Below are 55987 nucleotides of genomic sequence, written 5' to 3' on the forward strand. Positions count from 1 at the left end.
GAAGTAGGCACCCCAGCAGCCGAGAAAGTGGCCGCCCGTGACAAACCGGGGGAACGCGGCGCCCTGGGGGTGTTGCCACCCGCGGGGGCCGGGGGGGGCGGGGCCCCCGGGCCCCCCCGGGGGCCCCCCCCGCCACTTTTGATGCGCTGGGGACCGGCAGTGTGGCTATTCGAGACCGAGGGAGAACGCAGCATCCAGGTCATGGCTTGAATATGCCCGGAACGCAATATGTGTTTGGGTCCCGGTGATGCCTGGAACCTTGGATAGTTTGTTGGCGATGACTTCGGCCAGCTCCTCGTGGTGGCGGACCCGGGCGATGGCGATGAGATCCCAGTCGCCGGCGACCGAGTAGACCTCGGAGATGCCTTCGATGTCCGAAATCTTTTCGGCGCACTCGGGAATGCTGTCAGAAGCGGTTTGGATCATGACGAATGCAGTGACCACGTGGGTACCTCCAGATGGTTATGGGCGGTGGTTTTCTGAACTTGATTTGAGCCTAGTTCAGGATGTTGGCGTGCGCACGCGGCGGCGCGCTATAAGGTTTGTGGCCACCCTGCGTCCCACCAGGAACACTCCGAGCACAATCGTTGCGACAATGATGAACGGCACCGCGGCGGTGGCGCCAAACAGCACGCGCAGGGATAGCCCCAAGGCGACGGTGCCGAGCCATACGAGGATGCCGGTGGGCCAGATCCGCGAGTGGTTGGTCCAGGGGCGTGAGAGCAGCGTCAGTGCGGCCAGCGCCAGCAGGAAAGGCGCGGCGGTTTGGATCACGCCCAGAATGGTCAATGAATGTTGGTGGGAGCCCCGCCCGCTCAACGCGAAGATCAGGACAAGGACCACATCGATCGCGAAATACGCGATCCAGGTCTTACGAGAGGTCATGCTTTTATTCTACGTGGCGTAGTACATAGTTGTGCCCCCAAGGGGAGTGTGACCGATCGGAAGCGTCCTACGGTGAGGGTGAGGGTGTGGGCGTTGGACTTGGTTGCCGTGCCCTGGTCGGTGTCGAGGTTGACGAGGGCTTCGGTGCTTTCGACGGCGTCGGCCTTGGTGCCGGTTTCGGTGGTCGTGCCTTCGAGGGCCTCGGTGGCGCGGGCTTGGTCGTGGGCGTTGCGGGGCGGGGGAGCAGGTCGAGTTCGACCAGCACGGTCTTCTCGGTGGAGCCAAAGACCCTGCCCGAGGGAGTGGCTGCCAGTCGGGGGCCGAAGCGCTGCTTGCCCTTCGGGGTCCCGATGACCGCCTTGGTGCCGGCGCGGAAATCCACGACAGTGGTGGTGCCCGTGGCGCTGTGCACGAGCTTGGAGCCGTCGCCCACCTGGGCGATGTCGGCGTTGGCCCATCCGGGGCGGTGGGCGGCGTTGCGTGTGGGGGTGAGGCGGTGGCGCCGGACGAGTTTGCCGTTGGCGGGATCGATGATGTTGATGCCCTCGACGTCGGCCACCACCAGCCAGCCGGCGATGAGCTTGGGCGCATAGAGGGCACCGGAAGAAGCGACTGGTGAAGTTTCCCAGACCTTCTTTTTCGTGGCGATCTCCAACTTGAAGACCTTGGCCGGTCCCTTGGTGTCCGGGATGCCGTAGCCGTTGCGCACCGACGAGGTCCCGTAGACATGGCGCTCATCGGCTGCAAGGCCGATGATGGAGTGGGCACGGACGAATCCGGCCCCGCCGCCGTTGAGCACCCAACTGATCTTGTTGGTGCGGGGTTCGATCATTCCCAGCACGCCGCCGGCCCGCCCGTAGTCCGGCACGGTGCCGAAGAACACGTTGCGGGAGTTCACGGCCCAGCCGAACGGACGGGACTGGTGGTATTTGCGGCTCAACCGTTCCAGCCGCACGTAGCCCCCGGGCTTGTCCTTCATCCGGCTGTCCATGCTGATGATGTCCGCCGAGCCGTAGGAGCCGATGTAGCTGCGCGTGGCATCGAATTCGATCATGGCCTCAATCTGGTTGACGAGGTCTTCGTCGTCGGGGGAGTGCCAGCGTGCGCCGGTGTCGGGATTGACCGCGGCCAGCCCGTCACCCATGTAGCCGCCCACATACACCTTTCCATCGGAGTGCCCCATGAGCGACTGGATCGTGAATTCCCCGTCGGTGAGCGAAACCGTGCGCACCTTGTCGATCTTGCCGGTGGCGAGGTTAAAGGTTTCGAGGCGCAGGCCCGTGGGGATCTGGCTCGCCACGAGCACCGCCTTGGAGGTGGCGTGCAGTGCCAGGGGTGCACTGGTGCCTACCGGGCCGAGCTTGGTGTCCCGCCACGTCGCGGTGTCCGTCGCGTAGAGAATTCCCTTGGAGATGTTGAAGATGCGCCCGCCGCCCTGGGCCGATTTCTGCCCGCTGCCCTTGACTTCCGCCGAGGCGCGGCGGGCGCCCCAGACCCGATCGACCTTGCCCGTCCACTTCTTGCTGGCGGGGTCCAGCAGCAACTGGGCAGTGATGTCGCTGGCCGTGACCACGACGCGGTTTCCGATCACGTCGATGGAGGAGATGAAGCCGTTGTGCATCGGGTCGGGCAGTTGGACCTCGGTGCGGCGCCCGGGGTGGCTTGCGGGGAAGGTGAAGAGCCGCGGGTTGCGGGAACCTGTCCCGACCCAGACCTGGTCGTCGGGGCCAATGGCCACGCGCCTGACGTAATCGGTGTCGGCCGCGACGCGGGAGTGGGCCCGGATCCTCTTTGTCGCCGCGGTGTAGGTAAAGGTTGCACCGTTTGGATAGGTGCCTCCCCACACGTTTCCGACCGAATCCAGGCGCAACTCGTAGAGCACCGTCGCCCCGGGAACCACCGCGACCCGGCGAACCTGCTTGGGGCTGGTTGGGCTCCAGGACAGTAGGCTGCCGCTGGTGCTCAGATAAAGGGTCTTGCTTGTCCGGTCCCAGACCAGGGATTCGATCCCGCCGTTGTGGCTGCCGGGGATGGACACCACGTGCACCGGTGCCCCCGCATCGGGGTTGACGATCTGCAGTTGGTTGACCGGTCCGACGATTGACACGGCAAGCCAGGGGACCGGTGCCGAGGTCAGCCCGGGCAGGGGCACCACGGCCTTGACGTTCATTGCCGGGAAGGCCCCCTTGAAGCTCGAAATGGCGCCGCGGGTGTTGGCCGCCCGTTTCAGCGGAGTCGTCAACATGGGATCGCGGTGGCGCCACGGCGGTGGGCCGGGCTTTGCCGTGGGTGTCGGCTTGGGCGTCGGCTTTGCGGTCGGAGCGGGAGTTTGCGGCTTCGGGACGGCCACAGGGTCCTCGGCGGGGGAGCGCAGGGGAGAGAGTGCGACCCCTCCGGCTGCCAATACCGCCAGGGACAGCAGTCCGCGTCGGGTCAGGCGGTGCGGATCACTCTGGGGGTCGTGGTGCACTGTCGGTCTTCCGGTGGTCGTAAATGGCTCGGACGGCCTTGAGACTAACAGCCGGACATGGGGGATTTCCTGTTGAGCGCGCCGGATCATGTCGCATCTCACATCGACGATCCGGTGATCCGGCACATTGGTGATGGGCGGGCGTGGGAGTTCTGCGTGAATCCCGGCGGTTGGCACCGATGCTATGGACCGTTCTCCACGGCGTAGGAATGGATGACGGTGCCGTTGGCCATGGTCCTTGAACCGCTCAGCCGCAACCGGGCCGCGTCCGTATGGTGGATCAAAAGACCTGCCTCGGGGGCGTTGCCCAGGAAGAACGGGTGGATCCACAGCCGGATCTCATCCAACAGCCCATGCTCCATGAGCGTTCCGGCGAGGCGTCCGAAACCATAGGTCAAGATGTCCTTGCCCGGTTGGACCTTGATGCGCGCAATGCCGGCGGCGACGTCTTTTGCGATGATGGCGGTGTTGTCCCACGTGGCTTCCCGAAGCGTGGTGGAGACGACGTACTTCTGCATGGTGTTGATGCGATCGGTGAACGCGTCCCCCGAGTGCCCCTGCCACACCCCGGCAAAACCCAGGTAGGTGTCCTTCCCCAGCAGCACCGCGTCGCACTGTTCGATGAGCTCCTGCTGGATTGTCGCCTTTTCATCGCCCGGATCCGGCAGGGACGGCCAATGCTGCGGGTTGGTGATGACCCCGTCGAGCGAGACATAGGTTGAATTGATGATTCGACGCATGCGGAGCGCCCCTCCTCTTGAAATGTGCGCTGTGCAAGCGCGATGAAACAAGGCTCGCAGTCCGGCACGGGCAACGGAACCCCCTGGGCGCGGACAGTCGTCAGGCGCGGGGGGTTGATCGCACGGCAGCGGCCCGCTGCAGTGCGCGCACTGGCCCGGCACCCGAAAAATGGGGCAGCAGATCCTGCAGCACCGCATCAATCCTGGAAGTACAGCTCCGTGTGCAGCTTGCATCCCGGGTTGAACGCCGCTGCGCAACGCGTGCAGGAATCGACATGGAGATACTCGGTGATCGCCAACAGGTGGCCGCAGACGCCGCAGAGCACGGCCGGCTCGTCGCGGGAATCCACCGGCCACTGCGCCGCATGATGGTCGGCCGCCGCCGCGTGGCACAGGTGGCATGGGTAGAACTCTCGGCAGCACGCGAACTGGATCGCGATCACGTCGAGCTCGGTTCGATAGTGGACGCAGCGCGTCTGGCCATCGACGACGGGACCGAGCACGTTCGGCCTCTCCAGGCTCATCGCACACCCCGCGCGGTGAGCGCATCGCCGAGCTCGTCCGCGTGCTTGAGCGCCACGATGAGAAAGGGGACGACGAAGGTGCGCGGGTTGTTCCGGGCACCGCGCGCCCGCTGTGCATCGCGCACCTCGCCCGCCCGGCGGCCCAGCACCGGGATGGTGCTGATGGTCACCGTGAGCAGCAGCGCGATCCGCTGCGCGTCCAGGCCCAGTCGTTCCAAAGGGTGCAACCCGCGCTCGATGGCATCCAGCAGCGCTGTCACCCGGGTGGTGAGTGCCAGCAGGGCGGCGAGCGCGATCGCGGCGGTGAGGCGGGCGACGTTGGCGACGGCGGGCTCCGGTCCCAGGAACACCAGCTGGCTGAGCGCGGTGATCGCGATGACCCAGCGGATCGCATGGACCTGGCGGCCGAGTTCCAGGATCCCGGACCATCCGGGCCCCAGGCCAGCCACCATGTAGCCCCCGAGGGCCACCGCCGCGGCGATCGCCGCCGAAGACCAGTGTGAGGGCAGCAGCGAGACTCCGAGCACGACCGCCAGCACCAGCAGCAGCTTTGGGCCGGCGGGCATGCGGTGCAGCCAGCCGGTGCCCGGCTTGTAGAGCGTCAGCACCGCAGCACGGCCTCGTACCTGGCGATGATCGCGTCGGGTTCGCCGACGCCGACCATGCGTCCGCCGGCGAACATCACCGCCTGGTCGCAACGCGCGGCCAGCGCGAGGTCGTGGGTGACGAGCACCAGGCGGTGTCCCACGTCCTCGAACAGGTGGTCGGCGACCCGTCGGGCGTTGCGTGCGTCCAGGTAGGCGGTCGGCTCGTCGGCGATCACCAGCTCCGGGTTGCGCACGAAAGCGCCGCACAGCGCGAGCAGCTGCTTCTGCCCGCCCGAGAGATCGTGGGAGGGCCGTTCGGCCAAATGCGTGAGGCCGAACCGTTCCATGGCCGTGGCCACCCTTTGCCCAAGCTCTGCAGGGCGGAGCTTGTCGGCGCGCAGCGAGAAGGCGACGTCCTCGCCGACGGTGGGCATGATGATCTGCGCGTCGGGGTTGCTGAACACGACGGCGATGCGCCGGCGCAGCTCGGCGGCCCGGCGACTCGGGTCGATCCCCAGGATGCTCAGCTCGCCCGAGGTCCTGGTGGCCAGGCCGCCGATCAGCCTGGCGAACGAGGACTTGCCCGAGCCGTTCTCCCCGATGACCGCCACGGTGCGTGCGTTCAGATCGAGGGAAACGTCCTGCAGCACGTCAACGTCGCCCAGGCGCATCCCGACGTCCCTGAGGTGGATTCCCGCGGTGCTCATCGAACCACCTCCAGCACTGCGGCGATGCCCATGCCGCCGCCAATCGATGCCGCGGCGACCCCGCGGGTTCCCGCCGGCGCCCCGGCGCGCACCAGGCGGCTGAAGAGGCGCACCACGGCGATCGCGCCGCTGGCACCCCAGGGGTGGCCGAGTGCCAGCGCGCCGCCATCGGCGCAGAGGCGCGGGTCATCGTCCGCGACCCCGATCCGGTCCAGCACGGCCAGGGACTGTGCGGCGAACGCCTCGACGATTTCCAGCGCATGGATATCGGCCAGTGCCCATCCCGCCGAGTGCAGGGCGTCCTCGATGGCGCCGGCGGCCCCGATGCCGGGAAGCGCCGGATCGCAACCGAAAACGGCGGAGGCGCGGATCGCGAGCCCGGGTGCGCAACCCGCCGGTCCCAGCACCAGTGCGGCGGCGCCGTCCCCGATGCGCGTGGCGGTGCCCGCGGTGAGCGTGCCGCCGGGGAAGAGTGCGGGCAACCGGGGGAGCAGTCGCTCCGCCCCGCCGATCGCGTCGTCGTAGTGGAGCCCGGACAGCGGCACCAGCTCGGCATCGAAGCGGCCGGCGGAAACCGCCGCGCGGGCTCGGGCGTGGCTGCGCGCGGCGTGGGCGTCCTGCCGGGCGCGGGGGATGCCGTCGTGCTCGGCGAGGTCCTCGGCGGCCCGGGTCATCTCCGGGTCTTCGAAGCCGGCGGGCGTAAATGGCGCACGGCCGTAGGCGATGCCGTCCACCGAGCGCACGGGTGCGGTGGAAGCGCTCTCCACGCCGCCGGCGATGCGTATCCGGCGGTCACCTGCGCGGATAGCGGCAGCGGCATCGAGGACGGCCGCGAGGCCGCTGCCGCACTGCCGGTCCACGGTTGCGCCGGGGACCCCGTGGCCGAGTCCTGCCGCCAGTGCGGAGATGCGGCCGGGGTTCCCGCCCGGGCCCATGCAGTTCCCGAGGATCACATCGGCCACGGTGATCGGCGAGCCGTGCGCCGCTTCGGCGTCTTCCAGGGCCGCCCGGATGACGGGCGCCGCGAGCTCCTCGACGCGCAAGTGCGCCAGGGCACGGCCGCGGGTGCCGATCGGGGTGCGCCGGGCGGCGAAGATGACTGGATCGCTAGCGGATGACAAGGGACTGCACCTCCCCGGCCAGTACCTGGCGAACGGCTTCGGCACGCGCGGGCTTTCCCGACGCGGTGCGAGGGATCTGGCCGGCGAACCAGCGGCGTGGCCGGTGCGCCGGGGCCAGCTGGGCCGCGGCATGCGGACGGACATCAACGGGTGCATCGCCCTCGAGCTCCAGCAACGCGGAAACCAGGGCTCCGACGGGCTCGCGCGGCAGGCCGAACACGATCGCGTCGCGGACGCCGGGAATCGAGCGCAGCACGGCCTCGACCTCTTCGGGCACGATTGTCGCGGAGGCACTGAGGATTGCTTCGTCGGCGCGGCCCAGCAGGCGCAGGCGGCCATCGTCCAATGCTGCACGGTCGCCGACTGTCGCCCACGCGCCGTCGCGGCGCAGCGGGCCGGGGGCACCGGCATATCCGGAGGCGACGTAGGGGGAGCGCACCCACAGTTCCCCGTCGCGGATCTCCAGCTCGACGCCGGGGAACGGGCGCAGGCCCTCGCCTTCGTCGCAGGCCACGAAGGACAGCTCGGCCGCACCGTAGTATGCGCTCACGCGGATGCCTGCCGCTTCCGCCCGCCGGCGGAGCGCCGGGTCCAGATGGGAACCGCCGATCAATGCCGCGCGCAGCCGCGGGTGCGAGCCCGCGTCGAGGACCGCCCGGAGCGCCTGCGGGGTGCCGTGCAGGGCGTCGGCCTCGGGTGTCGGACGCAGCACCGGGCGAGGTCCGCCGGAAAGCGAGTGCGCGAGCGAGAAAAGGGTGAGCGAGGAAGCGGGCGGGGCGGGCAGCGCCACGGTGTCGCCACTGCCTGCGTCCAGGAACCCGCTGACGGCGGCGAAGGAGTCCGACCACGACTCGGCACTGCGCAGCACGATCCGCGGGGCGCCGCTGCTGCCGGAGGTGAGCGTCGCCCAAGCGGTCCCGTCGGGGAGCTCCGCCGCGGCAGCTGCCGCGACGGTGGCGTCCCACTGCGCCTTCGGCCATCTGGCATCGCCGACGAGCGGGACATCCCCTGCCTCACGGATCCCGTGGAGGCGCTCGAGTAGCCCCGGCCCGGCACCGCTCACCGGGACAATCACTGGACTTTTTCCGGAACCGGTGCCGCCTGGGAGGCCCATACGCGGTGGAAGGCGCGCGGGTAGGCCCGGACCAGGGTCATGACGATGGCCGTCGCGGCCACGGCTTTCACGAGGTCACCCGGGATGAATGCGAGGCTCAGCATGGCGGTCTCGCCCAGGGGCAGGCGCGTCACCATGCTCTGCACGGGGATCCCCACGGCATAGATCACCAGGATCCCGCCTGCGAGCATGCCGAGGATCGTTCGCCACAGCACCGGCTTGCGCCCGCCCGCATGCACGATCAGGCCGATGACGAACGAGCCGACGATCCAGCCGATGAGGTAGCCAGCCGATGGGCCGAAGAACACGCCGATGCCGCCACGGCCGCCGGCAAGCAAGGGCATGCCGATCGCGACCAGTGCCAGCAGCACTGCCATCGAGAGGGCGCCAAGCTGCGGCCCGAGAATGGCGCCGGCGAGCATCACCCCGAGGGTTTGGACGGTGATCGGGACTCCGCCGGCGATGGAGAAGCCACCCGGCAGGCCCAGTACGGCGACAAGCGCCGCGAAGACGGCGACCCGCGCAAGGCCGGTGGCGTCAAGCTGCCGGGCGCCGCCTCGTATCGAGAGGGGAGAAGGATTGGTCATGGGAGTTTCCTTACGCGCTTCATGCTTGAACGTCGTTCAATTGAACAGTGTTCACTATAGTGATGCCGTCGCCAAAGCCAAAGCACTCGAAGTCACATTTCGTGAAACCGCCATCCGCGGTGTCGTGCCCGCCGTTGGTGGCCTAGGGCCATCCGACACCCCTCGCGCCGGGATGCCAGGCACGGATCTCGATAGTGCCGCATGGATCCGCAATAAATGCAGTTTGTCTGGCTTCGCCACAAGAGAGGGGACCCTTGCCCTCGTGAAGACAGTGCTCGTTGGCGGCTGGGGCGGGGGAGTAACCCTCCTGCCCGTCGGAGGTCATTGCGAAGGAGCGGGGGGCAATTGCTATCGATCACGTGGTACTGGAGTCGCAACGATAGTGACGTGATGCCGCTCAGGCAGACCCCGACATCCGGATCCGGTTGTCGCCCAACACCGGCGGTAACCGCCCGGGTCGCTTTCATCATTCCCGACCTTCCACGTGTTCACGACTTCGCACCGGGATGCCCAAGGCATCCAGCACTGGCCAAAGCGTCGCCATTGCTGTCGGGCTGCTGGCGTTGATTGATAGGATCCTGAGCATGTCCAGCCCGCGAGCCGTCAGGCTTCGTTCCCGTTCCGAAGACGACTTTGACGTCTTGTTCCGAATTGCCGACGATCTAGCCACCTGGGAGGAGCGGAGCGCGGCATCGCCTGCGCCGCTGACTGGGGAAGCCTTCAGAAGCCGGCTTGCGCAGAGCGATGCCGATGATTCAGGCAAGGACGTGAGTTTCGTGATCGATGTGGACGGTGCCGCCGTCGGCAGTGTTTCGCTCTTTGATTTCGACATGCTCGCCCGCCACGCGGAAGTCGGTATCGCGTTGGTCCCCGAAGCTCGCGGCAACGGCATCGGAACCGCAGCGATCTCACAGATCGTTGAGTTTGCCTTCGTGCGCTGCAACTTGCGCCGTGTCCACCTGCAGGTGATCGAGTCCAACCTCGGCGCGATCCGAGCGTATGAGAAGGCCGGATTCGTGGTCGAGGGTCGTCAGCGCCAGCACGCCTGGGTTCGCGGAAAGTATGAGGACATCGTCGTCATGGGGATACTCCGCTCGGCTTGGGATTTCACGGCCCGGGATAAAGGTGGCCTTCCCCGGGACTGAGCGGCGCCGCGCGGAACTTTACCTGAGCGCAACCGAGCCGCGACGGGCAGGACCCTGTCAAGGAAACCCGGCACCACTGGATCGGGACGCAAGTAGGGCACCAGCGGCAACGATTCGCCGTCCCGGCACGGCCCTATCGGGTCAGTTTCTTCAGTCCCTTCTTCGGTGGCACCCGCACAGGATGGGGCCAACGGGGGCTCAGGGTATCGCCCAGCGTAGTGCCCCGTAGCTTTCGCCCGAACATGGGTAGTACCCACTCGGTGACCCACGTCCGGTGTTCCCGTGCCCGCTGCCGCACGCCGCGCGGTGCCTTCCGCTTTTCCCGGTGCGTGATGCCGTGCGGCACCTCAAGGACATCCAGTACCCTCGCTGCCATGTATTTGTGCCCGGCCTTGGACATGTGTAACCGATCGGGCCCCCACATGCGGGAATCCGCATAGGCGTTGAAGGCGGCGTAATCCACCAATACGGCGCCGTACTTTGCGGCGATGAGCCGGACGCCGTCGTTGTAGGCGTGATTCTTGCGGCGCAAGGGCCCCAGAATGGGCGAGACCTCCACGTCGTAACCGGTAAAGAGCACCAGCGTTGCGCCCGTCTGCGCCAGCTGACTGACCAGGAATTCGTACTCGGCCAAGATGTCGGCGATCTTCGTCCCCAGGTCCATGACGTCGTTGCCACCGGCATACAGCGTGATGAGCGTTGGTTCCATGGCGATGGCGGGCTCCAGCTGTTCCGCGATGATGTGCCGAAGCCTCTTGCTGCGGATGGCGAGATTCGCATATTCCCAGCCTGGACTGTCGCTGGCGAGAGCCTCGGCTAGCCTGTCGGCCCATCCCCGGACGCCATTGGGTCGCCGCTTGCTGCCATCCCCGACTCCCTCCGTGAAGGAATCTCCCACGGCCACATAGCGGCCCGGTCCACGATCAATCATGAGAAATTAAACGGCTGCCCGTCTCGATTTCGAGGCAAGGGGCAGCAGGAGGGCCGCGTCCGCGCTCACCGGCAACGAGAAATTCGGATCGCGAGTCGCTTCCGACTGTGGCGTCCCAACGCGTGGGACCTGCGACTTGGCTTCGGCCAGCTCCGCAAGATCGGTCGCAAAACGGGGCCGCCCGCCGTCGTGCCCACCTTGGAGCGGCTTGGAAACACCGGGCCGGGGGGAGGGGGAGTGCGAGTGGCCCGAGCAATTGGCCAACCAGGCCATCGGAGCTGCAGCCGTGTGGAAACCAATAGTCTCCTGGCGCATTTGTGCCAGCGGGAGCGCAAGCGTTGGGCCAGGGTTGACCACGCCGGTAACCGAATGGGTCATCGGCTTCCTCTCGAGGCTGCCGGAATCCGAGGGTGCTCTTCAATGGCCTGAGTGTAGAGATCCATCAGTTGCTCACACACAACCTGCCAGCTGCGGCCTTGGACTTGCTGGAAAGCAGAGGCCGCAAAGGCCGCACGTTTGGCGTCGTCGCCGATGAGATCCATCGCGTATTCACGCAACTGGGCCAGATTTCCCGGTGCGTAGAGCCATCCCGTACGTGAGGAATCCACGAGATCCACGGGGCCGCCGCGCCCGGTGGCCACGACTGGGACTCCCGATGCCATGGCCTCTTGGATAGTCTGGCAAAACGTTTCGAGTTCGCCCGGATGCACGAACAGGTCAAAGGAGGCCATGGCGGCCGCCAGCTCCTCACCGCCAAGGAAACCCGTGAAATATGCGTCCGGAAGAAGAGATTCGAGCGTTTCCCGCTGCGGTCCATCGCCGACGATGACCAGCCTGGTGTCGGGGATACCGGCCAGGACAGCCAGATCCTCCACCTGCTTTTCGAGGGCCAGGCGCCCCACGTAGCCAATGATTTTCTGCCCCGCGGGAGCTACCGTGTCACGGAACCCCGGGCTGCGCTTATCAGGATGGAAGCGTACGGTGTCCACACCACGGCGCCACAACTCCAACCTCGGGATGCCGTGGCCCTGCAGTTTTTTCAGTGAGTCGGTCGAGGGAACGAGTGTTTTCGTCGCTGCCACGTGGATCCGCTTCACCCTCTGCCAAGCCCAATTCTCCAGAAATGGCATGCCGTATCGGGCCGCGTATCCGGGAACGTCGGTTTGGTAGATGGCTACCGAGGGAATGCCCAGAGCCGCTGCGGCCCGGACGGCACGCCAGCCCAGGACAAAGGGTGATGCCAGGTGGACAACGTCGGGATTGAACTCAGCCAACAGCGTCTTCACCCGAACCACCCCACCGATGGCAACCCGGATGTTTCGGTAACCGGCCAGGGGGACGGCGGGCAGCCGCCTGACGGTTGCACCTTCCATCGTAGGAGGAGCATTCTCCAACGTCGACGGGGCGATGACCAAGACCTGGTCCCCGCGCGCATCCAGATGCTGCAAGACTTTCAGCAGCGAATGGGTGACCCCGTTCATCTCGGGAAAGAACGATTCAGCAACTATGGCAACCTTCACGCCTCAACCATGGCCGCAGAAGGTTGCCCCAGGGCGCAGCTTCAGGAACACGACGATGAAGAGTGGGTTAACGGCTGCGTGCAAAGCTTCACTGGCTCACTTCTGGGGCTTGCCACGCGGTCTGTTGGCGCAGGACGCCAGCGCCCTATTGCCTGTTGGAGTCAATTTCGCGCACGTGTACGCGAACAAGATCTGCGACCAGGCGGCTGGGCAGGGTCTTTTCCAGCGTGAACTGGATCGAGTGTTCGGTGGTCTTGTAGTCCTTGAGCTGGTCCTTCAGCTCCTCGATCGCCCATGAAGAGGGGTAGAAGCTCATATGTTTTTTGGATGCGGTGAAGTACACGAGTGCCCGGTTCCTGTATTTGAGGGTCGGCATTCCGTAACTTATGGTCTCCTCGGTGTCCGGCACGAGCTGTGTAACGAGCGCGCGGAGCCGCTCGAGTTCTGCCCGGTATGCGGGGTCGAGTGCATTGAGATACTCGTCGACGGTCTTCGCTTTTTCACCCATAAGCACGAGTGTATCGCCGGCCACCGTTCCGCTTCGCTCGGACACCTGTTCTTCAGAACTGTGGCGCAGGGTAGGCAGGAAAATGGCCGACAAACCGGCTCGCCGATCGGAGGGGGCACGGCAGCGACGTTCTTGGTCAGAGTTTCGATGTTCTCCGGCTCGTCCAGCCACTGAAATCCAAAGCCTCCTACCCCGACAGTGGCTACCGGAGGGAATCCCCACCAGACAACTCTGACTGCGTCAACTATTATCTCGGTGGCGCTGCCCCGGTGGGCTCGAGGCCCGCTTTCACCGCCTCCGGGCGCCCGAGGGGCCGTGAACGGCGGTGTGGGCCACGAGTGGCGCTTGATCGGCCGGTGCGATGCGGTTCCCGCGTCGCGCAAACCGCATGCTTACCGGGCAAACGCGGAGATTGCCGCGTGGGGCCGGTTACCTAGATCCTGGCGTGTTTCTGTATCGATCACTTCGAACCCGGCGTCATGCAGCAGGCTACTCATCTGATCGACCGACCAGTGGTACGCCGGGGCAACAGCATGGTCGAGCGGTTCTGCGGGCTCGCCATCGAAAAAGCCCACGAGCAGGTGCCCTTGAGGCGAAAGAACGCGCGCGAACTCGCAGAGAACGGGCGGCAAGTCCGCTGGGGGCAGGTGAATCAGTGAATACCAGGCGAGCAATCCATTCAGGCTTCCATCGGCTTCGTCGAAGGCGCGCAGCGAGGAGACTTGGAATGGCACATCGGGGAAGCGAAGACGGGCGCTTTCTATGAATGCGGGCACGAGGTCAATGCCTGAGATGTCTGCACCCCGTTTATGCAGAAAATCAGTCCAATGTCCTGGACCGCATCCGGCGTCGATGATACGGCCGCCAATCTGCTGAGCCCAATGCTCTATGCGGTTCCGATCCGGCTCATGCATGTCATCGATTGCCCCAAGGATGGTCGTGTACTCGGATGCGCGTGCGGCGTAGGCCTGCTGAACTTGGGAGTCAGTCATGTACGTAAGCCTAGAGACTCGCTAGCACGACCGTTGGCGCGACATCCTCAAGCGGCGTCCCGACAGGAGCGTCCCGAATAGTTAGCAGAGGAACAGAAAAAGGAAATAGAACCAAGCCCGACAGGGGACCCCGTAAGCGGAACGCTTAGCGGGACGCTAAGCGTTCCGCTAAGCGGGACGGAATTCTAGATCTTGAGGTCTTCCCATTCGAAATAGGTCACGGTGCCGTTTTTCCAGTCTTGGCGCAGGATCGAGTAGGCAATGGAGGCGACGTGTCCGCCGTCTTTGGTTGGCCATCCCAATCGGTAGTGCGCTTCCTTGAGGAAGCCTGCGCGGAGGAAGGTCTTGCGCATGGCGATGTTGTCTTCTCGCGTTTGTCCCTCGAAGCGAAGCATGTTCGGCCTCGACTCGAAAACCAAGTCGCAGAGGGCACGCAGCACTTCGACTCCCACGCCTTTGCCGCGTTGGGCTTCCTCTAGGCGCAGGTCGAAGAGCGGAGAATCGTCTTCTTGCAAATCCTCCAGAACAGCCATACCGATACGATGTTCGTCCCTCATGACCCAATAACCTTGGGTGTCTTCGTTCCAGAAATGGCCATTCTCAATCTTCGTCCGTATGTCCGTGGCCTGGGGTGCGGCCTGAACATGGAACGGGAAACGATTTGAGGTCAGGAAGCCGATGAGATCTTCGGTGTCGGCTGGTGTCATTGGAACAAAGACGATGGACATGCTCCGACTCTAACTGCATGGACGGAACCTGTCCCGAATCAAGGTTCCCCAAACGGGAAGAGGTATGTGCACTTCCGGACGGCATGGGGCATTGCTCGGCAAATGGACGTTGGGTCACGCTAGACTCAGGACGTGGATTTTACCGACGTAGCTCTGCTTGAAAGCCCGTTCGTTCGACTCGAATCGCTTTCCGAGACACACCATGACGATCTCGTCGCAGCCGTTGATACCGATGAGCTTTGGCGGACGTGGTACACGCATATCCCCTCACCTGCGACTATGAAAAAGGGAATCAAACGCCGGATTGCCTTGCACACCGAGGGTCGGATCGTTCCCTGGGCCATCATCGATCCACGGACTTCCCGTGCGGTGGGAATGACCACGTATTTGAACCTCGAACCGGCCAATCGTCGTCTTGAAATCGGGTCAACCTGGATCGGATCGTAAGCACAGGGTACGGGCATCAACGCCGCAGCCAAGATGCTGTTGCTCCAGCGAGCGTTCGAGGATTTGGGGTGCATTGCAGTGGAGTTCCGGGCGCATTGGCACAATCACCAGTCCCGGCGCGCAATCGAACGACTCGGTGCCAAACAAGACGGCATTCTTCGCAATCACACGATCTTCGAGAACGGCACCGTCCGTGACACCGTGGTTTTCTCCATCGTCGAAGCCGAATGGCCAACCGTGAAATTCGGGCTTGGCGAAAGGCTTAACGCCTACCAGAGTTAGTCGCCCTCAGCGCCAGGTTGGCAATGAAGAGTGTCTCGCAGAGTGTCCCCCTGCGGACACCTATTGAAATATTTTCCATCAACAAGCTTTACCCGTACTCGGTACGCGCCTTAAGGATGCCTTAGTGCACGATTCTTGCCGTTCTCTGCAATGACCCCAACGGCCGACGCTTAGGTCTGGGTTAAGATCCTGCGGGCTGCTTTTGTCTCTTATTGAGGATGGACAGCATGCCTTTAAAAGCCGCCCAGGCTAAACAGGAGCATACCAAGATGAAGATCGGTGCGAAGATCAGAACGTTCAAGAGTCCTTCAGCTGCGGTTCGTTCGAAGAGGAAAAAGTAGGCCAGAATCGGGACCATCGCTCCTGCCGCGGCGCCCAGGGCAGCGACAAGCGCTTGACGGTTTCCCGAGGTCGGAACGTGCTTCTTTCCCTGGATGGCCACGGCCACCGCCGCGCCGATTGCGGGAGGAATCGAAATGACAGCACCACAAACCGCAGCCCAAAAAAGCATTAGTGGGACGTTGGTCCAGCGCCAGTTTTCCCTTTCTCTAAATTCGCTGGAAGGCAGCAAAGGTAACAAAGCGAGCGACCCCAATATAGCTCCTGCCAGCACGGCTAAGCCGAGCAGGGGGAAGAGTAGCGTGCCGATTTTCTGGGCGGGAAGAGTAGCCATGGGTACAGCTTATGGCGCATCTGAAAACCACCTCTGACATGTATGTGTCACGCGCGCGGAAGCACACTGGAACTAGGCACGCCCTGAAATCCCGAAATCGTATAGATACACAAGGCAGCAATCAGCGGGACGCCGCCTACATCCGCTCGCGCCGGAGGAATGGGAAGACCCCCGAAACCGAGTCCCGCTGAGCCTTTTCCTTTGCGGACGCAGCAAAGCGACTCCCTCGGACACGTGGCGCAATCGGGGACTTCAACTTGCAACATGATTCGTTGAAAATCCTGACACCCGGATTCATGGTGTTAGATGAAAAGATCATGAGTGAATACAAAATTCTGCTTGATCAGGCGCAACGTCACTTCAAAGTCCCGAGTTGCCCTACGGTTTCCGACGCCATCGCACTGCTTCAAGGATTCGGAGCGACATCATTCGATTTCGAGACGAACCAAGAATCCCTGGCGGACGAATTCGTTGATCGGCGGTATGTGGTCGGCGCTTACACCATCCATGATCCTCGTTTACTTAAAGAGCGGGCAACTGCTGAAGAGCTTCAAGTGGCTGAATTGTCCTTGGAAGAGTCGGAAGAGGACACGGATATTGAGTACCCTGACGAGAGCGCCGAGTGGAACCAAATTCAGGACGAACTAAGCAGCCTTCAGCGCCTGGTAATTGTCATAGAACACGGAGCGGAGGACCCGAACATGGTTGGCAACTTCCGGGTCCATGGATTCGGCCAGTGGTTGCGTGAATCGTTGTGGGCATCCACCGGCGTTCTTCCTCGAGACCCAGGAGTCCCCAGCACGGAGTCCGTGCTTTTCGGGCGCGCTTTCGAACTTTCAGGTCGAGAGGTTTTTCAGGCCGCAGCGATCCCGCAACGCCGCCCACGACGTCTAGCATGGTTCCGCGGTAAAGGCAGGGCTACCTAACTCGGCCATCTCAATAGTGACCGACCCATAGAGCGTTCCTTGGTGGAGACAGAATCTCCCTTCCGAATTCGGAATAAATCCGGGCAAATCTCAAGGCGGCGGCAGTCCCACCCCGCTGTCGCGCATAATTCCGCGGTGGCATCGAAAGCGAGCTGGTCCACGGTCTTGACCTTGGCGTCGGGCCGGACATCGACCACGACACTGGTGCCGTCAACCCGGCGAACAAAGTAGTCGGGAACGTGCCAGATTTGGGGGAGTGGCTTTGGAAACTTGATCCTGAAGGGCTGGGAGGCAATGCCCGTGACGGTGGGATCGAAATCCAGGCGTATCAGGTGGTCGCGTTCCAGCCAGGACTCGAAACCGACATATCGGTTGGTGGAGGGGCACCACCAGAGTCCGGAGAAATTTCGTTGTCCCTTATACGTAGCAACGCGGCGGACCGGTGGCGAATTCTCAAGTCGGTTGCCCAGCAACGCGCCAGAAGGTCGCTGGTGGTGGCGGAGGAAAATTGCTCCCTGAAGATCGGGGAGCCGGCAGGATACTTGGGCCCGGCTTCAACGTCGGCGCCAGCAGCGCGCGTCCCATGGCAGCAAGTGTAGAAGCTAAACGCCCAAATGCCTCACTTGTAATGAGGCAGGACACGACTGCTTTGAGTTGCACTGGCACGAGAAGGGCTGTCAAAACGTTAGTTGACATAATGTAGATTATCGGCGATCTGGATACACCTGGGGAAGTGATGAATTCCAACATTTCGCTCACATCGTCCAATGACTGTTTAGCGCGTCCCCATGTGTCGGTTTGGCGCGCGGTACGGCCCGGTGACCGGTCGCACGACCCGGGCCCGAGCGCCGGACCGGGGGCGCCGGGCCGCAGGCGTCCGGGGATTGGTGAAAACGTCCCGAGTACCGTGGGGATATGCGCGGGTTTATCCCGATCGGCCATTCTCCCGTCGGCGTCCTGGCCAAATAATAAACACTTGACATAACTACCTGGTGCCATGTTTTGGTACTTGCATAGTTATTCAGGGAAACTCGATGGTATGCCACACCCAAAGTCGCCCGTTCAGGGTTCCATCCTGCGCGGCGCATCCCGTCACGTCCGGCACGCCATAAAGCGATCCGTCGAAATTCGTGCGACTTGCGAACACCTGGAACTCGATGCCAAGCAGAACGAAACCATCGACCTGCTGTCCGGCAATGCCGCAGCTCATCTCTCTCCCCTGCGCCGATCCCCCGGGAAGAACCATGTCTATCTCTGGGGACCTCCGGGGCGCGGCAAGACCTGGTTGCTTGGAGCGGTCTTCGATGCCCTGCCGACCGAGCGCAAGCTGCGTGTACATTTCCACGATTTCTTCCGTGACCTCCATGCAACAGCCCACAAGGCCACCACGGATGCACTTGAGCAGATCGATGAGCCCGACTCACTCGGGGAAACGCGCGGACGCGCCGACCGCGTGGAGGCACGCACCAGCGCCATTGAACGGTCCATTGAGACCATGCTCGGCGGTGTGGAGGTCCTGTGCTTCGACGAATTCCACTGCAACGATCCCGGCGATGCCATGTTGTTGGCACGCACCGTCAAATACATTATTGACCGGGGCATCCTGTTGATCACCACGTCGAACTACCCGCCGGAGGAACTCCTCTCGGATGAGTACTACCACCACCTGGTTCTGCCGACGATAACGACCATCCGCGAGCATATGACGGTGCACGAACTCGATGCGCAACGCGACTACAGGGTGATCGATCGACAGGGGGCACAGCGATCCGGATTCAGCATGGGAACACTGCTGCGCTCCCCCGACTCCGGTGACCTCGAGCGCCTGGGGTTGACCGCACCCGACGCCGGCGACACGGTGCGGCTTACGCCGACAAGCCATGAAATCCGTGCGATGCGCATTGACGGGCGGCAGATATGGTTTGGCTTCCCAGATCTCTGTGAAGCCCTGACCTCCACCGTGGACTACCTGAAGTTGGTACGCGACCACGATCACTGGATCATTTCCGGCGTGCCGGGCACCGGGCGGATGACGCCCTATGGGTTGCGCCGGCTGGCCAACGTCATTGACGTCCTCTACGACCACCAAGTCCGCCTAGACATGTTCGTGGAAGATGGCTTCACTGACTCCTTCAACCACCTGCCCGAACTCGAGGCGGCCCGGCTACGCAGCCGCATCAATGCCCTGGACACGGGCAGCGGACAGGCATTGGGCATCACCACTTCGCTGGAAGGCGTGCACTCATGAATCCAAACGGCGAATCGACAAGACCCTCCCCATGGTCCACCGAAGCCATCCGGGCCGGGGTCGAGGAACTGGTCCGTCTTCACGATGCGGGTGTTCTTCCACCCATCGTGCAGCTGGGGCATCCGGTGCTGCGGATGGCCGCGGCGGACTTCACCGACCAGCTGGAACCCGGTCTGCTGCGGGCCTTCCTGGACACCATGCGCGCGGTCATGCTCGATGCCCCGGGAGTCGGACTCGCAGCCCCGCAGCTGGGCATCCCCCTGCGCATCGCCGTTCTGCAGGACCTTTACGAATCCGTTCCGGAGGTCGCCCACGCCCGGGAACGTGAGCCGCTGGAGTACCTCGAGACCATCAATCCCCGTTATTGGCCCGTCGGCGACCGCACGGCCAGCTTCTACGAGGGCTGCCTGTCATTCAACGGATACCAGGGTGTGGTGGAACGACCCGCCGACATCGACACCACGTACCAGGACGCAGAAGGCACCACCCATGAACGGAAATTCTCCGGGTGGCAGGCGAGAATATTCCAGCATGAGACCGACCACCTCGACGGCACCGTGTACATCGACAAGGCCGTGACCCGGTCGTTGTGCGCCAACCACGAATATCCACGCTGGGCCAACCCGGGTATTGCAGAGGCCAGGAGCGGGCTCGGATTCTAGGGACGGCCCAACGCCGTCACGCCCCCGGCACAGGGCACAACCCCGGATCCTTGTCGGCCATGAAGGACGGGCGGCGCGCCCGCGCCTACTACAGTGGTCAGAAGGCCACGCCGCAAGACCGTTCAACGAGCCGGTCGCAGCTAATCACCACCCCCAGAATTGACACCATTGGAGCAGCTCATGAATCCGGACGAGGGTCTTCGCTGTCCCGTTTGCCGACAGGGGATGCGTCTGCAGCAGCAACCCGGGAGGCCCGACCGGCTCGGCTGCGACGCCGGACACGCATTTGACGCCGCGAAGCAAGGCTATTTCAACCTGCTGGCCGGCAAGGGAACGAACTTCAAGGAAGACGGGGCGCAGATGGTTGCTGCCCGGGCATCCTTCCTTGATGCCGGTCACTACGAGTCGCTGGCAGAAGCCCTGGGGCTCCGAGCCCGCAAGGCCCTGCGCGGATACGAGGAACCGCGGATCCTGGACGCGGGCGCAGGGACCGGATACTACCTGAGGCAGGTGCTTCAAGCGCTTCCTGGGTTCTCCTCCGCCAGCGCCGTTGCGTTGGATATTTCCCGCTATGCAATGCGGCGGGCAGCGAAGGTGCCCAACACCCTGGCGCTCGTGTGGGACCTGTGGCGCGAACTTCCCTTGGAGGACGAGTCGTTCGACGTGCTGCTGAACATCTTCTCCCCACACAACGGCAAGGAATTTGCCCGGGTATTGCGCCCGGGGGGAACGGCACTGGTCGTAACCCCGCTCCCCGGCCACCTGGCGGAGGGTGCGGAACTTCTCGGGCTACTTGCAATCGCACCGGACAAGGCGGCCGGCGTCGTGGCTTCCATGGGCGACGGATTCACGCTCAATGCAACCGAGGAGGTCCGGATACCGTTGGTGTTGGATTCGGCCGCAGCTTTCGAGCTGGCCATGATGGGACCGGCCGGTCATCATCTGGTCCCCGAGGAACTACGCGGGCGGTTGGCTGATGCAGGAAACGCCATGCTCATCACCGCGGCATTCCGCATCCAGGAATTCCGCAAGAACCAATAGCCCGCCGACCTCTGCAGAGGTGCCGCCGATCATCGCAATGATGAGGTTGCGTAGGTTGAACATCCTCCCTTGTGCTGATTCGATTTGGCATGCCGATCGGGCAAGATGGTGTACGAGGTTGGTGTGTATCCAACGCATCCGGACTTGAGGGGTAAATATGTATGTGTGGCTTATAGACAACGCTTGGGTGGTCTGGCTCGCGCTCTTCCTCTTGCTGGCCATCATCGAAATGATTTCCCTTGACTTGTACTTCATAATGCTGGGCGTTGGAGCGCTTGGTGGTGTGGGAGTCGCCCTGGCTGGCGGCGAATTCTGGTTGCAGGTCGTGGTCTTCTCCGTCCTTTCCCTGCTCATGATCATGCTGGTCCGCCCCATCGCGCTGCGACATCTGCGCAAGGATCCCGAAGCCCTGCGAACCAATGTGGATCGACTGATTGGCGAAGATGCCCTGGTCCTGGAGCCCACTTCCAGGATGAACGGACGGGCCAAGATCGGTGGGGAAACCTGGTCTGCACGCACCGAGGACGAGGTTGCCCTGCAGCCCGGAACCTACGGTTCGGTGGTCCGCATCGATGGGGCAACGGCCTACATCACGCTTCGGAAGCAACTGCCGGGCCTGGACTAAGGACCTAAGGAAAGTTTTTTCGGCGTCCGGAACATGACGCCCCTACGAAAGAGAGAAGAGATGCAAACATCGGGTCTAGGCCTAACGGTCGTCCTGGTAGTACTGGCAATCTTCGTGATCATTGTGCTCCTGCGCTCAGTGCGTATTGTGCCGCAGGCGCGAGCCGGGATCGTGGAGCGACTGGGCAAATACCACCGCACGCTGCTTCCTGGGCTGACGATCTTGATTCCGTTTGTCGATCGGTTGCTTCCCATGCTGGATCTTCGCGAACAGGTCGTGAGCTTTCCGCCGCAGCCCGTGATCACCGAAGACAACCTGGTGGTCTCGATTGACACCGTGGTGTACTTCCAGATCACCGAGCCGCGTGCGGCTACCTACGAAATCGCCAACTACATTCAAGCCGTCGAGCAGCTGACCACCACCACGCTTCGTAACGTGGTCGGCGGGCTGAACCTCGAAGAGGCGCTCACAAGCCGCGACCAGATCAATGGCCAGCTGCGTGGGGTCCTGGACGAGGCCACCGGCAAGTGGGGTATCCGTGTCTCGCGCGTCGAGCTCAAGGCCATCGATCCACCCCTGTCGATCCAGGATTCCATGGAGAAGCAGATGCGTGCAGAACGTGACCGCCGCGCCGCGATCCTCACGGCCGAAGGCACCAAGCAGTCGGCCATCCTGACAGCCGAGGGCCAGCGCCAGGCATCCATTCTCAAGGCCGAGGGTGATGCCAAGGCATCGATCCTTCGCGCGGATGGCGAGGCGCAGGCCATCCAGAAGGTCTTCGATGCAATCCACGCAGGCAAGCCGGACCAGAAGTTGCTGGCTTACCAGTACCTGCAGACCTTGCCGAAGATTGCTGAAGGCTCCTCCAACAAGCTGTGGATCATCCCCAGCGAGGTCGGCGAGGCGCTCAAGGGAATCGGCGGAGCCCTGGGCAACTTCACCGAAGGCGGCGGCGATAACAAGCCCGAAAGCCCTAGCAGTACCCTGATGTAACGACCCTTCCGGGCCGGAATTGATCGGGCGGGTGACCTCACAACCGAGGTCGCCCGCCCGAAGCCGCGTCGGGGCCGTATAATGGAAACTTCGAGACTTGCGCCCCGCGGGAATTTTGAGCTGGACCGGGACGTTGAAATCGGTAGCCGAACCCGTATGTAATCGCAGTAGGGAGACAATATGAGCGATCGCAGCCTGCGAGGAATGCGCCTTGGCGCACAGAGCATGGAAACTGAGGCTGGCGTCGAGCCAGCAGCGCGCCAGCGCGTTGAATACCGTTGCGAAGACGGCGAGCAGGTGTTCGTGATTTTTGCCGCCGAGGCAGACATCCCGGCAACCTGGACCTCCAAGACCGGAAAGCTTGCAAAGCTGGTCAATGGCGAAGCAGAGCCGGAGGAATCCAACGAGAAGCCGGTGCGTACCCACTGGGACATGCTTCTCGAGCGCCGCTCCGTTGACGAGCTGGAAACGATCCTGAAGGATCGCCTGGACAAGTTGCGCGCAACACGCGGTGCAGCCCAGGCAGCGCTCAAGGGATAACGACCCCCGGCAACACAAATGGCGAGGGCCCGAATGGAACATCCATTCGGGCCCTCGCCATTTCTGGATGCCCTCACGGCATCCCGGCGACTACTTGCGGCTGGTCAGTTTCTTCCAGCGGGCGCTCAGTCCCCATTTGGTCACGTTCAGCATGGCTTCAATGACGATGTTGCCGCTCATCTTTGAGACGCCTAGTTCGCGTTCGACGAAAGTGATAGGTACCTCGACGATATTCTTGCCCAGTTGCGCAACACGGAAGGTCATATCAACCTGGAAGCCGTAACCGACGGAATCGATGGCGTTGAAATCGAGGGCTTCAAGGGTCTCACGGCGGAAGGCGCGGTAGCCGGCGGTGATGTCTCGCAGGTTCACCCCGAGCATGGTCCGCGAGTAGAAGCTGCCCACGCGTGAAATCAACTTGCGGTGCAGTGGCCAGTTCACAACCGACCCGCCCTTGACCCAGCGGGAACCGATGACCAGGTCCGCGCCCTTGGGGATTTCGGCCAAGAGCAGAGGCAGTTGCTCCGGCTTGTGGGAGCCGTCGGCATCCATTTCCACGAGCACGTCGTAGTCGGCGTCCAGGGCCCAACGGAAACCTGCCAGGTAGGCTGCGCCAAGCCCGGCCTTGCCCGTGCGGTGCATGACGTGGATTGCCTTGTCCTCGGCGGCCATCTTTTCGGCGAGGTCGCCTGTGCCGTCGGGGGAATTGTCGTCAACGATCAGCACGTCCGAATCTGGCACTGCGGCACGCAAGCGGCCTACGGTGATGGGGAGCGATTCAAGCTCGTTGTAAGTCGGAATGATCGTGACTACGCGCACGCGGCAGTCCCTTTCTGCTGATGGAATGATCCGCGGAAGAGGGCCGCAATGGGCCGAGTGCCAACGTGCCGCAAGGCGGGAACCCGCGGCGATTGGCTTCGGGGATCAGGTGGGGTCAGTGCTCAATTATACGCAACCGCCCCGGAGAATCCCGGACCCTCGCCGTGTGATGCGCAAGATGCCTCGATAATGGCGCCGGACACAAATCGACCCCGCGGGCTTCGGTCCGTCCATTACCGCCGACAAGCGGCGGGGCAGGTGTTATCTAGTGCCTACGGGGTCGATTTGTTCTTGCACACCGGAATGCCGGTAAGCCGGATCGAAGGATCAGACATTGGTTCCAGCCTACCGTCCAGTTTTTAACTGTCAACCGTTTCCGGACCACTGGCTTCATGAATCCGCTCAAGTCAACCTATAAATCGCGGGTTCATGCGTTTTGCCGGGAAATAAAACTTTCAAATCGCGTTACTTCGTTTCAGGCCCTGCCAAGAGGCGGAAGATCTGAATTTCGTCTCGGTGGAGAAGATGATTCTAGGACACGCCGAGGGCATCGAAGAGCACGTGGCCCGCCCGCACAGTTCGCAGGCAATTGGGTAACTCGTCTTCCAGCACCGGCAGCATGGGGGTACCGGCGCGGGCATCGGTGCTCCAAGAGGAAACACGGAGGTCCGGGGTCTGAACCGACAACTCGGCAGCATCCCAGATGGCAAAGGTCGCATCGGCACCGGTGACCAGTTGGCCGGCGTAGGGGTTAGATGTGCCGAGGGCACGGAATCCGGATCGGGTGTGCGCCATGAATGCGGCCCTTGCCGAGATCCGTGCCTGCGGGTCGCTGAGTTCGAGGCAGGCCTTGACGGAAGCCCACGGGCTGACCGAGGTGACGGGGGCATCCGACCCGACCACGACGGGAACCCCGGCAGCCAGGAACTGTCCAACGCCATTCATGGACGCGGCGCGGGAACCGCCGAGCCGTTGCTCGTACAGGCGGCCCGGACCTCCCCATGCGGCGTCGAAGCCCGGTTGCATGGAAGCCGTCAAGGCGAAGGCAAGCATTTGGGCCCGTGCGGCGTCGTCGACCATTTCCACGTGTTCCAATCGGTGCCTGCCGGCCTGGACCTTGGCAATGCCCACGGATTCAGCGGCCCTGGCAAAGCCCTCAAGTGCGAGGTCCATGCCGGCGTCGCCGATCACGTGGAAGGAGGCCTGGATGCCGGCCAGGGAACATGCGGCAACGTGGGCGCTGATGCTGTCAATATCCAGGTAGGAGGTACCTCTCTCCCCCGCTGCATCGGAGTAGTCGGCGCGCAGCAACGCTGTACGGGAACCGATCGAGCCATCGATGTTCAGGTCGCCGCCCAATCCCACCACGGAGGGCGAATTGAACGATGCCAACAAAGAGCGGGCTTCCTCCTCGGTGCCCACCGCTTGGCCCCAATAGGCGTAGACCTCGGGGCTGGAAGCCTTCTGGGCGTCGGTGCGGCCCAGCAGCGCCTCGAGATCGGCGCGTCCGGAGATGTGCTCGGCGGCCATTTCCACCACCGTCCCATGCCCCGTGGCAGCCAGGTGCTGAAGGGCAAGATTGCGGTTTTCGGTGTTCGCTGAGGGGTCATAGGCGAAAACTGCGGACCGGACACGTTCGTGGGCAGTCCCGCGGACCAACCCATCGACGTACTCGGGACCTTCCACGAGGCCGACGCGCTGTGCCAGCGCGGGGCTGATGAGTGCGGAGTGCAAGTCGATCCTCGCCAGGTAGATCTCCCGGTCGGGGGCTGCCCGGTGTAGCTGGTCGGACGTGGGCAGTGTGCCGGAGGCGAAGGTCGACTCGTCCCATCCTGCACCGAGGATGGTCCCTGCGGTGTTGGCCGCAGCAACGTCCACGGCTGCAAGCACGTCGGTGGCGCTGCGGGCGGCACCCAGGTCCAGGCCCTTGAGGCGGGCACCCAACGATGCCAAATGGACATGCGAGTCCACGAAGGCCGGCGTGATGAGGGCGCCCCGCAAATCAATCTCGGTCATCCGTGCGTCCAGCAAGGCGCCTGCCGCTGCCTCGGTGCCGATCCACGCCACCGTCCCGTCCTCGACCAACATTGCCGTGGCAAAGGGGTCGGCCGGGGAATAGATGGAACCATTGCGGTACATCTCAAGTGACATTGTCTACCTTTACTGTTCTCGAGCACGCCCGTTGTGTCGGCGTCCTTCAATCCTGTCGTGAGTGGTCCCGCGGTGGCGGGACTCAGTCCACGACGTTTGAATATGCGACGACCCCGCGGCGGATCCGCTGGACCGCCTGGTTGCAGGACCGGGCAAGTCCGGTGTTCAGATCCGGGATCTTGGCCAATTGGTCAAGCACGTCAATGACCTGTTTGGCCCACCGCACGAAATCGCCGCCGGCCAGGTCGGTGCCGCGGAGGCATTCGCGCAAATCCGAGCCCCGGGCCCACTTGTAGATCGGCCAGATCAACCCAGAGTCCGGAGCTACGGTCTCGGGCAGGCCGGCGTTGGCCTCGGCGTCGGAAAGGCGCGACCACAGGTTGACCGAGGTCTCCCAGGCGATTTGCACCTTCGCAGTGGGCATCCGCGGATCGGGTCCGTGGTCTTCGCGTCGCGCCTGGAAAACCAGGGCGGAAATGAATCCGGCCAGTTCCTCGGCGGTCATCTCGTTCATGGCGCCGGTTTCCATGACCAGGGATGTCAGGAGGTCTCGTTCGCCGTAGATGCGCCGCAACCGTTGACCGGCATCGGTGATTTGGGCCTGGCCCAGATCGTCGGAGGCGGGCACGAGGTATTCGAAGTCCTCAAGCACCTTCGCGACGCGGTCAAAGGTCTTCGAAATGGTGTTGGTGCGTCCGCTGATCTGGGCGCGCAGCTTGTTGGTGTCGCGCAGCAGCTTCGCGTGGCGTTCACCCCAGCGAGCATGGTCCTCGCGCTCCGGGCAGGCATGGCACGGGTGGGCCTTGAGCGCTGCACGCAGCCGAACAATGAGTTCTTCCTGCTCATCGCTGCCGCTGAAGGTGAACTCCGGGGCGCCGCGGCGTGGCGGACGCGACTCGGCCAGTGCGTTGTGCAGCGAAGCTGCCAGGTCTCGGCGTTCCTTGGGACTGCGGCCGGTGAAGCCCTTGGGGATCCGGATCTGCGAGATCACCTCAACCGGGCCGTTGAGGTCCTGTACCCCGACGCGGCGGATGTGTTTGTCCTCTGTCAGCACCGTGGGGCGCGGGTCGTGCCACGAGTTGTCCAACTCAATGACCACGCAACGGCCAAGCTTCCGGGCCCCACGGATGTCGATGATGTCCCCGCGCGTGAGGGATTCCAGGGATTCGCTGACTGCCGAGCGGCGCAGCCTCGAAATGGTTTTCGAGGCCTCCTTCTCCGCCGCGGACAATTGCTCGCGTAAGGCGGCGTATTCCCTGAAGTCCCCCATGTGGCAGGTCATTGACTTGGCGTAGCCGGCCAGCGACTCCTCGCGGGAGCGTACCTGGCGGGCCATGCCGACCACGGAACGGTCCGCCTGGAACTGGGCGAATGAGGTTTCCAGGATGCCGCGGGCCCGCTCCCGGCCGAACTGCGAGGTCAGGTTCAGGGACATGTTGTAGGTCGGACGGAAACTGGAGTTCAACGGGTAGGTCCGCTTGGAGGCCAGCCCCGCGATGGCCGCCGGATCGGTGTCCTGTTGCCACAGGACCACCGCGTGACCCTCGACGTCAATGCCCCGACGCCCGGCACGGCCCGTCAGCTGGGTGTACTCCCCCGCGGTGACAGACACGTGTGATTCGCCGTTGAACTTCTCGAGCTTTTCCATGACCACCGACCGGGCAGGCATGTTGACGCCCAAGGCCAGCGTCTCGGTGGCGAAAACTGCCTTGACGAGGCCGCGGACAAAGAGTTCCTCAACGACCTCCTTGAAGATCGGCAGAAGGCCCGCATGGTGGGCAGCAAAACCCCGCATGAGTCCTTCGCGCCACGGCCAGAAGCCCAGCACTTCGAGGTCGTCCGGCGGCAGCTTGTGGGCGACGATGTCAATCGTCTGTTCGATTTCGGTGGACTCCGCGATGGTGGTCAGCGCAAGCCCCGAGCGGACGCACTGGGCCACGGCGGCGTCGCAGCCGTTGCGGGAAAAGATGAAGACCAGCGACGGAAGCAACCCGGCATGGTCAAGGGCCATGATCATGTCCGGCCGGGAGACGCGCGTGCCCATCTGATCGCGCTTCTCTCCCCAGGTTCCTCCTCCGCCGCGGCGGCCACGTCCGCGCTGGACGCGACCCCGTGAGCCGGTGAGGCCCCGGTGGGCCATCTTGGTGAGTTCGGGGTTGACCTCGGCCACCCGATCCGGGGTATCGGCTACCTGGTCGAACGAAACATCCTCGGCAAACAGGTCGACAAGGCGGCCACCGACCATCACGTGCTGGAAGAGCGGAATCGGACGGTGCTCCGAGACGATGATGCGGGTATCGCCCCGCACCGCGTCCAGCCAGCCGCCAAACTCCTCGGCGTTGGAAACCGTGGCGGAGAGCGATATGACCTGGACATCCTCCCGCAAGTGGATGATGACTTCTTCCCATACCGCGCCGCGGAACTTGTCCGCCAAATAGTGGACCTCGTCCATGACGACGTAGCCCAGGGAATCAAGGGTGTCCGAATCCGCATACAGCATGTTGCGCAGGACTTCGGTGGTCATCACGACGATCTCGGCCTCGCCGTTGATCGTCATGTCGCCGGTGAGCAGACCAACGCGTTCGGGACCGTAGGTGGCCACGAGGTCGCTGTACTTTTGGTTGCTGAGCGCCTTGATGGGGGTTGTGTAGAAGGCCTTGCGTCCGGTGCGAAGTGCCTGGAATATGGCGAACTCCCCCACCACCGTTTTTCCCGCGCCGGTGGGTGCAGCCACCAAGACTCCGGAACCTGAAGCAACTGCCCGGCAGGCTTCCTCTTGGAAGGGGTCGAGGTCGAATCCCAGGGACGCCCGGAACTCGGGGAGCCCGCTTTCGCTCTCCTCGGGTTGGTTCTTGGCTGCGTCAAATCGCTCGGCCGGCATGCTCACGCTGCGACCCCTTTCGGGAGGGTAGTAGGTGCGCCCGTGTCCGTACTCCGGACCCGGGGGTTCCCTATGGGATTTCCGGCGAATCGGGAATGATGGATCCCTCGCCGGCACTGGCGGCGTTTTCGGCCTCGAGCTGGGCCCGCTTCTTGTCTCGCTTGCGGTCGTTCAGGTGGCAAATCAATGTTGCCGTCGCGAAGGTGACGAACAATGGCCCGGCCAGTGCAAACATGGTGATCGCATCTCCGCCCGGAGCCGCCATGGCGGCCACGAGGGCAATGAGGAAGACCGTGATGCGCCAATGCCGAAGGATCAATTTCGCCTTCAGGATGCCGACCAGGTTCAATCCGACCATGAGCACCGGTGCCAGCATGGCAAGACCGAAGGCGATCAACAGCCGGAACACGAACGGTAGGTAAGTGTCGGTCGTCAGCCAGGACTGTGCGTTCTCCGGGGTCAATGAGATGAAGAACTTCAAGGCATGGGGCAAGACCCAATAGGCCATGCCGACGCCCAGGATGAAGAGCGGCGCAGCGGCTGCGGCGAACCCGATGGCCGTGTTGCGTTCCTTCTTCTTCAGCCCCGGAACGATAAATGCCCAGAGCTGGTAGATCCAGATCGGTGCCGAGAACACCAGGCCCAAGAGCAACGAGGTCTTGAGCATGATGTCAAAAGGTGCCATGACGGAAGTGAAGTTGACTTCCCCGCCGTATGCACGGACCGGGGAGATGAGCAGCCCGAGGACCTCGTCATAGAGGAAGAATCCGCCGACCGTTCCCAAAACCAGCGCGATCAGTGAAATGAAGAGACGGTTCCGGGCTTCGACCAGATGGGCCTTGAGGGCCATGCGGCCCTCGGGATTGTTCTTCCGCCCCTTTTTGGAGTCCACGTCTTGTTCGCTCACGAAGGACTAGGAGTTGTTCTCACGACGGTCGGGGTCAACGATCTTGCCCTCGACGGTTTCTTCGCCGGCCTCGGGTGCCTTGTCGTCGTCCTTCATCTGACGGACCTCGGACTTGAAGATACGCAGGGACTGGCCAACGGAGCGGGCCAAACCCGGAAGCTTCGGGGCACCAAACAGCAGGAGTGCCAAAATTACGATGATGACCAGATGCCATCCTTGGATTCCACCCATTGGGGAACCTACCTTTCAATCGTGTTAAGTCTACGTCAGAACAATTCTAGATCGCCTACGCGTTGGGGTTGTCCTCGCTTGGCTTTGCGTTCAATGCGTGCGTTGCGTCGCGCCGTGGATCGGCGCAGCTTTCCTGTAGCGTGGGCCTCCTTGGCGGCATCCCGGTCCTGGAAGAGGGCTGCTATTCCAGACGGCGTGCGCTCCGGTACCTCGGGATAATTTCGGGGCACCGCCTCCTCATCCATGGCGGAGCCCACCCGGTCCATGGCATCGCCGACTTCGTGGGTCAGGGCCATGAAGCCGCGAAAGAGCCGGATTGCGGCCAGGACAAGGAATAACAGCGTGCCCAGGGCGAGCACGATCCACAGCAACACCCAGAACCACCATGCGAACATCACTACTTCACCTCCAAGTTGGCCACTGCCGCACTGAGCCAGGCTTCGACCTCGGTGCATAGCGGGGCAGGTTCAACAACCCGCAGGTCCCCGCCATGGTAGGCCACCATTCCCGGGACGGTGGAAGTGGAAGTCATGCGAATCTCCGCGATGTTTTCATGCGCGACCTTGGCCCACTGCTCCGGGGCGTATTCATCCACGAGTGAAGCCAGGCGAGGACCGAAGCCCAGGACAACCAACTCGTCGGTGGGGCTGGGGGTGAAGAAGATATCGTCCTGGTCGTCATGCCGATCCGGGGCAAAGGTGAACTGCTGGCCGCTGAACGTCGCCGACTGGATCCTATCGATGCGGAAACTGCGGATTTCGTTGTTGGGCACCGAGAAGGCGCGAAGGTATTGCCGGCCGGCATTCTCCACGAGGCGAATGGGTTCGACCTGCCGCACACCCAGTGCGTCGCTGGAAGCGCTGTAGTACGTCAGCTCCACCGTCTGGTGTTCGCGGATGGCCCGCACCAGGGCAGCGTAGATTTCGCTTTCTTCGGTTGAGCGCAAGGCAATGGACAATACCGATTCCAGGCCTTCGAAGCCCACCGCGGCTGCCTGCAGCTTTCCGTAGGCCGAGTCGACCGCCTGGGCATGCTCGAAGTCCGGCAGTCCGCGCAGCGATGCCAAACCGGCGAGCATGGTCGCGGCCTCGGTAAGGCTGAGCCGGATGGGCGCATTGAGGGCCTCTGCATTGTTGATGCTGATGGTTCCCGCCTCCCATTCCACGTCGATCAATTCATCGGGCAGCCCGTTTGGCACCCCGCACATCATGATCGTCTGCAGGTGGGCCAAAAGCTGCTTTTCAGTCAACCCGAAATGGGTGGCCGTTTGCTCAACGGTGGGTGAACCGAACTTGGCCACATAGGAAATGATGTCGAGGTTTCGGGCGACTGCCTCGGTGGACGGAGGGCGCCCGACGTTGCGGCGTTTGCTGAGCTTGTAGGCGGGTACGGGCGCCTGCTGGGCGGCCAGTGCCCCCTCGAGCCTGCGGCGCACGGCCGTTGCCAAGGAAGCGGGTTCCAGCACGCTGGCATCGGCACCCAATTTTGCCACGTCGGCCGAAAGGCCCATCAGATCGTGGAATTGCAGTACCAGTACATCGTGGTCCTCGCCGGGGGAAATGGATTCTGCCCGGGAACGAAGCGCCCATCCGGAATCCTTGGCCACCGACAGCCGGGCCTTTTCGCCGGCAATGTCGGGATTCAGGCCACCCAAGGTGTCCGCCATGGAGAATCCTGTGGGACGGGATGTATGCGGGTGGCCGGTGCGGATGTCGCTGAGGATCCGGGTCAGCCGGAACATGCGCACGTCCTGGCGGTCGTGGTCCAGTCCGACCAGGTACCAGTTGCCGAAGCGCGAACCGATCCCCCAGGCGTCCACGGTGCGATCGCTGGCACGGCCCTGGGCATCCAGATATTCAAAAGACAGGACCTGCTGTGCCCAGACTGCCTCGAGACAAGCGGCAAACGTCGGCCCGGCGGCATGCAATCGGGGAACATACTCCGTGAACCGTACCCCGCGGCCGGTGTCTTCCAACCCGGCCGAGAGCCGGCCGGTGGCTCGGGTGGCCGAGGATTCCAGGTCGGTGTCCTTCCACAGCTGTGCAGCAAGGCCCAGCACCGCGGCTTCCTCGGTAGTGAAACTCACTTCGGGCAGCCGATAACTGGCCGGGGTGATCAGGTAGCGCTCCTCGGAGCCGGTGCCGAGGGTTTTTACCGGCACGCCCATTTCACGCAGGTCTTTCTTGTCCCGGTCAAATTTCCGGTCAAATGCAGCGTCACTCAGCGACTGGTAGTCATCGACGATCTTGCGCAGTTCGCGCTTGGAATATCCATGCGGGGTGTTGATCAACGCATAGGTAAGACTGACGAGTTTCTCGGCACGGGAAGGACCGCCGGAGTTAATTTGAGCCACGCTCGCAAGATTACCCTTTGGTGACAAGGCCTAGCCAATGCAACGCCGCGTTAACGGCCTTTGGCCGTGTTCTCCCCCGTTTAACTTGGGAAAACACGGCCAAAGGCGAATTGCTGTGCTTAGCGGACAGCCACCAGGTCCACGACGAAGATCAGTGCTTCGTTCGGGCCAATGGCTCCACCGGCGCCGCGCGAGCCGTAGGCGAGTTCGGAAGGAATTTCCAGGCGGCGGCGGCCGCCGACCTTCATCCCGATCAGGCCCTGGTCCCAGCCCTGGATGACCTGGCCGACGCCGGCACGGAAGTCCAGCGGGGTGCCACGGTTCCAGGAGGCGTCGAACTCTTCGCCGGTGGACCAGGCCACGCCGACGTAGTGGGTCGAGACGGTCGAACCCGGAACGACCTCGGCGCCGTCGCCAACGACGATGTCCTCGATCTTCAGTTCGGTCGGGGCGTCGGTGCCCGGGAATTCGATCTCCGGCTTGGTACGGTCGTAATCACGCTGTCCAAAAGACATGGTGGAATCCTTTCGGTTGGTTGCTAAAAGCTTCTAGCTACTTTACTTCCTTGAGCTCAACAAAGAAGACCAACGGTCCCGCAGGTCGCCCCTGGGAAGCCGCATCCGCCCCGTAGGCCAGATCGGTCGGAATGGTGAGCATGACCTGCGTACCGGCCTTCAATCCCTCCAGTCCCTGGGTCCAACCCGGGATGACGCCCGAGAGATTGAAGTCGGACGCTTCGCCACGGTCATAGCTGGAGTCGAACTGCTTGCCGTCTTCCCAGCGGACGCCGGTGTAGTTGGCTGACACGTCCGAGGTCGCTGTGGCGACCTTGCCGGTGCCTTCCTTGACGACGTCAACGACCAAGCCTGCAGGAACTTCCTTGTCCTTCGGGATCGTGATGGCCGGCTTCTCATCCTTCATCTCGAAGGTAGGAAGGGAACCTTCGTCCTTGAGCTTCTTGACCTCATCGGCTCCCAGCTTCTTGGAAGCCTCTGGAATCGGCTCGCTGGCCACGACCTTCAGGACAACCACCGTTTCGGCCTTTACCTCGCCGGGGCTTGCAGAGGGCGAAGCACCTTCGGCGGGTGCTGCCTCGGCTGCCGGCTCGACCATGGCGACCCAGGAGCCGACCTTGGCCTGCAGGAGGGTTTCATAAAGCGCCGGGAGCTGGGCCTTGAATTCTTCGTTGGTCGGCAAGGTTACCGGTTCCCCGGCAAAGCCCGATCCGAGCAGGCTGGCATCCTCGGCCTTGTAGGCGATGGACTTGAACTTGACGTTCTGGTTTTCCTTGATGTCCTCGCCCTTGCCCTCGACGATGACCTTGGCGCCGGTTGCCGTGGCAACCAGCGGGGTGTCGAAGGTGACGGTCGGATCCGAGGAATCATCCGCACCGGGGGTGACCTTGATCGATTCCAACGGCGCAACGTCACCGCTGGATGCCGCGGTGGTTGAACCACAGGCCGTCACCAGCAGCAACGAGGCCGTTGCAACGAGTGCCATTACTTTGCGCACGAAATCAACTTTCAGTTGGGGATTTTGGAACTGGAAACACCCACGCTGTGCGGTGAGCTTTCGAACCTGACTAAAGCCAGCTTAAAGGCCGAAACTGTGAATCTCCTTATTGGACGCTGCAACGGGACGGATGGGGGCTAGCCGCCCATGGCCGTAATCAGTGCCTCCACGCGGGAGTCCTCGTTGGTGAAGGGGTCCTTGCAGAGCACCGTTTGGCCGGGATGGTCGTTGAGCTTCAAATGCACCCAGTCAACGGTGAAGTCCCGCTCCGCATTCTTGGCAGCCCGGACAAAATCGCCGCGCAACTTGGCCCGCGTGCTTTGCGGCGGGTTGTCAACGGCCAAGGCGATGTCCGCCGGATCCACCACCGAGGCCACCTTGCCCCGGGCCGCCAGCACATGGAAGAGCCCGCGCTTGGTGTCGATGTCGTGGTACGTCAGGTCCAGCTGCGCCAGGCGCTGGGCACCCAGGTCCAGCTGGTGGCGGTTGGCATAGGAATTGATCAGCTTGTGTTTGATGGCCCAATCGATTTCCGTGTCGATCCCGGAGAAGTTCCCCGATTCCACCGCATCCAGGGTGCGGGTCCACAAATCCAGCACGGCCGGCACCTGATCGTGGTGCGCCCCCTCGCGGGCAACGAAGTCGGTGGCCAGTGTCAGGAAGCGGCGCTGGAGTGCCAGTGCGGTGAGGTGCTTGCCGTTGGCGAGCTTGACCAGGGTGGTGCCGTTGAAATCGTGGGAGATCTCGCGGATGGACCGGATGGGGTTTTCCAGCCGCAGGTCCTCCATGATCTTCCCCGACTCGATGATCCGCAGCATCAAGTCGGTCGCCCCGAGCTTAACCAGCTGGGTTGTCTCGGACATGTTCGAGTCCCCCACGATGACATGCAGGCGGCGGAAGTACTCGGCGTCGGCATGCGGCTCGTCGCGGGTGTTGATGATGGGCCGCGATCGGGTGGTGGCCGAGGAGACCCCTTCCCACACATGGTCCGCGCGCTGGGAGAAGGCGTAGAGCGGTTCACCGTCGATGTTCACGATCTTGCCGGCCCCGGCGATAAGCTGCCGCGTGACCAGGAACGGGATCAGGATTTCGGCGAGCCGGGCGAACTCGAGCTTGCGCGGGATCAGGAAGTTCTCGTGGCAGCCGTAGGAGTTCCCGGCGGTGTCGGTGTTGTTCTTGAACAGGTACAGCCGGCCGTTGAACCCGTCGGCGGCCATGCGTTCCTCCGCGCTGGCCACCAGGTCGTTGAGGATCGACTCCCCTGCTCGGTCGTGCGCAATCAGCTGGCGGAGCTCGTCGCACTCGGCCGTGGCGTATTCCGGGTGCGAGCCGACATCGAGGTAAAGCCTGGATCCGTTGGTGAGGAACACGTTCGAGCTGCGCCCCCAGGCCACCACCCGGCGGAAGAGGTAGCGTGCCGATTCCTCCGGCGTGAGCGGACGGCCCCCGGGATCGGAGTAGTTGATCCCGTATTCGGTCTCGATGCCGTAGATCCTGCGGTCCATGCGTGTCTACTTCCCTGCGCCCAGGAACCGGGCAATGGTTGGTGTGTCAAGGCGGCGGAAATGGCGGTGCGAACCCGAGGACGTGACGCGTTCAAGCACCGCGACCTCCAACAACCGGGCGTCCTCGGGGCTTTCCCCGACCCCCGGCAGCACCAGGGCGGCGGCGCGGATGACCTCGTCGGTCCCCGCGGCGGCCAGGTCCTTCCCTGCCCAATATCCGTTCCAGGCCTCGCGAATTGCGGGGGTGTCGCCGCCCATGATGATGTGGCCGGGCTGCTCGGCGATCGACCCGTCGAAGTTCAGCGAGAACAGGGTGTCCAGTTCCGGCGTTTCGCCCAGTTCTAGGACCGCCAGCTCCACCTCGAAGGGCTTGGCCTCGGCGGTGAACACCGCGCCCAGGGACTGGGCGTAGACGCTGGCCAGGCCGCGGCCTGTCACGTCGTGGCGGGAGTAGGAATAGCCGCGGGTGTCTGCATAGCGCACCCCGGCCTGGCGCAGGGACTCGAATTCGTTGTACTTGCCCACAGCGGCGAAGGCGATGCGATCGTAGATCTCGCCGATCTTGTGCAGCGAGCCGGAGGGGTTCTCCGCGATCAGGGCGATCCCGTCGGCGCACGAGGCCACGATGACGGCCCGGCCCCGGGCAATGCCCTTCCGGGCGAAATCCGCCCGGTCCTTCATGAGTTGCTCGGGCGAAACGTAGTATTGCGCGCTCATCTAGGCTTCCTTCCCGTCATCGGTCCGTGTGGCAATGATCGACCGCGCCATCTCGGAGAGGATCGCGTCCTCGACGCGGCGGGCCCCGTTGGAGTCCACGGCGTACACCACGGGCCAGAGCTTGCGCACCGCATCCGGTCCCCCGGTGGCCGAGTCGTCGTCGGCTGCGTCGTAGAGGGCCTCCACGGCCACGCGCACCGCGGCCGTGGCATCCATGTCCGGTTGCCAAAGTTTTTTCAGCGCGCCACGGGCGTACGGGGAACCGGAGCCGATCGAGTGGTGCTCCACCTCTTCGTAGAGCCCGCCGGTGATGTCGAAGGAGAAGATCCGCCCGGTCTGCGCGAGCGTGTCGTAACCGGCAAAGAGCGGGATCACGCTCATGCCCTGCATGGCCAGGGTCAGGTTGGCGCGGATCATCGATGCCAGGCGGTTGGCCTTGCCATCCAGCGAGAGCCGGGTGCCCTCGATCTTCTCGTAGTGCTCGAGTTCCACGCGGAAGAGCTTGGCGATGTCGATGGCGACCCCGGCGGCCCCGGCGATGCCGACCACCGAGAACCTGTCGGTCTCAAACACTTTCTCGATGCGGCGGCTGGCAATGACGTTGCCCATGGTCGCGCGCCGGTCCCCCGCCATCACGATGCCCTCGGCGTAGGAGAGCGCGACGATGGTGGTTCCGTGGGGCACCTGCCCCGCGGCTCCGGAAGCGGCCTGGGACTGGATCGGGGCACCGGGCAGCAGGTCGGGCCGGTCCCGGTTCAGGTATTCCACGAAGGAGGGACCGGGACCGAGCTCGATCACTGGCCGCCCTTTTGCACGAAGCCGCGCACGAATTCCTCGGCGTTGCGCTCCAGCACCCCGTCAATCTCATCGAGCAGGTCATCGACACCGGCGTCCTGGCCGGCCGCGGCGGCAACTTCCTGCTCGGTCTCCTGGGCCTGGGTGTCCTCGCGGCGCTGTCCCGAGTGCTGTTCCTGTGTCATTGCCGTCCCGCTCTTTTCCGTGTCGTACGTGTCCGGCCCCGTCGCTGCGGTGCCCGGCACTGTTTTCGCTGGTATCTACATCTTGCCACTGGGTAGGGGTTTTAGCTCCGCAGCGTGGCGATGAACTCGTGAATCGACAATTGCTTGTCCAACAGGTCCCCGACCAGGGCCTTGGTGCCGCGCAGCGGCTCCAGCGTCGCGATGCGCTCGAGCTTGCGGGCCCCGGGCACCGTGAAGGAAACCGAGTCCCAGCTCGCTGCCACCACGTGCTCCGGGTACTGGCTCAGCACCCGCCCGCGGAAGTAGGCGCGGGTGTCGGTCGGCGGGTTGGTTGCGGCCCGGGCGATCTGCGCCGGGGAATAGAGCGTTTCCATCAGCCCGCGCGCCGCCAGCCGGTGGTAGAGCCCCTTTTCCGGGCGGATGTCCGCCCATTGCAGGTCCATCAGTGCGATCCGCGGGTCGGAGAAATCCACGCCGTGGCGCTGCGCGTAGGAGGTCATGAGCTTGTACTTGGCCACCCAGTCCACGGTGGCGGCAGCGGAGAAGATGTCGGTTTCCAGCAGCTGCAGGGTTTCCTCCCAGCGGCGCTGGATCTCCACGGTCGCCTCGTCGTCGGCGTCGGTGGCCCCGCTGTGCTCGGCCGCCGCCTGGGCGTAGATCCACTGGATCTCCAGCGCGGTGAGCTTTCGTCCGTCCACCAGCTCGACCTTGGTGCGCAGCGTGGGGTCGTGGCTGATGGCCTGCAGGGCCGCGACCGGGTCGCGCAGCTCAATCGCCGGGACGGTGCCCGCCTCGATCATCGCCAGCACCAGCGCGGTGGTTCCGGTGCGCAACAGCGTGGAGACCTGCCCGAGGTTTGCGTCCCCGATGATCACGTGCAGCCGGCGGTACTTCTCCCAGTGCGCGTGCGGCTCGTCGCGGGTGTTGATGATGGGACGGCGGATCGTGGTCTCCAGCCCGATCTGCGCCTCGAAGAAGTCGGCCCGCTGGGAGACCTGGAAGCCGGGGTATTGGCCCAGCATGCCGCGGCCCACCCGCCCGGAGGCGCAGATGATCTGGCGGGTGACGAAGAACGGGATGAGCCCGGCGGCGATGGAGTCGAAGGGCACCTCCCGGGGCATCAGGTAGTTTTCGTGCGCCCCGTAGGACACCGACTTGTTGTCCGTGTTGTTCTTGTACAGGTGCACATCCGGCAGCCCGGCCAGGGACTCGATGCGGCGTACCGCCGCCAGGGCGACGTGGTCCCCGGCCTGGTCGTAGAGCACTGCGTCGAAGGGGTTGGTGGTCTCCGGGGAGGAGTATTCCGGGTGGGCGTGGTCGACGTAGAGCCTGGCGCCGTTGCCCAGCACCATGTTCATCAGCACTTCGTGGTCGTTGTCCCCGCCCTCGTAGAGCGTGGAGCCGATGGTCACGTCCCCGCCGGCCATGGCCACCTGCTCGGCATCCAGCTCCGGTTCCAGGTCGGTGAGCTGGGAGGGATCCGCGGTGGCGCGTGGCTGGGTGAAGCCGCGGGCATCGTTCAGCGGCGTCTCGTCGGTGTAGTCCCAGTGGGTGCCGGCGATCTTCCCGCGCGCCTCCCGGATGGTGGCCGCGTAGGCGTTGATGACCTGGGCCGAGAGCATGGTGGCGTTGGCCCCGGGCATCGCGGGGGCCAGCACGCCGTACTCGGTCTCCAGGCCCATGACCCGGTGCACGCTCACAGGTACTGCCCCGTTTCGTCGGACCCCGGGGCAGGCAGGGTCTTCCCGCGCCCGTTCTTGTCCGCCACGATGGTGCGGATGAAGGTGATGCGTTCGCCCTTGCGCCCGGAGATGCGCGCCCAGTCGTCGGGATTGGTGGTGTTGGGCATGTCCTCGTGCTCGTGGAATTCCTCCACGACGGCCTGGAGCAGGTAGTCCATGCGCAGCCCCCGCTCCTGGCCGGTGAGCAGCGCCTTGATGGCCGACTTCTTGGCCCGGTCCACCACGTTGCGGATCACCGCTCCGGAGGCGAAGTCCTTGAAGTAGAGGATCTCCGTTTCGGTGTTGGCGTAGGTGACCTCGAGGAACTGGTTCTGTTCCCCGGTGGAGTACATGGCATCGACGGTCGCCTGGATCATCGCGCGCACTGTCGCCGCCGGATCGTTGCCGTTCTCCGCCAGGTCGTCCGGGTGCAGCGGCAGGTCGGAGGTGAGGTACTTGGCGAAGATCTCCGCGGCTCCCTGGGCATCGGGGCGGCGGATCTTGATCTTCACGTCCAACCGCCCCGGGCGCAGGATCGCCGGGTCGATCATGTCCTCGCGGTTGGAGGCGCCGATGACGATGACGTTGTCCAGGCGCTCGACGCCGTCGATCTCGGCGAGCAGCTGCGGGACGATGGTGGTTTCCACGTCGGAGGAGACGCCGGTGCCGCGGGTGCGGAAGAGCGAGTCCATCTCGTCGAAGAACACCACCACGGGGTTTCCTCCGGCGGCCTTTTCGCGGGCCCGGGAGAAGATCAGCCGGATGTGGCGTTCGGTTTCCCCGACGTACTTGTCCAGCAGCTCGGGGCCCTTGATGTTCAGGAAGTAGCTCTTGGCCGTGCCGGTGTCGCCGTTGCGCTCGGAGGTGCGTTCGGCCAGCGAATGCGCCACCGCCTTGGCGATCAGCGTCTTGCCGCAGCCCGGGGGGCCGTAGAGCAGGATGCCCTTGGGCGCGGTGAGCCCGTGCTCGCGGTAGAGGTCGGGGTGCAGGAAGGGCAGTTCGACGGCGTCGCGGATGGCCTCGATCTGGTCGCTCAGCCCGCCGATGTCGGCGTAGGAGATGTCCGGGACCTCCTCGAGCACCAGCGACTGCATGTCGGACAGGTGCACCTTTTCCAGGGCCAGGCCGGTCCGCGCATCGAGGGTCAGCACGTCCCCGACCCGTACGATGTCCCCTGTCAGCGGTTCGGCCAGGCGGATGACGCGCTGGTCATCGGCCCTGCCCATGGCCACCACCCGGTGGTCGGCCAGGACCTCCTTGACGGTGACCAGTTCACCTGACTGCTCGTAGCCGAGTCCGGCGACGATGACCAGGGATTCGTTGAGCAGCACGTCCTGGCCGATGGCGAGCTTTCCGAAGTCCAGCAGCGGGGAGATGCCCACCCGCAGCTTGCGGCCGCCCTGGACGATGTCGGCCGATTGCACGCCGGTCGAGGAAATCGCCACGCCCTGGACGGGGTGGCTGCGCGGATGCAGTTCGACGATGGTGCCGTGGCTGAAGGGGGTGTCCCCGTCCTTCTCCAGCCCCGATTTCAGGCCCAGGATCTCCTCGCGGGTGCGCTCCAGCATGGCGACCAGGCGGGCGTTGTTGGCTCCCGCCGAGGCGAGCTGCCGATCGAGCAGGCGGTTCTTGTCCCGCACCACGTTCAACTGCCGCTCGGCGGCCGCGACCTGGCTCTCCAGCCGTGTGCGATCTGTGTCGTCGCCCATTTTCCACCCGTTTCACATAATTCGAGGAACACGTGTGCCGGGGTAAGCCGGCACACGCCACTGCTGTTCTCATCCTATGCATGGGCGGGGCCCAATGGCGGAAATGTGACCGCGACCCCACAGCGGGTTTGGTCGTGCTACCGCCCGCTGGTGTCCGCGGCGGTGTCGCCGTCGGCGTCCACGTCGTCGGCCGGTTCCTGGCCTTCGGGCAGCGAGCCGCGCTGGGTCATCGACTTCGCGTCCTTGGCGGCGCGGCGCAGCTTGCGGGCCGAGACGCCGCGCTCCCCCAGTGCCTCGTGGTTCCAGGCATCGGGCTCGTCCGAACGGGTCCAGGTCGCGAGGTCCTCGGCCGAGTAGGTGTGCTCCTTCACGCGCTTGGCGCCCGGGATGCCCACCGCCCCGTCGGCCAGCCGGCGGCAGGTGATCAGGAAGGCGGTGTGCGCGACCATGCGGTGGTCCGGGCGCACGGCCAGGCCCTCGACGTGCCAACCGCGGACCATGGTCTCGAAGGACTCGGGCTCGGTGTAGAGGCCGGTGGCGCGGATCGCCTCGACGGTGCGCGACATCTGCGTCACGGTGGCCACGTAGTTGACCCAGACCCCGCCGGGGGCCAGTACGGTGGAGACCGCGTCGACGCACTCCCAGGGCGAGAGCATGTCAAGGACCACGCGGTCCACGGAGCCGGGTTCCTCGGTTTCGAGGACCTTCTCCTGGAAGTCTCCGATGGTGATGTCCCAGGCAGGGTGCGGGCCGCCGAAGACGGTGTCGACGTTGCCGCGGGCGATCTGCGCGAACTCCTCGCGGCGTTCGAAGGAGTGCAGGTAGCCGCCATCGCCCACCGCGCGAAGCAGCGACATGGACAGGGCGCCGGAGCCCACGCCGGCCTCAACCACGCGGGCGCCGGGGTAGATGTCGCCCATCTGGATGATCTGGGCGGCGTCCTTGGGGTAGACCACGGTGGCGCCGCGCGGCATCGAGAGCACGAAGTCCTTCAGCAGCGGGCGCAACGCCTGGTAGCGGACCTCGTTGGTGTTCTCCACGATGGAGCCCTCCGGGGCGCCGATGAGCGCATCGTGGAAGAGTACGCCCTTGTGCGTGTGGAACTCCCCGCCCTCGGTCAGGGTGATAGTGCTGATCCGGCGCTTCTGGTCGGTGAGCTGGACCCGGTCGCCGGGGCGGAAGGGGCCGCGGCGGCTCTGGGCGCCGTGGGGGGTGGCTGGCATGTCGCTCATTCTCGGTTCTGTGTCCTTAGGTCCTGGGATGGTGGTGAAGTGTGGTGACCGGTGAAGCGCGGCTAGCGCTGCTTGCCGGTGATGGCCGCGACGATGCGCGCCTGGCTTAGCAGCCCGACGACGCGGTTGGAGTCATCGATGACCGCGTATTCGCTGCCCTGCAGCGTGGCCAGGTACCCGATCAGTGCCCTGCCGTCGGCGTTGGCGCTGACTACGGCGCCGGGGTCCAGGGCGCGGGCCGCGGAGAGCGCGGGGGTCTCGGCGAGCACCGCGGCATCGATGGAGTGCAGCGTTGCCTCGTCGATCACCGCAACGGGGTTGCCGGCCGCATTGACGAGGATGACCCGTCCGCCGCGACTGGCCAGCCGCGTGGTGACCTCGGCGAGGGTGGAGTCCTGGCGGATCGCGGTGGCGGGCTCCATCAGTGCGCGCACCGAAACCAGCGGCAGGCGCAGGCGCAGCTTGGCGTGCGTGATGCCCTGCGAGGCCCCGACCCACATGAACCCGCCGACCAGGATCGCGACCACGAGGACCTGGAGGTTGAGCGGTTCGTTGCGGGTCAGCGGGACGATGACGAACCAGCCCACGACCAGCACCACCAGCACCCGCCCAGCCCAGCCGGCGGCGATGGTGCCGCGGTCCTGGGAGCCGGTGTAGCGCCAGACGGCCGATTCGACCAGGCGCCCGCCGTCCAGCGGCAGGCCCGGAAGCACGTTGAAGATCGCCACCAGCAGGTTGGCCCAGATCAGGATGTCCCAGAGCAGGAACACGACCCCTGTTGGCTGGACGAGCAGCAGCGTCAGGTAGCCTGCGCCGGCGATCACGAAGTTGGCGGCCGGCCCTGCCATGGCCACCGCGAGCGAGCGGCCGGGGGTGGCGTTGAAGGAGGAGAACTGGGTGTGTCCGCCCCACAGGTTCAAGGTGATCCGGGCCCCTGGCCAGCCGAAGGACTTGGCCGTCAGGGCGTGCGCGAGTTCGTGGATGAGCACGGAGAAGGCGAGCAGCACCGCGTAGGTGAAGGCGACCAGGTAGGCGCCGGCACCCAGGTCGGGGCGGGAGCGGGCCACGGTGGGCCCGAAGACCATCACGATCAGGCCGGTGATGATGAACCAGGACCAGGCCAGGGACACCGGAACCCCGAAGACCGATCCGAGCGGGATCCCGTCGCGCTTGGTGGCAGGTTCGCTCATGCGCGCACCCCGATGGACGCCAGTGCGCCCAGGGATTCGATGTCGAGGCCGGCCAGCGAGTCGACGCGCTGCCAGGACGGAGAGTCGGGCACCGGGGCGATGTGCTCAACGAGCACCGCGGCGATCCCGCTGGCGGCGGCCGCGGCAATGCCGGGGGCGGAATCCTCGATCCCGACCACGCGGGAAGGATCCAGGTCCGGCACCAATTCCCCGAGCTTTTCCAGTCCCAGCAGGTACGGGTCGGGGTGCGGTTTGCCGCGGGAAACCATGTCCCCGGTGACGCGGAAAGCGAAATATTTCTTCGGCAGCTGATCCAGCACGAGGGCGGCCAGCGGTTCCTCGGACATGGTGACAAGTCCGCAGGGGACGTTTGCGCCGTGCAGCGCCTCCAGCAGTTCGAGGGCACCGGGGCGCCAGTCGACGCGGCGGGCCACCCCGGCCAGGACCTCGGCGGTGAGCCTGTCGATGATCTCGCGCTCCGGCAGGTCGACGCCCGCGCGCTGCAGCGCGGCGGCGGCGTCGGGCAGGGCGTTTCCGACCAGTCCCAGGGCCTGGGCCTCGCTCCACCGGCCGCCGAATTCGGCCACCAGAGCCGCCTCGGCGGCCATCCAGTAGGGTTCGGTGTCAAGCAGGGTTCCGTCCATGTCCCACAAGACTCCCTGGATCTCGGAGTTCACGGGGCGCGCGGGCATGGGGTCGGGATTCTGGGTTGGCATGTCCCAATTCTAGTGGGTGCGCACTTGCCCCGGCGACCGGTGCGCGCGCTAGGGTGAGGATGTGAGCGAAGATATGAATGATCCAGTGACACTTTCCTCCCTGGTGGCCGCCTCCACGATTCCCGGGCCCGTGCGCCCGGCGATCATGGTGGTTGCCTTCGAGGGATGGAACGATGCCGGTGACGCCGCCAGTTCGGCGATCAAGGACATCAAGGCGGCCACCGGCGCCGTGAAGGTCGCTGGCATCGGCGACGACGACTACTACGATTACCAGTTCTCCCGCCCGCAGGTGCGCCGCAACGGCGCCGGCAAGCGCGTCGTCAAGTGGCCGACCACCCGCATCTACCGCGCATCGCTGCCCGAATCCCCGGTGGACCTGCTGCTGGTGCGCGGCGTGGAGCCCACTTACCGGTGGAAGGCCTTCATCACCGAGATCCTCACGCGCGCCGAGGAGGAGAACGTGCAGGGCGTGATGGCGCTCGGTTCGCTGTTGGCCGATGTGCCGCACACCCGGCCGATCCAGGCGGCGGTCTCCTCCGACGACCCGAAGGTCTGCGAGGCCTTGGGTGCCCTGCCCGGCAACTACGAGGGCCCCACCGGCATCCTGGGGGTGCTGGCGCAGTTCTCCGAGGCCGCCGGGCTGCCCACGCTCTCGATCTGGGCGGCGGTTCCGCACTATGTTGCGCAGCCGCCCTCACCCAAGGCGCAACTGGCCATCCTGCACCGGGTGGAGGAGCTCCTGCCGCTGGCCCTGGACCTGCATGAACTCGGCGAGGACGCACTGGCGTGGGAGCGCGGGGTCGACGCGCTGGCCACCGGGGACGCGGACATCGCCGCCTACGTGCAACAGCTGGAGCAGGCACAGGACGAGACCGAGTTGCCCGAGGCCACCGGCGAGGCGATCGCCCGCGAGTTCGAGCGCTACCTCAAACGCAGGCACCGCCCCGGTGCGCCGGGGGAAGAAAGTCCCGGCACACCGGGAGCCGGCGGCCAGGCCCCCGGCGGGCCGGGCAACAGCCCGGATTCCCCCGAGGCGCCGGGCACCCCCGAGTAGGGCGAAAAAGAGGAATACCCGACGCCGTGGTCTTGTCGAGCGCCGTAGCGGCTTGTATTTGCCTGGTTTGATCGTGTGGGTGCGTGCCCAGGTGTCATCGCCGGTGAGGTTGATGTGTACCCATCCCAGGGTGAGAAGAACCGCAGCAGCCCAAGGGCCTGGCGTTGCCTTCCTGGTCCAAGGCCGTGATGGATGCGGTGCAGGTAGACCCCGTTCCAGGGAACGATGGCGGCGGTGAGGAGTTTCAACACCGAAGTGCGGTGGCGCTGCGACTTGAAGGATCGGTCGCGCATCTCCCCGAGCTGGTTGATGACGTCCGGACGGGCCAGGGTTTTCCGGGCCCGTCCTTGTTCAACCCGGCCTTCACCTTGAGGCGCAAGCCCGCATTTTGGAGTCAATCCAGCAGAAAAGCGTTCGTTCCAGTCTTCACACTTGCCGCAGGGCGGTGGCGAGCCCAATTCGGCACCGGTATCGCGAGCTTGTGCATCATCGGGGATCGGGTTACGGAGCCCTTCTTGATCGACGTGGCAAGTGGCAGCGTCTCCTCCCGGTGTGCGGTGATGGTTTTCGTGCTTATGGTGCCGCCGATCAGCGGAGCCAACGCCGATAACGCAGGATCGTTGGCGGTGTGTAGCGGCGGCGCGCCGATGTTGCGGATCCGGGGTGCGAACCGGTAGCCGTGCAGGTGCATCAGGGCAAAGAGATGGTCGGTGAAGCCAGCCGTATCGGTGTACCTTCCTGGATCGCGAGGGTTGGGAATGACCCTGTCGAGCGGCTACCGGGCGGTTGGCTCGTGGGCGGTGACGCGCACGACGTCGCGGTCGGCGAGGAAGGGGCAAGGACTGCAGCGCACGACGGCATCACGTCCGGCAGTGAGCAGGATTCGGCTGCTGCGGGGCCGGGACCGTCGGCAGAAGTTGTGACCAAGACTTTCACTGCTCGCTCCTTCTCGGTTTCAGGTAGCCTCGGCTTTCCCTCCGGCCGGCTTCCCCGGGGCGAAGGTTCTCGCCGGAGGTGAATGAACCCTCTGACCGGTCCTGGCAATTGACGCGTCGACCCAGTGGAAACGGTCTCGCACTCCTGATCGAGTGAGCTTGCCATGAGTTCCTGGCTATGTTCCGTCGTCGCGGTAAGGCGACCGCAAGGGGTCTGGTCTGCTCGCTACGGCAAGGGGTGTTCCGCTGACTCCCGTGATGAGACCCCAGCGGTGGGGGCAGCGAACTCGGTGGCAGCCCACGAGGCGAGCAGGCGCATAGCCTCTTCGGACTTGGAGCCGGGTTCGGCAGCGTAGATGGTCATTGTCAGGCCCGGTTCGGCTGCCATTTCCAGGCCTTCATAGGCCAGGGTAAGTTCTCCGACGACCGGGTGGTTAAAGGTCTTGGAGCCGGCTCCGTGGTGCCGGACATTGTGTGCGCTCCAACGGCGCCGGAATTCATCGGAACGGGTGCTGAGTTCCCCAATGAGGTCATGGAGCTCCTTGTTGTGGGGATCGCGCGAGGCTTCGATGCGCAGGATCGCGACAGTCACCTCGGCGAACAAGCCCCAATCGGGGTAGAAATCATGCGCCCGGTCGTCGAGGAATGTGTATCGGGCGATGTTGGGGGGCTGGCCCGGCATGTCATAGACATCCTTGTAGAACGCCCGAGCCAGAGGATTGGCGGCGACAAGGTCCATTCGTCCGTTGCGGACGAATGCCGGACCCGCCACCACGGCGTCGAGCACCCACTGCAAGGACTGGTGGGCGCGCCAGGTTTTCGGATTGCGCCGCCGTGGAGGCCGGGCCACCGGGTTCGCCGCATGTGCCAGGTCAAAAAGATATGCACGCTCGGCATCATCGAGCTGCAGCGCCTTGGCGAGGCTGTCCAGGATCTCCGGCGAGACGCCGCTGATGGCACCGCGTTCAATACGCGTGTAATACTCGATGCTCACTCCGGCCAACGTTGCGACCTCGATCCGACGCAACCCCTTGACCCGCCGGTTTGCACCGGTTGGGAGACCAACCATCTCCGGGGAGATTTTTCCACGCCGCGAGGAGAGGAACTCCCGCACTTCTGCTCGATTATCCATCCCTCCACGGTAGACGGGCCGCGCGTCTTGAGGGAGACCCAGCGGGTACCACCATCAACAAGGACTCCCGCCGGAGACCAATCGGTGGTGTTGTTGTATGAACACCAGAATTGAAACTAGCGCGGAGTATCCATGCGGGGAGTCATCAAGCACGCGCTCGGCGATGTCCGCCTCGTTGAACGAGAGATTCTCGCCTTGGGCGGGGCGCGGCGGTTTGATCGTCAACATCTCCTCGGGTGCCGGCATCAGCGGCATCCGCGGACAAGCCGCTTACGCCGCTGCCACGCACGGAGTGACCGGGATGACCAAATCCGCAGCACTCGAATACGCCGCCCCAAGGATCCGGATCAATGCCATCTGCCCCGACGACCGGTTCCGGACCCGACGCAGATTTGATTCCAATCATTTGCCCCCGGATCGTTCCGGGCTTCCGCGCACGCGGCAAAACGGCCCACCACCACAACGGCCCACCATCAGAGCCGACGCCAACACCTAGGAGAAAACCATGAAAAACCTACGATCAGCCTCGGTGCTGGCCGCCGGGCTGGGAATCAGCTTCTTGCTGACCTCATGCACTCCGACACCTCCGGACCAACCCTCGCCCCCGGCCACTTCATCGGCCGCTCCTTCGACGGCGCCGCTTCCGTCGCTGGCAACGTCGCGGTCGGCCGAACCGGCCGGGCAGGCGGCGCCCACCGGAAATCCGCGGGTGGTGAGCAGCGGCCTTGAGGCCCCCTGGTCGGTGGTGTTCCGTGACGGCACGGCCCTGATCAGCGAACGAGACAGCGCCCGCATCCTTGAGCTCGCCGAAGACGGGAGCTCCCGGACGATTGGAACGGTTCCCGGCGTGGCCGGCACCGGCGAAGGCGGACTGCTGGGCCTGGCGGTCGATGACCAAGGACGGCTGTATGTCTACTCGACGGGCGCCGGGGAAAACCGGATCCAACGCTTCGACGTCAGCGGCGAGCCCGGGTCACTGGCGCTGGGCGATGCCGTGACGATTCTCGACGGGATCCCCTCGGCGAGCTACCACGACGGAGGACGCCTGGCCTTTGGCCCGGACGGGATGCTCTATGCCACCGTGGGTGACGCCGGGCAGGCCGGGCAGGCACAGGACCTGGATTCGCTGGGCGGCAAGATCCTGAGGATGAGAGCAGACGGGGAAGTACCCAACGACAATCCGTTCGACGGTTCCCTGGTCTACAGCTATGGACACCGCAACCCACAGGGACTCGCCTGGGCGCAGGACGGGACGATGTTTGCCACCGAGTTCGGACAAAACACCTGGGACGAGCTGAACATCATCAACGCCGGCGCCAACTACGGGTGGCCGACGGTCGAAGGCATCGACGATGCCGAGGGCTTCACGAACCCGGTGCAGCAGTGGACCCCGGATGTGGCCAGCCCCAGCGGCATGACCCACGTCGACGGGACGCTGTTCATCGCCAACCTGCGCGGATCGGTACTACGGGCGGTGCCGGTCGCGGACCCCGCCACGTTCACCGACCACTACGACGGCGAGTACGGCCGCTTCCGGGATGTCACGGTATCCCCGGACGGGGAGCTGTGGTTCCTCACCAACAACACCGACGGGCGAGGAACTCCCGGACCTGACGACGACCGCATCCTCGAAGTCGGCCTGGAGCAAGGTTAGAAAAAGGCGCACGCCAGGCCCATTTACCCGTGGCGAACTCGGATCAGCGCGTAGTACGCCCACGAACACCACGGCCCGCACAATGGCACCAGCCCCCGGTCACCAACCAGGGAGGGACCCCATGCCGAAGCCCTTCGGCGGCTTCCGCCGTGGATGGGGTGGGAAGTGCGGCGTATGGCCTGCGTGTTCTGCTTCGGTGCGGCCGGCGTCATTTGTTTCCTGCCCGACCACGGCTGCGGCCATGGCCCAGTCCGCAGCAACCCAGCAAATCCTTTGCCGCAGCCACATCAGCCCCGACGGGCGCATCAATGCAGAGCCCCCGCTTCCAGGAGTATCCCCGCCCAGCCGCTGGAAGGAGACTCGCAACATCCTGACGGCCCCTGCCGCCGGTGTCGCTGAGCATCCACGGATACGGCATGGCCAGCGAACAGCGGTACCAGCGCTACGGATCCAACATCTCCCAGGCACGGGTCGATGAGATTCGGTCGGCGCTGCACGAATCCCGTCACGTCGACCAGTGGGCTAACGGCACGATGCTGGGCGGTCCGGCGGCGTTCGGGGTGTCCTACATCCTGGACAGCACACTCTTTCCCTCCGCACGCAACCATTTCGAGCGCCGGGCAAACCTGTCCGACGGCGGCTACCCGGCAGTGCCCGACAATTCGCCCGCACCGCGATGGCCAGACACCATCGCCATCGCCTTGCTCCTGGTCCTCATCTTGTGCCCCGGCATCCGCCTGGCATCCCGACGTTTGTTCACCGGCGGCAGCCAAGCCGTGGCTCACGAAGGGCAGCGCCGTCCGATCCATACAAAGGGCAGGATCATGCCGCGCGATTGATTGCAGACGCGCAAAAACCACCAAGCCACGGCTCCTCGGGCGGTGCGTTCCTTGAGCGGGACCCTGGGAGTACCTCTCACAACAGGGACTCCCCCGGCCCGACCCGCCGTGATGTGCTTGAAGTGAAGTAGGAAATTTTCCACGTTCATTAATGACTACCCCGAGGATGGCATCACGATGAGCACGAATACCGACGGAAGCAAGAAGTCGACCTCCGGAACGAGCGGGACGGAGCGAGGTTTCTCTCGCAGGAAACTGATGAAGCTAACTGGCGCCGGGGCTGCCGCGGTGGGTCTGTCCAGTGTCGTGGGTCTGGCATCGGGCGAGCAGGCCGTTGCCTCCGTACCCGCCTCCGCCTCCAGAAAGGGCTTGGAGCAGGGAGATACCTCAGACGGTGCAGACAACTTTTACACCAGTGACAAGGTCACGGTCCGAAAGGTCTCGTTCAGGAACCGGTACGAGATGAAGGTGGTGGGCAACCTGTTCACGCCTAACAACCTGGACCGCAGGACGGGCCATCCGGCACTGGTCGTGGGTCACCCCATGGGAGCCGTGAAAGAACAGAGCGCCAACCTCTACGCCACGAAGATGGCGGAGCAGGGATTTGTCTCGCTGTCCTTCGACCTCTCCTTCTGGGGAGAAAGCGCGGGGAAGCCGGGCAATGCCGTCGCCCCTGATGTCTACAGCGAAGACTTCAGTGCTGCCGTGGATTTTCTGCGTACCCAGTCATTCGTAGACAAGGACCGTGTGGGGGCCATCGGGGTCTGCGGAAGCGGCAGCTTTGTGCTCGGCGCGGCAAAAATCGATCCGAGGATCAAGGCCATCGCCACGGTGAGCATGTACGACATGGGTGCCGCGAACCGTGACGGGCTCCGGAAGTCCGTCACCCTGGAACAGCGCAAGGCGATGATCGCGCAGGCCGCTGCACAGCGGGATGTCGAGTTCGCCGGTGGAAAAATCCAGTACACCGGGGGCACACCCGAGAAGCTCACCGCGACATCGAGCCCGGTGGACCGGGAATTCTACGACTTCTACCGCACTGCCCGCGGATACCACCCGAACACCACGACACATCCCGCCCTGGCCACCAACGCCAAGTTCATGAACTTCCATCCGTTCGCGGACCTGGACTTGCTCTCGCCGCGGCCGCTGCTGTTCATCACCGGTGACCAGGCACATTCTCGGGAGTTCAGCGAAGAGGCCTACCGCCGGGCCACGGGTCCGAAGGAGCTCTTCTGGGTTCCGGGAGCCGGCCACGTCGACCTGTACGACCGCGTGGGACTCATCCCCTTCAACAAGCTCACGGACTTCTTCCGGACCAACCTCTAGGAAACCCCGGGGCGCCCGGGCCGGTTTCCCCTCACCATGGGCCGGTTCGCTGGTCCCGGGACACTTCTGAGGGGGTGATCCCAGGGCGGGAGTCCGCGCCGGCGGCAACCATGGTGGAATCACTACCCCACAGACACCCCTTTCCTCGGAAGGGAACAGTTGTCGACTGAATGTGGACATGAAATTGAGGCCGACAACTTGGCCACGAAGGAGAAATTTGCATGATCGGACAATCGCCCGCACCCCAGACAGCGGTCCGGTCCTCGTCCGGACCGGGACGGCTCCCCCTGGTGGTCTATATCTTGGCCTTGGGAACGTTCCTGATGCTGACCACCGAGTTCATTGTTGCCGGAATCCTGCCCCAAATGGCCGATGACCTCGGAGTGGGCGTGGCCCGGGCCGGCTTGCTGATCACCGTGTTCGCCCTGGGCATGGTCATAGGCGCACCGGTGATGGCCATGGCTACCCTGCGCCTGCCGCAACGACTGACCCTCATCCTGGCCCTGGTCGTCTTTGCCATCGGACACGTCATCGTCGCCCTGGCTTCCAACTTCGAAGTGCTCCTGGCCGCACGGTTCCTCACCGCGCTGGCCACCGGGGCATTCTGGGCCATCGCCGGGGTCATCGCGGCAAGGACCGCCGGTGCGGGAATGGCGTCCCGCGCGCTGGGCATTGTGAGTGCCGGCGGCATGCTCGCGACCGTCCTGGGCGTGCCGCTGGGCGCGTTCGCCGCCCACCTGATCGGCTGGCGTGGGACCTTCTGGGCGCTGGCCATCATGGCCCTGGCTGCCACGGTCTTGATAGCCCGCCACGTTCCCCACACCGGTGCCGGTTACACGGCCGTATCAATCCGCTCGGAACTCTCCGCGCTTCGCTCCGGCCGGCTCTGGCTGGCATTGGCCGCCTGCGCCACCACCACCGGAGGCGTCTTGGCCGCCTATTCCTACATCGCTCCGCTGCTGGCGGATGAGGCCGGCATCCCCATCGGCATCGTCCCACTGGTCCTTGCCGGGTTCGGGGTCGGCTCCCTCATTGGCGCACTGGTCGGTGGACGCCTCGGGGACAGCCACCCCCACGCGACGACCATCATCGCACCCGCAGCGACCACCATGATCCTGATCGGGATCTGCTTCGCCGCCAACTCACCTCTTCCCCTGACGATCTTCGTCGTCGCCCTTGGGCTCTTCGGCCTGGGAGCGAACCCCGTGCTGATCTCTCTGGCGCTGCGCTACGCCGATCACGCGCCCACCCTCGGGTCCTCACTCACCGTCGCGGCTTTCAACGCCGGCACCGCCGCCGCCACGTGGGTCGGGGGCATCGCCCTGGGAACCAGTCTCGGGTCCATCGGCCCCGTCGCCGTCGGAGCCGGGATTGCGGTCCTGACCCTCATCCCGACCACCGCCCTGGCCATCGTGGCCCTCCGCCCGATCGAGAAGGCGGCCGAAGAAGGCACCGGTCCTTCATCCATCCCGGCCGGCTAGATTCCCGTGCGGTCCAGGCTCCACGCCGCGACCCGGAAAATCGCCACATTCCAACCCCACCACAAGCAGGACACGCCACAACAGAACGAGAAGTGGGAATGGAAACTCAACGATTCACCGGTATGCTCGCGTCCACAACCGGCGCAAGCAGCGGTATTGGCCGTGCGGCCGCCTTCGCTTTCGCATCAGGGGGAAGCCGATGTTGTTGTCACGGGCAGAGACAGTGAGGGGAAGGCGGAAACCGAACGACAGGCGGCCTCGCACCGAGGACGGCTGTTGGCGCTGCATTGCGATGCGACCCGCATCGACGTCATCACCTCCGCCCCGGCCAAGACGATCGGGCCTTTGGGGGCCTGGATGTCGCGTTCAACCACGCCGGCATCGAACAACCCATGGCCCCGCTGGCCGACATCGCCGAGGAGCCCTGGGATCGGTTGGCCAACGTCGGCCTGCGCAGCGTGTTCCTCTGCATGAAGCACCAGTCCCCGCTGATGCCCAAGACCGGGGGTGGGCGGTCGTGAACATTTCCTCCGGTGCCGACGCCGGGGTCGTCGGTTTCCGCGGTCACGCCGGATCTGCCGCCGCCAAGCACGGGGTTGATCGGACTGACGATGTCCAGGGCCTTGGGCTTCTCGGCGGACGGCACACGGATCAACGCAATCTATCCCTGCATCATTGACATCCCGATGATGGAACGGTTCTTCGGTGGGACCCCGGAGGGCACCCACGGGTGATCGGCCGGGAACCCAATGGCCGGATGGGCCGTCCCGAGGAGATCGCCTTCGCGGTGCCGTGGCTGCCCTCGGACCTCACCGCGTTCACCACCGGACGTGCCATGGTCGTCGACGGCGGACAAACCGTGGGACGCTAAAGGCTCCCGACCCAACCATCGGGCGCCCGTTGCGTGAAAACCCAAGACAGGACCCCCTCACAGCCCCGCAGGACCAGGTCCAGCCAACTCTGCACCGATCGCCCGCCAGCACTCAGATCCCCCCAATACGCAACCGCAGACGCCACACCGACGCCGGTGACCTCATCGACGACTCCGTCGAGGAACTCACAGAGGGCGAGCCTGGCGCCTGCCCTCCGGCCTTCGCGGCCCTTGCCGGCTGACCAAGAACGCGTTCGGCACCCGCTCCTCCATAGAGGTGCGGGTGCCGAACGGATACTTGGTGCGGCGCAGTGGCGGCAGCGCGGACGCTAGGAGATCTTGAGCCCCAGCAGCGCATCGAGCGCATCGGCGAGCAGCTGCCCGCCGGCCTCCTGCGAGCCGTCGTCCTCCGCCGGTTCCTGGGCGCCGAAGGCATCGAGCACGGACAGGGCCGCAGGGGCGTCCAGGTCGTTGGCCAGCTTGGAACGGATGCGGGTGACCACCGCCGTGGCCTCGGCGAGTGTGGTGGAGCCGATGCGCTTGCGCCAGCGGGCCACCCGGTCCTGGGCCTGGGTGAGCAGTTCATCGGTCCAGAACCAGTCGCTGCGGTAGTGCTGGCCCAGCAGCACCGTGCGGATGGCCACCGGGTCCACGCCGGCGGCACGCAGCTGGGAAACCAACACCAGGTTGCCCAGGGACTTGCTCATCTTTTCGCCGTGCAGGCCCACCATGCCGGTGTGCACGTAGGACTGTGCCAGCGCCTTGCCGTCCAGCGCGGCCGCGTGACCGGCGGAGAACTCGTGGTGCGGGAAGATCAGGTCCGATCCCCCGCCCTGCACGGTGAAGGGGGCGGGCAGGAAGCGGCGGGCGATGACCGAACACTCGATGTGCCAGCCCGGGCGCCCGGCGCCCAGTGAGGCGCCGTCCCATTCCGGCTCCCCGGCGCGCGCCACACGCCAGAGCAGCGGGTCAAGGGCATCGCGCTTGCCCGGCCGTTCCGGGTCTCCCCCGCGCTCGGCGAAGAAGCCGAGCATGGTCTCGCGGCTGTAGCCGCTCACGGTGCCCAACTCCCAGGCGTCGGAGGCAGCGGCGGCGGCGTCGAAGTAGATGTCCCCGTCCGGTTCGCCGTTTTCGCCCGGCACCGCGTAGGCCAGGTCCTTGGCGACGAGTTCCTCGACGAGCGGGACCAGCCAGGTGATGGATTCCACGGCGCCGATGTAGTGCTCGGGTGGGATCACGTTCAGTGCTTCCATGTCGGCGCGGAACAGGTCGGTCTGCTCCTTGGCCAGCACCTGCCAGTCCATGCCGGTAGCTGCGGCGCGCTCCAGCAGCGGATCGTCGATGTCGGTGACGTTCTGCACGTAGGTGACCTCCCGCCCGGCATCGCGCCAGGTGCGCTGCAGCAGGTCGAAGGCGACGTAGGTGGCGGCGTGCCCCATGTGTGTGGCGTCGTAGGGGGTGATGCCGCAGACGTAGATGCTCGCCGGCGCGTTGGACTTCTCGGCGTCGGCGGTGTCCCTCAGCCGGCCGGTGGCGGTGTCGTGCACCTCAAGGATCGGTGCGTTTCCCGGGACATGCGGGACGGTGGGCGCGGACCATGCAAGCACGGGGCGTCCTTTCTCTTAGGTTTTTGCCCGAACGTGGCCGGGCGCAATGCAGTTACTTGGAACAAGTCCACCGGCCCGGCGGTTATTCCGGGTTTCGGGGTCCGATTTTGCTAGGCGTTGATCACACCGAAGCCCAGCAGCAGGTACAGGGCCAGGCCCAGGGCCACGCGGTACCAGACGAAGAGGCTGTAGCTGTGCGAGGAAACGTACTTGAGGAACCAACCCACGATGACGAACCCGACCACGAAGGCGATGAGCGTGGCCAGGCCGGTCTGCGGCAGCGAGTACACGCCGGGTTCATTGAAGGACTTGGCCAGCTTGTACAACCCGGAGGCGAAGACCGCGGGGATGGCCAGCAGGAACGAATAGCGGGCGGCCGCGCCACGGGTGTAGCCCATGAACAGCCCGGCGGTGATGGTTCCGCCGGAGCGCGAAACCCCGGGGATCAGGGCCAGCGCCTGGGCGAAGCCGAAGAGGATGCCGTGCTTGGGGGTCAACGTGGTGAGCTCGCGGTTCTGCTTGCCGTAGTAGTCGGCAACCGCCAGGATCAGGCCGAAGACCACCAAGGTGGTCGCCACGATCCACAGCGAGCGGAAGGAGGTGTCGATCTGTTCCTCGAAAAGCAGGCCCAGCACCGCGATCGGGATGGAGCCGATGATGATCAGCCAGCCCATTTTTGCGTCGGGGTCGCTGTGCGGCACCCGGCCACGCAGCGCATTGAACCAGGCGCCGACGATCCGCACGATGTCCTTCCAGAAGAACACCAGCACCGCGGTTTCGGTGCCCAGCTGCGTGATCGCGGTGAACGCGGCACCGGGGTCGGACGCATTGGGCAGCAACTCCCCCACGATGCGCAAGTGGGCGCTGGAGGAGATGGGGAGAAATTCTGTCAGACCCTGGATCAGCCCTAGGAAGGCCGCTTCAAACCAATTCACGTACCGACACTACTTCACCAAGGCACGCCAAGGCCCATTGGCGCTCCATGATGAGTCGAACTTAATACTGTGGTCGGAGTCGCTATGGCCGGCCGGGCTACGTGGTGATGGGCTCCCCCCGGCTGTCTTCGTCGTACGGATCGTCGTCGTCGCTTTCCTCCACCACGCTCAGCGGGAGGAACTCCTCGTAGGACTCGTAGAGTGCGTCCTCGTACTCCTCAAAGGCATCGGCCACGGCCAGGAATGCCGAGCTGATCGAGGCGTCCTGGGCGCCGCGTTTTGCAGCCACGGCCGAAAGGTGTTCTTCGAGGCAACCGATCAATACACTGAGGGCAACACGCGGGTCTGTACTCATGTGTTCGACGTTACAGGCACAAGCCACACTATGGACAGGGTCATGATCGAAAAGAAAATCCCCGTAGCCCGAGCCCGGGACCAGATGCCCGGAGACCCCGAGCACCTCTTCGAATACCTGGTGATTGCGGCGCTGCCGGGCGAACATCGCTCGGTGGCACGCGCAGCCCTGCGCG

Annotated in this window: 57 protein-coding genes and 2 pseudogenes (1 of these 59 cut by a window edge); 18 read left to right on the plus strand and 41 right to left on the minus strand. The window is 64.5% G+C overall.

Annotated features, from left to right (window positions below; translation table 11 throughout):
• Window positions 1-165: 165 nt before the first annotated feature.
• From ACIPUB_RS10090 to ACIPUB_RS10135, 10 genes are all read right to left on the minus strand, one after another.
• Window positions 166-444, minus strand: coding sequence for an Lrp/AsnC family transcriptional regulator (locus ACIPUB_RS10090; protein ID WP_264271748.1), 279 nt, complete (start codon window positions 442-444; stop codon window positions 166-168).
• Between the two features lie 57 nt (window positions 445-501).
• On the minus strand, window positions 502-885 hold the full coding sequence (locus ACIPUB_RS10095; RefSeq protein WP_407607253.1) for a DUF3054 domain-containing protein: 384 nt from the start codon (window positions 883-885) through the stop codon (window positions 502-504).
• A 67-nt stretch (window positions 886-952) separates the two neighbouring features.
• Window positions 953-3355, minus strand: a complete 2403-nt coding sequence (locus ACIPUB_RS10100; RefSeq protein ID WP_407607254.1) for a hypothetical protein — start codon at window positions 3353-3355, stop codon at window positions 953-955.
• A 182-nt stretch (window positions 3356-3537) separates the two neighbouring features.
• Window positions 3538-4095: a dihydrofolate reductase family protein gene (locus ACIPUB_RS10105; RefSeq protein ID WP_407607255.1), complete on the minus strand. Its 558-nt coding sequence runs from the start codon at window positions 4093-4095 to the stop codon at window positions 3538-3540.
• A 197-nt stretch (window positions 4096-4292) separates the two neighbouring features.
• Window positions 4293-4619: a CHY zinc finger protein gene (locus ACIPUB_RS10110; RefSeq protein ID WP_407607256.1), complete on the minus strand. Its 327-nt coding sequence runs from the start codon at window positions 4617-4619 to the stop codon at window positions 4293-4295.
• Window positions 4616-5227 (minus strand): energy-coupling factor transporter transmembrane component T, encoded by a 612-nt coding sequence (locus tag ACIPUB_RS10115; protein ID WP_407607257.1) that lies wholly within the window; start codon window positions 5225-5227, stop codon window positions 4616-4618. The genes ACIPUB_RS10110 and ACIPUB_RS10115 overlap by 4 nt, the downstream gene beginning before the upstream one ends.
• Entirely contained in the window at window positions 5221-5913 is a 693-nt protein-coding gene (locus ACIPUB_RS10120; protein WP_407607258.1) for an energy-coupling factor ABC transporter ATP-binding protein, read from the minus strand. The genes ACIPUB_RS10115 and ACIPUB_RS10120 overlap by 7 nt, the downstream gene beginning before the upstream one ends.
• Window positions 5910-7034 carry a thiolase family protein gene (locus ACIPUB_RS10125; RefSeq protein WP_407607259.1) on the minus strand — a complete coding sequence of 375 codons (1125 nt, stop codon included), beginning with the start codon at window positions 7032-7034 and terminating at the stop codon, window positions 5910-5912. The genes ACIPUB_RS10120 and ACIPUB_RS10125 overlap by 4 nt, the downstream gene beginning before the upstream one ends.
• Window positions 7021-8109 carry a class I adenylate-forming enzyme family protein gene (locus tag ACIPUB_RS10130; RefSeq protein ID WP_407607260.1) on the minus strand — a complete coding sequence of 363 codons (1089 nt, stop codon included), beginning with the start codon at window positions 8107-8109 and terminating at the stop codon, window positions 7021-7023. The genes ACIPUB_RS10125 and ACIPUB_RS10130 overlap by 14 nt, the downstream gene beginning before the upstream one ends.
• Window positions 8106-8735, minus strand: a complete 630-nt coding sequence (locus tag ACIPUB_RS10135; RefSeq protein WP_310287418.1) for a biotin transporter BioY — start codon at window positions 8733-8735, stop codon at window positions 8106-8108. The genes ACIPUB_RS10130 and ACIPUB_RS10135 overlap by 4 nt, the downstream gene beginning before the upstream one ends.
• A gap of 506 nt (window positions 8736-9241) precedes the next feature.
• Here ACIPUB_RS10135 and ACIPUB_RS10140 point away from each other — a divergent pair.
• A complete protein-coding gene (locus ACIPUB_RS10140) occupies window positions 9242-9880 on the plus strand; it encodes a GNAT family N-acetyltransferase (RefSeq protein WP_407607261.1) in 639 nt (212 codons plus the stop codon).
• Between the two features lie 133 nt (window positions 9881-10013).
• Here the strand turns inward: ACIPUB_RS10140 and ACIPUB_RS10145 are convergent, their stop codons facing one another.
• The 5 genes from ACIPUB_RS10145 to ACIPUB_RS10165 form a co-directional block, all read right to left on the minus strand.
• Window positions 10014-10811 carry an SGNH/GDSL hydrolase family protein gene (locus ACIPUB_RS10145; RefSeq protein WP_407607262.1) on the minus strand — a complete coding sequence of 266 codons (798 nt, stop codon included), beginning with the start codon at window positions 10809-10811 and terminating at the stop codon, window positions 10014-10016.
• 374 nt (window positions 10812-11185) lie between these two features.
• A complete protein-coding gene (locus ACIPUB_RS10150) occupies window positions 11186-12331 on the minus strand; it encodes a glycosyltransferase family 4 protein (RefSeq protein WP_407607263.1) in 1146 nt (381 codons plus the stop codon).
• 145 nt (window positions 12332-12476) lie between these two features.
• Window positions 12477-13010 (minus strand): iron chaperone, encoded by a 534-nt coding sequence (locus ACIPUB_RS10155; RefSeq protein ID WP_407607264.1) that lies wholly within the window; start codon window positions 13008-13010, stop codon window positions 12477-12479.
• A 221-nt stretch (window positions 13011-13231) separates the two neighbouring features.
• A complete protein-coding gene (locus ACIPUB_RS10160; protein ID WP_407607265.1) occupies window positions 13232-13831 on the minus strand; it encodes a class I SAM-dependent methyltransferase in 600 nt (199 codons plus the stop codon).
• Between the two features lie 185 nt (window positions 13832-14016).
• Entirely contained in the window at window positions 14017-14559 is a 543-nt protein-coding gene (locus tag ACIPUB_RS10165; RefSeq protein WP_407607266.1) for a GNAT family N-acetyltransferase, read from the minus strand.
• 132 nt (window positions 14560-14691) lie between these two features.
• On the opposite strand from ACIPUB_RS10165, the pseudogene ACIPUB_RS10170 reads away from it, so the two are divergent.
• Window positions 14692-15288: pseudogene (locus tag ACIPUB_RS10170) on the plus strand (GNAT family N-acetyltransferase).
• A 181-nt stretch (window positions 15289-15469) separates the two neighbouring features.
• On the opposite strand, the gene ACIPUB_RS10175 reads toward ACIPUB_RS10170, so the two are convergent.
• Complete coding sequence (locus tag ACIPUB_RS10175) at window positions 15470-15961, minus strand: hypothetical protein (RefSeq protein ID WP_407607267.1); 492 nt, start codon at window positions 15959-15961, stop codon at window positions 15470-15472.
• Between the two features lie 272 nt (window positions 15962-16233).
• Between ACIPUB_RS10175 and ACIPUB_RS10180 the strand changes: the two genes are divergently transcribed.
• Entirely contained in the window at window positions 16234-16887 is a 654-nt protein-coding gene (locus ACIPUB_RS10180) for a hypothetical protein (RefSeq protein ID WP_407607268.1), read from the plus strand.
• On the opposite strand, the gene ACIPUB_RS10185 is transcribed toward ACIPUB_RS10180, so the two are convergent.
• Complete coding sequence (locus ACIPUB_RS10185; protein ID WP_407607269.1) at window positions 16884-17360, minus strand: TnsA-like heteromeric transposase endonuclease subunit; 477 nt, start codon at window positions 17358-17360, stop codon at window positions 16884-16886. The genes ACIPUB_RS10180 and ACIPUB_RS10185 overlap by 4 nt on opposite strands.
• 566 nt (window positions 17361-17926) lie before the next feature.
• On the opposite strand from ACIPUB_RS10185, the gene zapE reads away from it, so the two are divergent.
• The 6 genes from zapE (at window position 17927) to ACIPUB_RS10215 (ending at window position 22996) form a co-directional block, all read left to right on the plus strand.
• Window positions 17927-19135 carry a cell division protein ZapE gene (zapE, locus tag ACIPUB_RS10190; RefSeq protein ID WP_407607270.1) on the plus strand — a complete coding sequence of 403 codons (1209 nt, stop codon included), beginning with the start codon at window positions 17927-17929 and terminating at the stop codon, window positions 19133-19135.
• Window positions 19132-19797: a peptide deformylase gene (locus ACIPUB_RS10195; RefSeq protein WP_407607271.1), complete on the plus strand. Its 666-nt coding sequence runs from the start codon at window positions 19132-19134 to the stop codon at window positions 19795-19797. The genes zapE and ACIPUB_RS10195 overlap by 4 nt, the downstream gene beginning before the upstream one ends.
• A gap of 180 nt (window positions 19798-19977) precedes the next feature.
• On the plus strand, window positions 19978-20838 hold the full coding sequence (locus ACIPUB_RS10200) for a methyltransferase domain-containing protein (protein ID WP_407607272.1): 861 nt from the start codon (window positions 19978-19980) through the stop codon (window positions 20836-20838).
• 157 nt (window positions 20839-20995) lie between these two features.
• Window positions 20996-21463, plus strand: coding sequence for an NfeD family protein (locus tag ACIPUB_RS10205; protein ID WP_264271288.1), 468 nt, complete (start codon window positions 20996-20998; stop codon window positions 21461-21463).
• 60 nt (window positions 21464-21523) lie between these two features.
• A complete protein-coding gene (locus ACIPUB_RS10210) occupies window positions 21524-22456 on the plus strand; it encodes an SPFH domain-containing protein (RefSeq protein WP_407607273.1) in 933 nt (310 codons plus the stop codon).
• A 180-nt stretch (window positions 22457-22636) separates the two neighbouring features.
• On the plus strand, window positions 22637-22996 hold the full coding sequence (locus ACIPUB_RS10215; RefSeq protein ID WP_264271286.1) for an RNA polymerase-binding protein RbpA: 360 nt from the start codon (window positions 22637-22639) through the stop codon (window positions 22994-22996).
• A 90-nt stretch (window positions 22997-23086) separates the two neighbouring features.
• Here the strand turns inward: ACIPUB_RS10215 and ACIPUB_RS10220 are convergent, their stop codons facing one another.
• From ACIPUB_RS10220 to ACIPUB_RS10305, 18 genes are all read right to left on the minus strand, one after another.
• On the minus strand, window positions 23087-23815 hold the full coding sequence (locus tag ACIPUB_RS10220; protein ID WP_407607274.1) for a polyprenol monophosphomannose synthase: 729 nt from the start codon (window positions 23813-23815) through the stop codon (window positions 23087-23089).
• Between the two features lie 531 nt (window positions 23816-24346).
• On the minus strand, window positions 24347-25966 hold the full coding sequence (locus tag ACIPUB_RS10225; RefSeq protein ID WP_407607275.1) for an amidohydrolase: 1620 nt from the start codon (window positions 25964-25966) through the stop codon (window positions 24347-24349).
• An 82-nt stretch (window positions 25967-26048) separates the two neighbouring features.
• On the minus strand, window positions 26049-28847 hold the full coding sequence (locus tag ACIPUB_RS10230; RefSeq protein WP_407607326.1) for a DEAD/DEAH box helicase: 2799 nt from the start codon (window positions 28845-28847) through the stop codon (window positions 26049-26051).
• Window positions 28848-28917: 70 nt separating this feature from the next.
• On the minus strand, window positions 28918-29754 hold the full coding sequence (gene tatC, locus ACIPUB_RS10235; RefSeq protein ID WP_407607276.1) for a twin-arginine translocase subunit TatC: 837 nt from the start codon (window positions 29752-29754) through the stop codon (window positions 28918-28920).
• Between the two features lie 6 nt (window positions 29755-29760).
• Window positions 29761-29985 carry a Sec-independent protein translocase subunit TatA gene (tatA, locus tag ACIPUB_RS10240; protein ID WP_264271282.1) on the minus strand — a complete coding sequence of 75 codons (225 nt, stop codon included), beginning with the start codon at window positions 29983-29985 and terminating at the stop codon, window positions 29761-29763.
• Between the two features lie 35 nt (window positions 29986-30020).
• The gene (locus ACIPUB_RS10245; RefSeq protein WP_407607277.1) at window positions 30021-30383 is read right to left on the minus strand and encodes a hypothetical protein; all 363 of its coding nucleotides are present in this window, start codon (window positions 30381-30383) and stop codon (window positions 30021-30023) included.
• Window positions 30383-32338: a helix-turn-helix transcriptional regulator gene (locus tag ACIPUB_RS10250; RefSeq protein ID WP_407607278.1), complete on the minus strand. Its 1956-nt coding sequence runs from the start codon at window positions 32336-32338 to the stop codon at window positions 30383-30385. The genes ACIPUB_RS10245 and ACIPUB_RS10250 overlap by 1 nt, the downstream gene beginning before the upstream one ends.
• Before the next feature lie 119 nt (window positions 32339-32457).
• Window positions 32458-32853 (minus strand): FKBP-type peptidyl-prolyl cis-trans isomerase, encoded by a 396-nt coding sequence (locus tag ACIPUB_RS10255; protein WP_310287355.1) that lies wholly within the window; start codon window positions 32851-32853, stop codon window positions 32458-32460.
• 37 nt (window positions 32854-32890) lie between these two features.
• Window positions 32891-33850: an FKBP-type peptidyl-prolyl cis-trans isomerase gene (locus ACIPUB_RS10260; protein WP_407607279.1), complete on the minus strand. Its 960-nt coding sequence runs from the start codon at window positions 33848-33850 to the stop codon at window positions 32891-32893.
• A 137-nt stretch (window positions 33851-33987) separates the two neighbouring features.
• On the minus strand, window positions 33988-35355 hold the full coding sequence (gene pafA, locus ACIPUB_RS10265) for a Pup--protein ligase (protein WP_407607280.1): 1368 nt from the start codon (window positions 35353-35355) through the stop codon (window positions 33988-33990).
• Between the two features lie 6 nt (window positions 35356-35361).
• Complete coding sequence (prcA, locus tag ACIPUB_RS10270; RefSeq protein ID WP_407607281.1) at window positions 35362-36072, minus strand: proteasome subunit alpha; 711 nt, start codon at window positions 36070-36072, stop codon at window positions 35362-35364.
• The gene (prcB, locus tag ACIPUB_RS10275) at window positions 36073-36870 is read right to left on the minus strand and encodes a proteasome subunit beta (RefSeq protein ID WP_407607282.1); all 798 of its coding nucleotides are present in this window, start codon (window positions 36868-36870) and stop codon (window positions 36073-36075) included.
• Window positions 36867-37052 (minus strand): ubiquitin-like protein Pup, encoded by a 186-nt coding sequence (locus ACIPUB_RS10280; protein WP_264271274.1) that lies wholly within the window; start codon window positions 37050-37052, stop codon window positions 36867-36869. Before ACIPUB_RS10280 ends, prcB begins: the two co-directional genes overlap by 4 nt.
• A gap of 101 nt (window positions 37053-37153) precedes the next feature.
• Window positions 37154-38734, minus strand: a complete 1581-nt coding sequence (gene dop / locus ACIPUB_RS10285; protein ID WP_407607327.1) for a depupylase/deamidase Dop — start codon at window positions 38732-38734, stop codon at window positions 37154-37156.
• A 14-nt stretch (window positions 38735-38748) separates the two neighbouring features.
• Window positions 38749-40482 carry a proteasome ATPase gene (gene arc, locus ACIPUB_RS10290; RefSeq protein ID WP_407607283.1) on the minus strand — a complete coding sequence of 578 codons (1734 nt, stop codon included), beginning with the start codon at window positions 40480-40482 and terminating at the stop codon, window positions 38749-38751.
• A 137-nt stretch (window positions 40483-40619) separates the two neighbouring features.
• Window positions 40620-41714, minus strand: a complete 1095-nt coding sequence (locus ACIPUB_RS10295; RefSeq protein WP_407607284.1) for a tRNA (adenine-N1)-methyltransferase — start codon at window positions 41712-41714, stop codon at window positions 40620-40622.
• A 62-nt stretch (window positions 41715-41776) separates the two neighbouring features.
• Entirely contained in the window at window positions 41777-42904 is a 1128-nt protein-coding gene (locus ACIPUB_RS10300) for a site-2 protease family protein (RefSeq protein ID WP_407607285.1), read from the minus strand.
• A complete protein-coding gene (locus ACIPUB_RS10305; protein WP_407607286.1) occupies window positions 42901-43620 on the minus strand; it encodes an HAD family hydrolase in 720 nt (239 codons plus the stop codon). The genes ACIPUB_RS10300 and ACIPUB_RS10305 overlap by 4 nt, the downstream gene beginning before the upstream one ends.
• 73 nt (window positions 43621-43693) lie before the next feature.
• Between ACIPUB_RS10305 and ACIPUB_RS10310 the strand changes: the two genes are divergently transcribed.
• Window positions 43694-44674, plus strand: coding sequence for a PAC2 family protein (locus ACIPUB_RS10310; protein WP_407607287.1), 981 nt, complete (start codon window positions 43694-43696; stop codon window positions 44672-44674).
• A gap of 188 nt (window positions 44675-44862) precedes the next feature.
• Here ACIPUB_RS10310 and ACIPUB_RS10315 read toward each other — a convergent pair.
• From ACIPUB_RS10315 to ACIPUB_RS10325, 3 genes and pseudogenes are all read right to left on the minus strand, one after another.
• Window positions 44863-44967 (minus strand): annotated as a pseudogene (locus tag ACIPUB_RS10315) (hypothetical protein); the annotation flags it as partial.
• Window positions 44968-45068: 101 nt separating this feature from the next.
• Window positions 45069-45365 carry a Tn3 family transposase gene (locus ACIPUB_RS10320; RefSeq protein WP_407607288.1) on the minus strand — a complete coding sequence of 99 codons (297 nt, stop codon included), beginning with the start codon at window positions 45363-45365 and terminating at the stop codon, window positions 45069-45071.
• Between the two features lie 470 nt (window positions 45366-45835).
• The gene (locus tag ACIPUB_RS10325) at window positions 45836-46741 is read right to left on the minus strand and encodes a helix-turn-helix transcriptional regulator (RefSeq protein ID WP_407607289.1); all 906 of its coding nucleotides are present in this window, start codon (window positions 46739-46741) and stop codon (window positions 45836-45838) included.
• Between the two features lie 163 nt (window positions 46742-46904).
• On the opposite strand from ACIPUB_RS10325, the gene ACIPUB_RS10330 reads away from it, so the two are divergent.
• The 7 genes from ACIPUB_RS10330 (at window position 46905) to ACIPUB_RS10360 (ending at window position 52915) form a co-directional block, all read left to right on the plus strand.
• Entirely contained in the window at window positions 46905-47237 is a 333-nt protein-coding gene (locus tag ACIPUB_RS10330) for an SDR family NAD(P)-dependent oxidoreductase (protein WP_407607290.1), read from the plus strand.
• 9 nt (window positions 47238-47246) lie between these two features.
• Window positions 47247-48395 carry a PQQ-dependent sugar dehydrogenase gene (locus ACIPUB_RS10335; RefSeq protein WP_407607291.1) on the plus strand — a complete coding sequence of 383 codons (1149 nt, stop codon included), beginning with the start codon at window positions 47247-47249 and terminating at the stop codon, window positions 48393-48395.
• Window positions 48396-48811: 416 nt separating this feature from the next.
• Window positions 48812-49234, plus strand: a complete 423-nt coding sequence (locus tag ACIPUB_RS10340) for a hypothetical protein (RefSeq protein WP_407607292.1) — start codon at window positions 48812-48814, stop codon at window positions 49232-49234.
• A 177-nt stretch (window positions 49235-49411) separates the two neighbouring features.
• Window positions 49412-50563 carry an alpha/beta hydrolase gene (locus tag ACIPUB_RS10345; RefSeq protein ID WP_407607293.1) on the plus strand — a complete coding sequence of 384 codons (1152 nt, stop codon included), beginning with the start codon at window positions 49412-49414 and terminating at the stop codon, window positions 50561-50563.
• A gap of 221 nt (window positions 50564-50784) precedes the next feature.
• A complete protein-coding gene (locus ACIPUB_RS10350; RefSeq protein ID WP_407607294.1) occupies window positions 50785-52044 on the plus strand; it encodes an MFS transporter in 1260 nt (419 codons plus the stop codon).
• A 287-nt stretch (window positions 52045-52331) separates the two neighbouring features.
• On the plus strand, window positions 52332-52565 hold the full coding sequence (locus tag ACIPUB_RS10355) for an SDR family oxidoreductase (RefSeq protein ID WP_407607295.1): 234 nt from the start codon (window positions 52332-52334) through the stop codon (window positions 52563-52565).
• Between the two features lie 209 nt (window positions 52566-52774).
• Entirely contained in the window at window positions 52775-52915 is a 141-nt protein-coding gene (locus ACIPUB_RS10360) for an SDR family oxidoreductase (protein WP_407607296.1), read from the plus strand.
• A 329-nt stretch (window positions 52916-53244) separates the two neighbouring features.
• Here the strand turns inward: ACIPUB_RS10360 and mshC are convergent, their stop codons facing one another.
• The 3 genes from mshC to ACIPUB_RS10375 form a co-directional block, all read right to left on the minus strand.
• A complete protein-coding gene (gene mshC, locus ACIPUB_RS10365; RefSeq protein WP_407607297.1) occupies window positions 53245-54522 on the minus strand; it encodes a cysteine--1-D-myo-inosityl 2-amino-2-deoxy-alpha-D-glucopyranoside ligase in 1278 nt (425 codons plus the stop codon).
• A gap of 110 nt (window positions 54523-54632) precedes the next feature.
• On the minus strand, window positions 54633-55457 hold the full coding sequence (locus tag ACIPUB_RS10370) for an undecaprenyl-diphosphate phosphatase (protein WP_407607298.1): 825 nt from the start codon (window positions 55455-55457) through the stop codon (window positions 54633-54635).
• 97 nt (window positions 55458-55554) lie between these two features.
• Window positions 55555-55812 carry a hypothetical protein gene (locus ACIPUB_RS10375; RefSeq protein WP_407607299.1) on the minus strand — a complete coding sequence of 86 codons (258 nt, stop codon included), beginning with the start codon at window positions 55810-55812 and terminating at the stop codon, window positions 55555-55557.
• Between the two features lie 42 nt (window positions 55813-55854).
• On the opposite strand from ACIPUB_RS10375, the gene ACIPUB_RS10380 reads away from it, so the two are divergent.
• A protein-coding gene (locus ACIPUB_RS10380) for a DUF5703 family protein (protein ID WP_407607300.1) crosses the window boundary here: on the plus strand, window positions 55855-55987 show its 5' portion. Its footprint extends 122 nt past the window's final position; only the first 133 of its 255 coding nucleotides appear in the window; it begins with the start codon at window positions 55855-55857; its stop codon lies off the right edge, out of view.

It is taken from the genome of Paeniglutamicibacter sp. ORCA_105 (genome assembly GCF_045798545.1).
In the GTDB taxonomy this organism is placed as follows: domain Bacteria; phylum Actinomycetota; class Actinomycetes; order Actinomycetales; family Micrococcaceae; genus Paeniglutamicibacter; species Paeniglutamicibacter sulfureus.

What these genes read in the sequence shown, in the direction of transcription:
- ACIPUB_RS10200 (WP_407607272.1), top strand. Translation starts at nt 19,978, where the DNA reads ATGAATCCGGACGAGGGTCTTCGCTGTCCCGTTTGCCGACAGGGGATG.
- ACIPUB_RS10310 (WP_407607287.1), top strand. Translation starts at nt 43,694, where the DNA reads ATGAATGATCCAGTGACACTTTCCTCCCTGGTGGCCGCCTCCACGATT.
- ACIPUB_RS10330 (WP_407607290.1), top strand. Translation starts at nt 46,905, where the DNA reads ATGTCCGCCTCGTTGAACGAGAGATTCTCGCCTTGGGCGGGGCGCGGC.
- ACIPUB_RS10345 (WP_407607293.1), top strand. Translation starts at nt 49,412, where the DNA reads ATGAGCACGAATACCGACGGAAGCAAGAAGTCGACCTCCGGAACGAGC.
- ACIPUB_RS10135 (WP_310287418.1), bottom strand. Translation starts at nt 8,735, where the DNA reads ATGACCAATCCTTCTCCCCTCTCGATACGAGGCGGCGCCCGGCAGCTT.
- ACIPUB_RS10255 (WP_310287355.1), bottom strand. Translation starts at nt 32,853, where the DNA reads ATGTCTTTTGGACAGCGTGATTACGACCGTACCAAGCCGGAGATCGAA.
- tatA (WP_264271282.1), bottom strand. Translation starts at nt 29,985, where the DNA reads ATGGGTGGAATCCAAGGATGGCATCTGGTCATCATCGTAATTTTGGCA.
- ACIPUB_RS10335 (WP_407607291.1), top strand. Translation starts at nt 47,247, where the DNA reads ATGAAAAACCTACGATCAGCCTCGGTGCTGGCCGCCGGGCTGGGAATC.
- ACIPUB_RS10140 (WP_407607261.1), top strand. Translation starts at nt 9,242, where the DNA reads ATGCCCAAGGCATCCAGCACTGGCCAAAGCGTCGCCATTGCTGTCGGG.
- ACIPUB_RS10205 (WP_264271288.1), top strand. Translation starts at nt 20,996, where the DNA reads ATGTATGTGTGGCTTATAGACAACGCTTGGGTGGTCTGGCTCGCGCTC.
- ACIPUB_RS10105 (WP_407607255.1), bottom strand. Translation starts at nt 4,095, where the DNA reads ATGCGTCGAATCATCAATTCAACCTATGTCTCGCTCGACGGGGTCATC.
- ACIPUB_RS10095 (WP_407607253.1), bottom strand. Translation starts at nt 885, where the DNA reads ATGACCTCTCGTAAGACCTGGATCGCGTATTTCGCGATCGATGTGGTC.
- ACIPUB_RS10160 (WP_407607265.1), bottom strand. Translation starts at nt 13,831, where the DNA reads ATGACTGACTCCCAAGTTCAGCAGGCCTACGCCGCACGCGCATCCGAG.
- ACIPUB_RS10325 (WP_407607289.1), bottom strand. Translation starts at nt 46,741, where the DNA reads ATGGATAATCGAGCAGAAGTGCGGGAGTTCCTCTCCTCGCGGCGTGGA.
- ACIPUB_RS10225 (WP_407607275.1), bottom strand. Translation starts at nt 25,966, where the DNA reads ATGTCACTTGAGATGTACCGCAATGGTTCCATCTATTCCCCGGCCGAC.
- ACIPUB_RS10300 (WP_407607285.1), bottom strand. Translation starts at nt 42,904, where the DNA reads ATGAGCGAACCTGCCACCAAGCGCGACGGGATCCCGCTCGGATCGGTC.
- ACIPUB_RS10215 (WP_264271286.1), top strand. Translation starts at nt 22,637, where the DNA reads ATGAGCGATCGCAGCCTGCGAGGAATGCGCCTTGGCGCACAGAGCATG.
- ACIPUB_RS10145 (WP_407607262.1), bottom strand. Translation starts at nt 10,811, where the DNA reads ATGATTGATCGTGGACCGGGCCGCTATGTGGCCGTGGGAGATTCCTTC.
- ACIPUB_RS10175 (WP_407607267.1), bottom strand. Translation starts at nt 15,961, where the DNA reads ATGGCTACTCTTCCCGCCCAGAAAATCGGCACGCTACTCTTCCCCCTG.
- ACIPUB_RS10165 (WP_407607266.1), bottom strand. Translation starts at nt 14,559, where the DNA reads ATGTCCATCGTCTTTGTTCCAATGACACCAGCCGACACCGAAGATCTC.
- pafA (WP_407607280.1), bottom strand. Translation starts at nt 35,355, where the DNA reads ATGGACCGCAGGATCTACGGCATCGAGACCGAATACGGGATCAACTAC.
- ACIPUB_RS10110 (WP_407607256.1), bottom strand. Translation starts at nt 4,619, where the DNA reads ATGAGCCTGGAGAGGCCGAACGTGCTCGGTCCCGTCGTCGATGGCCAG.
- ACIPUB_RS10280 (WP_264271274.1), bottom strand. Translation starts at nt 37,052, where the DNA reads ATGACACAGGAACAGCACTCGGGACAGCGCCGCGAGGACACCCAGGCC.
- ACIPUB_RS10305 (WP_407607286.1), bottom strand. Translation starts at nt 43,620, where the DNA reads ATGCCAACCCAGAATCCCGACCCCATGCCCGCGCGCCCCGTGAACTCC.
- prcA (WP_407607281.1), bottom strand. Translation starts at nt 36,072, where the DNA reads ATGAGCGCGCAATACTACGTTTCGCCCGAGCAACTCATGAAGGACCGG.
- ACIPUB_RS10320 (WP_407607288.1), bottom strand. Translation starts at nt 45,365, where the DNA reads ATGCACCTGCACGGCTACCGGTTCGCACCCCGGATCCGCAACATCGGC.
- ACIPUB_RS10375 (WP_407607299.1), bottom strand. Translation starts at nt 55,812, where the DNA reads ATGAGTACAGACCCGCGTGTTGCCCTCAGTGTATTGATCGGTTGCCTC.
- zapE (WP_407607270.1), top strand. Translation starts at nt 17,927, where the DNA reads ATGCCACACCCAAAGTCGCCCGTTCAGGGTTCCATCCTGCGCGGCGCA.
- ACIPUB_RS10350 (WP_407607294.1), top strand. Translation starts at nt 50,785, where the DNA reads ATGATCGGACAATCGCCCGCACCCCAGACAGCGGTCCGGTCCTCGTCC.
- ACIPUB_RS10195 (WP_407607271.1), top strand. Translation starts at nt 19,132, where the DNA reads ATGAATCCAAACGGCGAATCGACAAGACCCTCCCCATGGTCCACCGAA.
- ACIPUB_RS10210 (WP_407607273.1), top strand. Translation starts at nt 21,524, where the DNA reads ATGCAAACATCGGGTCTAGGCCTAACGGTCGTCCTGGTAGTACTGGCA.
- arc (WP_407607283.1), bottom strand. Translation starts at nt 40,482, where the DNA reads ATGGGCGACGACACAGATCGCACACGGCTGGAGAGCCAGGTCGCGGCC.
- ACIPUB_RS10230 (WP_407607326.1), bottom strand. Translation starts at nt 28,847, where the DNA reads ATGCCGGCCGAGCGATTTGACGCAGCCAAGAACCAACCCGAGGAGAGC.
- ACIPUB_RS10340 (WP_407607292.1), top strand. Translation starts at nt 48,812, where the DNA reads ATGGCCAGCGAACAGCGGTACCAGCGCTACGGATCCAACATCTCCCAG.
- dop (WP_407607327.1), bottom strand. Translation starts at nt 38,734, where the DNA reads ATGGGCCTGGAGACCGAGTACGGCGTGCTGGCCCCCGCGATGCCCGGG.
- ACIPUB_RS10295 (WP_407607284.1), bottom strand. Translation starts at nt 41,714, where the DNA reads ATGAGCGACATGCCAGCCACCCCCCACGGCGCCCAGAGCCGCCGCGGC.
- ACIPUB_RS10120 (WP_407607258.1), bottom strand. Translation starts at nt 5,913, where the DNA reads ATGAGCACCGCGGGAATCCACCTCAGGGACGTCGGGATGCGCCTGGGC.